General features: G+C 36.3%; 55 protein-coding genes and 1 riboswitch (1 of these 56 running past the window's edge). Of the genes, 50 read left to right on the top strand and 5 right to left on the bottom strand.

All coding sequences use genetic code 11. The annotated features are described in order from the left end of the window. From LDM93_RS05245 to LDM93_RS05190, 12 genes are all read left to right on the top strand, one after another. A protein-coding gene (locus tag LDM93_RS05245; protein WP_223891096.1) for a GNAT family N-acetyltransferase crosses the window boundary here: on the top strand, window positions 1-182 show its 3' end. It extends 505 nt beyond the left edge of the window; 182 of the gene's 687 nt are visible here — the last part of the coding sequence; its start codon lies beyond the left edge, outside the window; it ends in the stop codon at window positions 180-182. After that, the gene (locus LDM93_RS05240; RefSeq protein WP_223891095.1) at window positions 172-1,311 is read left to right on the top strand and encodes a hypothetical protein; all 1,140 of its coding nucleotides are present in this window, start codon (window positions 172-174) and stop codon (window positions 1,309-1,311) included. The genes LDM93_RS05245 and LDM93_RS05240 overlap by 11 nt, the downstream gene beginning before the upstream one ends. After that, entirely contained in the window at window positions 1,308-2,339 is a 1,032-nt protein-coding gene (locus LDM93_RS05235) for a hypothetical protein (RefSeq protein ID WP_223891094.1), read from the top strand. Before LDM93_RS05240 ends, LDM93_RS05235 begins: the two co-directional genes overlap by 4 nt. A 5-nt stretch (window positions 2,340-2,344) precedes the next feature. Then, on the top strand, window positions 2,345-3,577 hold the full coding sequence (locus LDM93_RS05230; RefSeq protein WP_223891093.1) for a hypothetical protein: 1,233 nt from the start codon (window positions 2,345-2,347) through the stop codon (window positions 3,575-3,577). After that, entirely contained in the window at window positions 3,570-4,730 is a 1,161-nt protein-coding gene (locus tag LDM93_RS05225) for a CapA family protein (RefSeq protein WP_223891092.1), read from the top strand. The genes LDM93_RS05230 and LDM93_RS05225 overlap by 8 nt, the downstream gene beginning before the upstream one ends. Before the next feature lie 232 nt (window positions 4,731-4,962). Beyond that, window positions 4,963-5,910, top strand: coding sequence for a hypothetical protein (locus tag LDM93_RS05220; protein WP_223891090.1), 948 nt, complete (start codon window positions 4,963-4,965; stop codon window positions 5,908-5,910). Further along, window positions 5,907-6,914: an acyltransferase gene (locus LDM93_RS05215; protein ID WP_223891088.1), complete on the top strand. Its 1,008-nt coding sequence runs from the start codon at window positions 5,907-5,909 to the stop codon at window positions 6,912-6,914. The genes LDM93_RS05220 and LDM93_RS05215 overlap by 4 nt, the downstream gene beginning before the upstream one ends. 45 nt (window positions 6,915-6,959) lie before the next feature. Then, window positions 6,960-8,051: a glycosyltransferase family 4 protein gene (locus LDM93_RS05210; RefSeq protein WP_223891087.1), complete on the top strand. Its 1,092-nt coding sequence runs from the start codon at window positions 6,960-6,962 to the stop codon at window positions 8,049-8,051. Between the two features lie 187 nt (window positions 8,052-8,238). Continuing rightward, window positions 8,239-9,405 carry a hypothetical protein gene (locus LDM93_RS05205; RefSeq protein ID WP_223891086.1) on the top strand — a complete coding sequence of 389 codons (1,167 nt, stop codon included), beginning with the start codon at window positions 8,239-8,241 and terminating at the stop codon, window positions 9,403-9,405. Beyond that, window positions 9,398-9,817: a DapH/DapD/GlmU-related protein gene (locus tag LDM93_RS11365; RefSeq protein WP_276571366.1), complete on the top strand. Its 420-nt coding sequence runs from the start codon at window positions 9,398-9,400 to the stop codon at window positions 9,815-9,817. The genes LDM93_RS05205 and LDM93_RS11365 overlap by 8 nt, the downstream gene beginning before the upstream one ends. A gap of 146 nt (window positions 9,818-9,963) precedes the next feature. After that, window positions 9,964-11,043 carry a glycosyltransferase family 4 protein gene (locus tag LDM93_RS05195; RefSeq protein ID WP_223891085.1) on the top strand — a complete coding sequence of 360 codons (1,080 nt, stop codon included), beginning with the start codon at window positions 9,964-9,966 and terminating at the stop codon, window positions 11,041-11,043. Window positions 11,044-11,223: 180 nt separating this feature from the next. Next, window positions 11,224-12,648: a WecB/TagA/CpsF family glycosyltransferase gene (locus LDM93_RS05190; protein WP_223891084.1), complete on the top strand. Its 1,425-nt coding sequence runs from the start codon at window positions 11,224-11,226 to the stop codon at window positions 12,646-12,648. Window positions 12,649-12,654: 6 nt separating this feature from the next. Here the strand turns inward: LDM93_RS05190 and LDM93_RS05185 are convergent, their stop codons facing one another. Beyond that, the gene (locus tag LDM93_RS05185; RefSeq protein ID WP_223891083.1) at window positions 12,655-13,863 is read right to left on the bottom strand and encodes a nucleotidyltransferase family protein; all 1,209 of its coding nucleotides are present in this window, start codon (window positions 13,861-13,863) and stop codon (window positions 12,655-12,657) included. Between the two features lie 369 nt (window positions 13,864-14,232). Between LDM93_RS05185 and LDM93_RS05180 the strand changes: the two genes are divergently transcribed. The 4 genes from LDM93_RS05180 to LDM93_RS05165 all read left to right on the top strand — a co-directional run bounded on the left by LDM93_RS05180 (window position 14,233) and on the right by LDM93_RS05165 (window position 19,011). Then, window positions 14,233-14,844 (top strand): porin family protein, encoded by a 612-nt coding sequence (locus LDM93_RS05180; RefSeq protein WP_223891082.1) that lies wholly within the window; start codon window positions 14,233-14,235, stop codon window positions 14,842-14,844. A 110-nt stretch (window positions 14,845-14,954) separates the two neighbouring features. Further along, entirely contained in the window at window positions 14,955-17,261 is a 2,307-nt protein-coding gene (locus tag LDM93_RS05175) for a polysaccharide biosynthesis tyrosine autokinase (protein WP_223891081.1), read from the top strand. Continuing rightward, window positions 17,258-17,998, top strand: a complete 741-nt coding sequence (locus LDM93_RS05170) for a tyrosine-protein phosphatase (protein WP_223891080.1) — start codon at window positions 17,258-17,260, stop codon at window positions 17,996-17,998. Before LDM93_RS05175 ends, LDM93_RS05170 begins: the two co-directional genes overlap by 4 nt. 2 nt (window positions 17,999-18,000) lie before the next feature. Beyond that, on the top strand, window positions 18,001-19,011 hold the full coding sequence (locus LDM93_RS05165) for a glycosyltransferase family 4 protein (protein WP_223891078.1): 1,011 nt from the start codon (window positions 18,001-18,003) through the stop codon (window positions 19,009-19,011). 22 nt (window positions 19,012-19,033) lie between these two features. Here the strand turns inward: LDM93_RS05165 and LDM93_RS05160 are convergent, their stop codons facing one another. Beyond that, entirely contained in the window at window positions 19,034-19,597 is a 564-nt protein-coding gene (locus LDM93_RS05160; protein ID WP_223891076.1) for a hypothetical protein, read from the bottom strand. 165 nt (window positions 19,598-19,762) lie between these two features. Next, a complete protein-coding gene (locus tag LDM93_RS05155; RefSeq protein WP_223891074.1) occupies window positions 19,763-21,595 on the bottom strand; it encodes a TonB-dependent siderophore receptor in 1,833 nt (610 codons plus the stop codon). Window positions 21,596-22,118: 523 nt separating this feature from the next. Between LDM93_RS05155 and LDM93_RS05150 the strand changes: the two genes are divergently transcribed. The 16 genes from LDM93_RS05150 to LDM93_RS05075 all read left to right on the top strand — a co-directional run bounded on the left by LDM93_RS05150 (window position 22,119) and on the right by LDM93_RS05075 (window position 38,631). Next, entirely contained in the window at window positions 22,119-22,547 is a 429-nt protein-coding gene (locus tag LDM93_RS05150) for a cysteine-rich small domain-containing protein (RefSeq protein ID WP_223891072.1), read from the top strand. Window positions 22,548-22,585: 38 nt separating this feature from the next. After that, entirely contained in the window at window positions 22,586-23,779 is a 1,194-nt protein-coding gene (locus tag LDM93_RS05145; protein WP_223891071.1) for a tetrahydrodipicolinate N-succinyltransferase N-terminal domain-containing protein, read from the top strand. A 206-nt stretch (window positions 23,780-23,985) separates the two neighbouring features. Next, window positions 23,986-24,237: an RNA-binding S4 domain-containing protein gene (locus tag LDM93_RS05140; protein WP_223891070.1), complete on the top strand. Its 252-nt coding sequence runs from the start codon at window positions 23,986-23,988 to the stop codon at window positions 24,235-24,237. 13 nt (window positions 24,238-24,250) lie between these two features. Continuing rightward, window positions 24,251-25,231 carry an anthranilate phosphoribosyltransferase gene (gene trpD / locus LDM93_RS05135; RefSeq protein WP_223891069.1) on the top strand — a complete coding sequence of 327 codons (981 nt, stop codon included), beginning with the start codon at window positions 24,251-24,253 and terminating at the stop codon, window positions 25,229-25,231. A 44-nt stretch (window positions 25,232-25,275) separates the two neighbouring features. Further along, window positions 25,276-25,701 (top strand): tRNA (adenosine(37)-N6)-threonylcarbamoyltransferase complex ATPase subunit type 1 TsaE, encoded by a 426-nt coding sequence (gene tsaE, locus LDM93_RS05130; RefSeq protein ID WP_223891068.1) that lies wholly within the window; start codon window positions 25,276-25,278, stop codon window positions 25,699-25,701. Next, window positions 25,698-26,423, top strand: a complete 726-nt coding sequence (gene lptB, locus LDM93_RS05125) for an LPS export ABC transporter ATP-binding protein (RefSeq protein WP_223891067.1) — start codon at window positions 25,698-25,700, stop codon at window positions 26,421-26,423. The genes tsaE and lptB overlap by 4 nt, the downstream gene beginning before the upstream one ends. Window positions 26,424-26,468: 45 nt before the next feature. Beyond that, the gene (locus LDM93_RS05120; protein ID WP_223891066.1) at window positions 26,469-27,221 is read left to right on the top strand and encodes a TIGR02757 family protein; all 753 of its coding nucleotides are present in this window, start codon (window positions 26,469-26,471) and stop codon (window positions 27,219-27,221) included. Between the two features lie 67 nt (window positions 27,222-27,288). After that, a complete protein-coding gene (locus LDM93_RS05115) occupies window positions 27,289-27,966 on the top strand; it encodes a F0F1 ATP synthase subunit A (RefSeq protein WP_223891065.1) in 678 nt (225 codons plus the stop codon). A gap of 21 nt (window positions 27,967-27,987) precedes the next feature. After that, window positions 27,988-28,269, top strand: coding sequence for a hypothetical protein (locus LDM93_RS05110; protein WP_223891063.1), 282 nt, complete (start codon window positions 27,988-27,990; stop codon window positions 28,267-28,269). Next, the gene (locus LDM93_RS05105) at window positions 28,266-28,802 is read left to right on the top strand and encodes a thiamine phosphate synthase (protein WP_223891062.1); all 537 of its coding nucleotides are present in this window, start codon (window positions 28,266-28,268) and stop codon (window positions 28,800-28,802) included. Before LDM93_RS05110 ends, LDM93_RS05105 begins: the two co-directional genes overlap by 4 nt. A gap of 2 nt (window positions 28,803-28,804) precedes the next feature. Further along, entirely contained in the window at window positions 28,805-29,557 is a 753-nt protein-coding gene (locus LDM93_RS05100; protein ID WP_223891060.1) for a hypothetical protein, read from the top strand. 81 nt (window positions 29,558-29,638) lie between these two features. Further along, the gene (gene gatB / locus LDM93_RS05095; protein WP_223891058.1) at window positions 29,639-31,069 is read left to right on the top strand and encodes an Asp-tRNA(Asn)/Glu-tRNA(Gln) amidotransferase subunit GatB; all 1,431 of its coding nucleotides are present in this window, start codon (window positions 29,639-29,641) and stop codon (window positions 31,067-31,069) included. A gap of 55 nt (window positions 31,070-31,124) precedes the next feature. Then, window positions 31,125-32,765 carry an NAD-binding protein gene (locus LDM93_RS05090; RefSeq protein ID WP_223891056.1) on the top strand — a complete coding sequence of 547 codons (1,641 nt, stop codon included), beginning with the start codon at window positions 31,125-31,127 and terminating at the stop codon, window positions 32,763-32,765. Beyond that, window positions 32,762-33,649 carry an NAD(P)H-dependent glycerol-3-phosphate dehydrogenase gene (locus LDM93_RS05085; RefSeq protein ID WP_223891054.1) on the top strand — a complete coding sequence of 296 codons (888 nt, stop codon included), beginning with the start codon at window positions 32,762-32,764 and terminating at the stop codon, window positions 33,647-33,649. Before LDM93_RS05090 ends, LDM93_RS05085 begins: the two co-directional genes overlap by 4 nt. 36 nt (window positions 33,650-33,685) lie before the next feature. Continuing rightward, window positions 33,686-35,446, top strand: coding sequence for a BamA/TamA family outer membrane protein (locus LDM93_RS05080; RefSeq protein WP_223891053.1), 1,761 nt, complete (start codon window positions 33,686-33,688; stop codon window positions 35,444-35,446). After that, complete coding sequence (locus LDM93_RS05075) at window positions 35,443-38,631, top strand: translocation/assembly module TamB domain-containing protein (protein ID WP_223891051.1); 3,189 nt, start codon at window positions 35,443-35,445, stop codon at window positions 38,629-38,631. The genes LDM93_RS05080 and LDM93_RS05075 overlap by 4 nt, the downstream gene beginning before the upstream one ends. Before the next feature lie 68 nt (window positions 38,632-38,699). Here the strand turns inward: LDM93_RS05075 and nspC are convergent, their stop codons facing one another. After that, window positions 38,700-39,836 (bottom strand): carboxynorspermidine decarboxylase, encoded by a 1,137-nt coding sequence (gene nspC / locus LDM93_RS05070; protein ID WP_223891049.1) that lies wholly within the window; start codon window positions 39,834-39,836, stop codon window positions 38,700-38,702. Between the two features lie 84 nt (window positions 39,837-39,920). Between nspC and LDM93_RS05065 the strand changes: the two genes are divergently transcribed. From LDM93_RS05065 to LDM93_RS05030, 8 genes are all read left to right on the top strand, one after another. Further along, window positions 39,921-40,400, top strand: a complete 480-nt coding sequence (locus LDM93_RS05065) for a hypothetical protein (protein WP_223891048.1) — start codon at window positions 39,921-39,923, stop codon at window positions 40,398-40,400. 87 nt (window positions 40,401-40,487) lie between these two features. Beyond that, window positions 40,488-40,622 (top strand): 50S ribosomal protein L34, encoded by a 135-nt coding sequence (gene rpmH, locus LDM93_RS05060; protein ID WP_223891047.1) that lies wholly within the window; start codon window positions 40,488-40,490, stop codon window positions 40,620-40,622. A gap of 18 nt (window positions 40,623-40,640) precedes the next feature. Beyond that, a complete protein-coding gene (rnpA, locus tag LDM93_RS05055) occupies window positions 40,641-40,976 on the top strand; it encodes a ribonuclease P protein component (protein ID WP_308440702.1) in 336 nt (111 codons plus the stop codon). 52 nt (window positions 40,977-41,028) lie between these two features. Then, window positions 41,029-42,627: a membrane protein insertase YidC gene (gene yidC, locus LDM93_RS05050; protein ID WP_223891046.1), complete on the top strand. Its 1,599-nt coding sequence runs from the start codon at window positions 41,029-41,031 to the stop codon at window positions 42,625-42,627. A 3-nt stretch (window positions 42,628-42,630) separates the two neighbouring features. Then, window positions 42,631-43,491, top strand: a complete 861-nt coding sequence (locus LDM93_RS05045) for a Jag N-terminal domain-containing protein (RefSeq protein WP_223891045.1) — start codon at window positions 42,631-42,633, stop codon at window positions 43,489-43,491. 83 nt (window positions 43,492-43,574) lie between these two features. Continuing rightward, complete coding sequence (gene mnmE / locus LDM93_RS05040; protein WP_223891044.1) at window positions 43,575-44,915, top strand: tRNA uridine-5-carboxymethylaminomethyl(34) synthesis GTPase MnmE; 1,341 nt, start codon at window positions 43,575-43,577, stop codon at window positions 44,913-44,915. Window position 44,916: 1 nt separating this feature from the next. Continuing rightward, a complete protein-coding gene (locus LDM93_RS05035) occupies window positions 44,917-45,237 on the top strand; it encodes an SEL1-like repeat protein (RefSeq protein WP_223891043.1) in 321 nt (106 codons plus the stop codon). Window positions 45,238-45,293: 56 nt separating this feature from the next. Continuing rightward, window positions 45,294-45,911 (top strand): carboxypeptidase regulatory-like domain-containing protein, encoded by a 618-nt coding sequence (locus LDM93_RS05030; RefSeq protein ID WP_223891042.1) that lies wholly within the window; start codon window positions 45,294-45,296, stop codon window positions 45,909-45,911. 13 nt (window positions 45,912-45,924) lie between these two features. On the opposite strand, the gene LDM93_RS05025 is transcribed toward LDM93_RS05030, so the two are convergent. Beyond that, the gene (locus tag LDM93_RS05025; RefSeq protein ID WP_223891041.1) at window positions 45,925-46,605 is read right to left on the bottom strand and encodes a dUTP diphosphatase; all 681 of its coding nucleotides are present in this window, start codon (window positions 46,603-46,605) and stop codon (window positions 45,925-45,927) included. A 241-nt stretch (window positions 46,606-46,846) separates the two neighbouring features. Here LDM93_RS05025 and purL point away from each other — a divergent pair, with 241 nt between their 5' ends. The 10 genes from purL to LDM93_RS04975 form a co-directional block, all read left to right on the top strand. Next, window positions 46,847-49,069, top strand: a complete 2,223-nt coding sequence (gene purL / locus LDM93_RS05020) for a phosphoribosylformylglycinamidine synthase subunit PurL (RefSeq protein ID WP_223891040.1) — start codon at window positions 46,847-46,849, stop codon at window positions 49,067-49,069. Window positions 49,070-49,343: 274 nt separating this feature from the next. Next, complete coding sequence (gene purH / locus LDM93_RS05015) at window positions 49,344-50,876, top strand: bifunctional phosphoribosylaminoimidazolecarboxamide formyltransferase/IMP cyclohydrolase (RefSeq protein WP_223891038.1); 1,533 nt, start codon at window positions 49,344-49,346, stop codon at window positions 50,874-50,876. A gap of 107 nt (window positions 50,877-50,983) precedes the next feature. After that, complete coding sequence (locus tag LDM93_RS05010; RefSeq protein ID WP_223891037.1) at window positions 50,984-51,319, top strand: DsrE family protein; 336 nt, start codon at window positions 50,984-50,986, stop codon at window positions 51,317-51,319. 185 nt (window positions 51,320-51,504) lie between these two features. Next, entirely contained in the window at window positions 51,505-52,290 is a 786-nt protein-coding gene (gene wecB, locus LDM93_RS05005; RefSeq protein WP_223891036.1) for a non-hydrolyzing UDP-N-acetylglucosamine 2-epimerase, read from the top strand. Next, window positions 52,280-53,503: a UDP-N-acetyl-D-mannosamine dehydrogenase gene (gene wecC, locus LDM93_RS05000; RefSeq protein WP_223891035.1), complete on the top strand. Its 1,224-nt coding sequence runs from the start codon at window positions 52,280-52,282 to the stop codon at window positions 53,501-53,503. The genes wecB and wecC overlap by 11 nt, the downstream gene beginning before the upstream one ends. After that, window positions 53,500-54,369, top strand: coding sequence for a glucose-1-phosphate thymidylyltransferase RfbA (gene rfbA / locus LDM93_RS04995; protein WP_223891034.1), 870 nt, complete (start codon window positions 53,500-53,502; stop codon window positions 54,367-54,369). Before wecC ends, rfbA begins: the two co-directional genes overlap by 4 nt. Window positions 54,370-54,378: 9 nt before the next feature. Next, the gene (locus LDM93_RS04990; RefSeq protein ID WP_223891033.1) at window positions 54,379-55,521 is read left to right on the top strand and encodes a hypothetical protein; all 1,143 of its coding nucleotides are present in this window, start codon (window positions 54,379-54,381) and stop codon (window positions 55,519-55,521) included. Window positions 55,522-55,538: 17 nt separating this feature from the next. Next, window positions 55,539-56,111, top strand: a complete 573-nt coding sequence (gene rfbC / locus LDM93_RS04985; RefSeq protein ID WP_223891032.1) for a dTDP-4-dehydrorhamnose 3,5-epimerase — start codon at window positions 55,539-55,541, stop codon at window positions 56,109-56,111. Window positions 56,112-56,125: 14 nt separating this feature from the next. Further along, a complete protein-coding gene (gene rfbB, locus LDM93_RS04980) occupies window positions 56,126-57,196 on the top strand; it encodes a dTDP-glucose 4,6-dehydratase (RefSeq protein ID WP_223891031.1) in 1,071 nt (356 codons plus the stop codon). 95 nt (window positions 57,197-57,291) lie between these two features. Further along, a riboswitch (cyclic di-GMP riboswitch) is annotated at window positions 57,292-57,366 on the top strand. 36 nt (window positions 57,367-57,402) lie between these two features. Continuing rightward, the coding region (locus tag LDM93_RS04975; RefSeq protein ID WP_223891030.1) for a hypothetical protein at window positions 57,403-57,671 on the top strand (269 nt) is incomplete at its 3' end.

The raw sequence follows: 57,671 nt of genomic DNA, 5'->3' as shown, positions 1-57,671 counted from the left end.
AGATTGTTTTTGTACAAAAAGAAAATATAATTGCTATAAAAAATTGGTATAAATTAGGATTTAAAGAGATAGTTTCAATAAGACAAACAACTTTATTTAAAAAGTTTACTACAAATCATTTTTCTTTTACAAATAGTGCTGATAATTATAAAGATTTAGAACGAGTTTTGAATGAATTATAAAAAATATAGTAGATATTTTAAACAAGTTTTAGCAATGCTTAATAATAGTTTTAGATCCTATCATACAAATAAAAAGATAATAATTTTTGAAAGTGATGATTGGGGATCTATAAGAAGTACCAAAACAGGATATGAATATTTTAATAATCAAGGATATAGTCTTAAAAATTCAAATTATATGCTTGATACATTGGAAACAAATGAAGATTTAGAAGAACTATTTAAAATATTGAATAATTACAAAGGTAGTGATGGACGACCGGCTTGTTTTACAGCAAATGTAATATTGACAAATCCAGATTTTGAGAAAATTAAGAAATCAAATTTTACAGAATATCATTATATTAGGATAGATGAAGATGTTCAAAATATTGATAAGAGTAATCAAATTATAAATTATTGGAAAAAAGGAAGTCAAACAGGAGTTTTTAGACCACAATTGCATGGAAGAGAACATATTCAATGGTGGAAATGGATGGAAAAACTTGAAGAGGGTTGTACAGAGACTATAGATGCTTTTAACTACCAAATGTGTGGTTTACCAAAAAGTGTTTCAAAAGAAAATATATCTTTTTATGAACCTGTATATGTACTAGATGATTATACAAGTAGTAATGATTGTAAAGAGTTAGAGCTTAGCATAAAAGAGGGTGCTGAGTTTTTCGAAGATATTATGGGATATAAATCTTTAACAACAATAGCTCCAGTACATACTTGGTTTGATAAGATAGAAAAATTTTGGCATAAAAATGGTATTAAAGTCATACAAGGCACTTACTTACAGTATGAACAAATTGATAATAAACTATCTTATAAAAAACATTTTACAGGTGAAAAAAACAAAGATGAACTAAGATACTTTATACGTAATTGTTATTTTGAACCATCAAAGGGTGATACCATACAAAAAGTTTTAAAACAAATTAATAGATCATTTTTCTTAAAACAGCCAGCTATTATATCAACTCATAGAGTAAACTATACTGGTGCTATAAGCTTGAAAAATAGAGAAAATGGATTAAAAGAGTTAGATTTACTTTTAAGGTCAATTATAAAAAAGTGGCCAGATGTTATTTTTATGAGTAGTGATGATCTCTATAATAAATCATTTAAGGAAAAAATGAAATGAAAAAAATATTTATATTAATTGATTATCAAGGGTTTTTTTATTCTTCTCGAGAAGGAGGTCAGGACTCCAATAATGGAATGGATATCGATAAACTTGTAAACTATTTTCAAGAACATGAATATGAAGTGCATGTTCTTAATTTTCATGAAGTTGATGTGAGTAATGAAGAATTTCAAAATGCGTACATATTATATCAATCAACTGAAGATCAATACTTATTATATAAAAATTATATTGAGGATGTATTATTGGCTTTAGAATACAGGGGAGCAATTTTAATTCCAAGGTTTGAATTGTTTAGAGCTCATAGTAATAAAGTGTTTCAAGAGCTTTTGAGAAAACTATTTTTGTACCCTACATTAACTAAAATACAGTCAGAATGTTATGGATGTTATGAAGATTTTAAAAAAGGAAATCGTAGAAAGCCTCCATATGTTGTCAAGTCATCAGAAGGAGCTAAAAGTTCAGGTGTTAAGTTGATGCTAGATACCAAAAATGAAGATAAGCTTATTAAGTCAATTTCAAAAAGCTTTGAAAGTATATTGTGGATAAAAGATAAAATTAAATCTGTAATTAGACCACACCATATAAAAGTTTCTCATCATCGAAATAAATTTATATGTCAAGACTTTATTCCTGATTTAAAAGGTGATTATAAAGTTGTTATTTATGGAAAAAGGTATTATGTATTAGATCGAAGAGTGAAAGATAACGATTTTAGGGCAAGCGGTAGTGGTATTTATTATACAGATATAGATGTAGATACAAATATTCTTGATTATGCAGAAGCATTAATGGAGAAGTTTGATTGTCCTTATGCTAGTTTTGATATTATAGATGATAATGGATACTTAGATATAGTTGAATTTCAATTTGTTACATTTGGAACAGGAACATTTTTTGAATCTTCTATCTACTTTACTAAAGAAAATGCATCGTGGGTAAAAAAAGAGCGAGATATGACATTAGAAGAAAATGTTGTTGATGCAGTTGTTCATTATATAAACAAGATACAAACTAAATACTAGTGAATGTGGGCAGACATAAAATGAAAAGTAATTTGGTTATGTTAGTTTTTGTAAATATAGCTATAACGATTGGGGCTTTTTTTACAACTTCTCTTATTGGTAGAATATTAGGGCCTTTTGAATTTGGTAACTTATCTTATGCAGTTGCTATTGGAAGTATTATAGCTGCAAATATAAGGTTTGGAATGGATATGACTCTTTTAAGAGATCTTGTTCATTTTAAAGAACGGTCTAAAGATATTTTAGTTGCGTCAATATTTATACGATTTTATATTTTTATTTTTTGTACATTGATTCTTTTTACTCTTAATGAATACCAAATAGTTCATATATCATTTGCTCAATACCTTATACTTACTTCGACTGTGTTACTTGCTTTTCAATTAAATAGTTATTATGACTTTATTGGATTGCTTAAAGAAAGTAGTATTCAAAACTTGCTATATAAATTTATATATTTTTCTATAATTTGGCTTTGCTCATTTTTATTTGAATTAAATATCAAATTAATAGGAAATATTATGTTGATAACATTGTTAATATATTTATTTATTCATTATTATAGAGTACATGTAATTACTATTTTGAAAGAAGTGAAATATCCCATTACAGACATCTTTTTTTTACTAAAAGAAAATTACATTGTGTGGTTGACAACAATGTTTGTTTTAATGTCGTACTCTGTGAACCAAATAGTTATTGATAATGTACTAAGTACTTTTGATTTAGGAATATTTGCATCTTGTTATTTATTTGTATCAGCAATATTAATGTTTTATAAGCAAGTTGCACGAGTCTCAAAACCATTGATGGCAGAATATACAAATAAAAAAACTATCCTGAATAAAAGATATATATATTTATATTTTTTATCAATGGTCGGTTTTGGTGTATTGTTCGCTATTCCTTTTTTATTTTTTGCAGAGAGTATGCTATTATACACTTTTGGAAAAGAATATATCATAGGTGTACCTGTATTAAATTATTTTAGCTTGTTTATTTTTCTAAAAGCCATAGAGATTTTTATAACACAGTACTTTCAATATTCTAGAGATTATAAAACTTTGCTATATACAAATGCCTCATTTGGAATTTCAACAATAGTACTCACTATATATTTATTGCCTATATATGGTACTGCTGGTGCTGCTATAGCTCTATCTGCCGGGTTAGGCATAAGTCTAAGTATATTAATTTTGCTTCATATTTTACATAAAAAGGGGGATAATTATGTCTAAAAGTAATGAAGCTTCATTATTAGTTTGTGGTGATATGGTTTTAGTGAATAGGGCTGAGGAAATTGCATGTAATTTAAATGATGATTTAATTGACAATAGAATTCAAGAATACTTTACTTCTTCTGATATGGTTCTTGCAAATTTAGAGGCACCTATAACTGAAAAAGGTATTCCGATTACAAAATGTGGTCCAAATATCGCTATAAATCCAGAATGTATAAATGGTATTAAACGGATTGGTGTTAATATTGTAAACCTTGCAAATAATCATATTATGGACTTTGGAGTTCATGGCCTGACTTCTACGTTTGAAACTTTAAAAAAACACAATATAGATTTTTATGGTGCTGGGTATGATCAAGAGCAGGCAAGAAGTTTGTTGATTAAAAATATTAATGGTACTAAAATTGGTTTTCTCGGGATGGCAGAACATGAGTTCAGTATCGCGTTTCAAAATACTCCTGGTGCAAATGGGTTGTCAATAATAGACTATATGGAGTCTTATAAAAAGGAAAAGGAAGGGATTGATTTTTTAGTTGTTACTATACATGGTGGAGCAGAAAGATATCCATACCCAACACCAAATATTCAAAAGATTTGTAGATTTTTAGCTACGAATGGTGCTGATGTTGTGATATGTCAGCATCAGCATAGGCCAGGGGCATATGAAACAATTGGCAACAGTTTGATTGTTTATGGTCAGGGGAATTTCATTTTCGACCCTAAAGACAAAAAAGAAGATTGGTGGCATGAGTCATTATTAATAAAAATTATTTTTAATAAACAGCATAAATCTATAAAGTTTGAATTTGTACCAGGAATTCAATTTAAGGAAAAGGCTATATTTTCAAAACCTGATGAATTAACGACAAAACAAATATTATCAGGATTTCAAGATAGGTCGAATGACATAAAAGATGTGGAGAATGTCCAAAGGTTATGGAATGAATATTGTGATACACACAAATATACATTTTTAAGTCGACTATTAGGACATAATAGATTAATTAGGGTTTTGAATAGGTTATTTCATTTTACAGATGTATTTTTTAGAGGCCATAAATTAGTTATGATTAGAAATTTAGTTGAAACAGAATCACATCACGAGGCAATAGTTACAATATTGCGAAAATTAACCCCTAAAAATAAATAATATGATACTAAGTAAGAATAAAAGTATAAAATTCTTTTTGATTATCAGTATGCTTATATTGTGTTTTACAGATATATTAGTGAGTATAAGTCAAAATTATTTGATTTATAGTTCAAGTTTTAAAATGTTTTTATTCAGTTTAATAGTTCTATATATAATTAGCAATATTAGTCTAGTAATAAATGAAAAATATATGCTGAAATATTATTTACCAATAGTGTTTTATACTATAATGATGATACCTTCTTCAGTAGACATACAGTTAGCAGTGTATTTTGAAGTTAAATGGTTTTTTGCCATATCTGCAGGTTATTTTTTCTATGTTTTACGCTTAAAAAATATACTAGATGATGATCTATTGCAAAAAATTGTAATCATTCTGATTTTTGGTGGGATGTTTACCTTATTAACAGAACAGGTTTTGAAAGATTCTTATGTTATACAAAGTAATCATGGGTATTCACTATTATTTTTAATACCATTGATACTTATAGCATTTCAATCAACCCCTAAGAAAAAAATAATTTATTTTTTAATTTTAGGTCTATTTATTATCATTGCTTTAAAACGAGGTGCAATAATAATTTTTGCTGTAATTTTTTTACTTATATTCTTACCACAAATAATAAAGTCAAAGAGTCTTAGCTTAAAATTGTTATTTATCATAATGTTAATACTTATCACTGGTATATTAATTGTAAATGCAAATATCATAAATGATCTGTTAATGAGAGCTGAAGACACCAGCGGCTCTGGACGTGATATGCTTTTTGCATTATTTTTAGAAAAGATTTTTAATAGAAGTAGTATCGAAATTATTTTTGGTAGTGGTCCAATTTCAGCAATTGCTTATTCAGGAACAGTGCTAGGTACTCGTCACGGAGCGACATATGGGCTATTGCCACATTCAGATGGTTTATTAGTATTATTCGAATATGGATTCATAGGGCTTTTCATGTATATGTATATTATGGTAAAATTATTTTCATTAGCCAAAAACAAATTTACCATCTACAAGCATGCAGTAATAAGTATATTGATCATATATTTATTTGTTGCTATTTACTCACATGTATTTTTTAATGATTCATCATGGAAACTATTAGCCGCATTAGGAATCGTTTCAGCTGACTTAAAACTATATAAACAAATTTTACTAAATGACAAGAAGTTGAAATGATAAAAGACAATAACAATAGATTGATTGAGTTAGATGCATTACGAGGGTTGGCTGCAGTATCTGTAATGTTATTTCATTATCTTACAAAATATACACACAATCAGGCTCCTCTATTTTCTTTTAGTTTAGGTGGATTGGGAGTTAGCTTGTTCTTTATGATAAGTGGGTTTGTAATTTTTATGAGTTTAAATAAAAAATCGACATTAAAAACTTTTATCATTTCAAGGTTTACAAGACTTTATCCAGGCTACTGGTCTGCTGTAATTATTACATCGTTGGTTTTATACTTTTCAGATAATTTTTTTGATTTTGATAGATTTCTTGCAAATTTAACAATGTTGCAATATTGGTTACGTTTTACAAATATAGATGGTGTTTACTGGACGTTAAGAGTCGAACTTACTTACTATATACTTATGGTCTTTATAGTTACTATCGGGATGATTACGAAAATTCATAAGACAGTTTTTTTCTGGATGTCATTGCAAGTTGGGGTATATCTTTTATTGAACATAGAGTTTGAAAATCATTCAATCAATTTTATACTACTAGTAATAAGGTCTTTATTGATATTAGATTACGCACACTTGTTTATAGCAGGAATGATGCTATTTCAAATATATAACGATAATCAGAAAGTAAAAAGTTATATAATTTTATTACTGTCTGTTCTTGTTGGATCTTTGGTTAGTGATTTAACTCATTTAATTGCCTTTATTCTTTTCATATTTTTATTTCTATTAATATTTAGTAGTAATATAAAGTTTTTGCGCTTATCTGTCTTTACCTATATCGGCACAATATCATATAGTCTATATTTGTTGCACCAAATTGTAGGTTATAAGATAATGGATATGCTTTACGTATTAGGATTCAATTTTTGGAGTGTTATTACTATTACAATTATAATAATTTTTTTACTAGCATCATTAAACTGGAAAATATTTGAAGTATATGTAAGTAAGTTCATACGTTCATTTCTAACGAATAAAGTTAATCAATGAGTATAAATAATATTGTTAGTTTAAATATAAAATGGAGTAACTATAATGAAAGATAGAATTTTATTGATTGGACCACAATTAGACTTCTTGGGAGGCGTTGCAAACTATTATAAAAATATACTTCCTGACTTACTTCATAATGACAATGTAGAGGTTAAGTATATACAAATTGGTTCTGAAGCAAGGCAATACCTGAAGTTATTAACACCAATTTTAGATCAGTTCAAAGTTCTATATATAATCATTAGATATAGACCTAAGTTGATACATGTTAATCCTAGTTTAGCACTCAAATCAATTCTGAGAGACTCTTTATTTGTTTTTTTAGGAAAATTATTTAGACTTAAGACAGTTGTCTTTTTTAGAGGATGGAATAAAGACAATCAGTCATTTTTTTCAGATTCAAAAATTAAATTTTTTACAAATGTTTTACTCTCAGCAGATCAATTTTTAGTGTTGAATAAGACAGTAGAACAATTTTTAATTTCAAAAAAAGTTTCTCCTAAAAAAATCTTAAGTGCATCGACTGTAATACCTACGCAATATGCAGACTTGAAAATATCTAATACCAGGGTTCCACCTAGTGACAAATTAAAAATTCTATTTTTAGGAAGAGTTGAAAAAGCTAAAGGGCTCAATGAACTTATTCAAGCTCTAAAGAAATTTCATACTAAGGTGACATTGACAATCGTAGGAGATGGTAGTATATGGAATGATTTAAATCAAATTATTGCTAACGACATAATATTAAAAGAAATGATTACACTAGAGAAAAGCAAGGTAGGCGATGACAAACTAAACTGTTATTTAACACATGATGTTTTTATTCTACCTTCTTACTCAGAAGGTATGCCAAATAGCATTTTAGAAGCAATGTCATTAGGTTTAGTTGTTATAGGAACATCTGTAGGGGCAATACCAGATTTATTATCAAAATATGGGGGTATTGTTATAGAACCTAAGTCTGTAGCACAAATAGAACAAGGAGTTGAATATTTAATAGATAATCATGCAAGATTATATAAATTAGCTCAGGAGAGTATACCTTTGGTAAAAAACACTTATTCTCCTTTAGTAACTGCTCAATTTTTAATTGACGTATATAATAACTTGATTTATGGAGATGAATATGTCTAAAATTTTATTACTTATAGACAGTCTCGTATATATTATAAAATTCAGAATACCTCTTATTACTATAGAAAAAGATTGTGTAATATTAGAAAACTCTGTAGTATTTGAATCAATTCCTGATAACTGTATGGTTGATGGTATTCAAGTAAAAATAAAATATAAATAATTAGAATTTTATAAAGGATAATAAATGTTTGTCGCTGAATTTAATAAACTAATGCAATATTGTGAAGCTGAAAACTTTAAGGGATGGGACCCATATGATGGTCTTAATAGTAAAGTCTTTAAGTTTTTTAGAATGGATAAAGTACGATTTCTTCGTTTAGCTTGGATACAGGTATTCAAGCGTAACCCTATAAATTTGCGAAGACTTGCTATGGTTGAAAAAGGGTATAACCCTAAAGGCTTAGGGCTTTTTTTAACTGCATATTGTAATTTGTACAAAGTTGAAGCAAAAAAAGAATACTTAGATGTTATTCATTTTCTCGCAAAAAAAATTATAGATACGAAGACACTTGGATATTCTGGATCATGTTGGGGCTATAACTTTGACTGGCAATCTCGTCTAGAGTTTATGCCAGACAAAACTCCAACTGTTGTAGCTACATCTTTTGTGTCTTATGCCTTAATGGATGCCTATGATATTACCAAAGAGCAAGCATACCTAGATGAAGCAGTTAGTAGTTGTAACTTTGTTATTAATGATTTGAATAGAACAGAAAACTCTGATGGCTTTATATTTTCATATTCACCTTTAGATAAAATGCAAGTTTACAATGCATCCCTACTTGGTAGCCGTCTTTTAGCTCGTGTTTACTCATACACTAAAGAGCAACGACTTCTTGATCTAGCAAAACAGTCAGTAAATGCTTGCTGTGCAGTACAGAGTGAGAATGGCTCATGGCGTTTTGGGGCAAATAAGATACAGACATGGGTTGACAGTTTTCATACAGGATATAAGTTAGAATCCATATCTGAGTACCAGAAATATTCTGGAGATAATAGTTATAAAAAAAATATTGAAAAAGGATTAGAGTATTATATCGCCAATTTTTTCTTAGAAGATGGTACACCTAAATATTATGATAATAAGGTAAATCCGATAGATATTCATTGTCCTGCAGAGTTTGTTACGGCTATGTATAGACTCAATGTATTTGATGAAAACAAAGCCTTAATTGAGAAAACGCTACAATGGACCATCGATAATATGCAAAATAAAAAAGAAGGATATTTTTATTATCAGATCAACGGTGGTGTTCCTTCTAAAATTCCATATATGCGATGGGGACAAGCTTGGATGATGTACGGTTTTAGTTTTTATTTTTTAGGAAAGAAAGAGAATATCAATGGTTGAAATTCGAAATTTAATACGATGGATACTGTTGCAGCCATATTATTTTTTGTTAACCAAACTTTATAAGATGAGTATATCTTCAAGTGCTAGGATTTCACTTGGAGCAAAGCTAGATAAAACGTATCCTAAAGGCATTCATATAGATGATGAGAGTTACGTTGCTTCAGGAGCTTTGGTTTTTTCTCATGATTATGCAAGAAGTTTACACACGGACACATATATAGGCAAACAATGTTTTATAGGTGCAAATGCCATTGTAATGCCTGGAGTAAAGATAGGAGACAATGTTATAGTAGGTGCTGGTGCAGTTGTAACTAAAGACGTACCTAATGGATGTATCGTTGTTGGGAATCCAGCTAAAGTTATTAAAGAAGACATAAGAACTACAACATATGGGAAATTAATTTTATGATTAAAAAAACAAAATTACTGAATGTTGAACCTAATGTATTTCTTCACCATGTACTTTTTTTAGACTATCTTACTAAAAAAGCCTATCCGACTTGGACGATAGTTGGTATTAATTAAATTTATGGTTTTATTATTACTAAGAAAAATATGAAAAATAAAATATTAATTGTTACACCGAAATTGTCAAGTATTGGAGGGGTTAGTTCCTATTGGAACACTTTACTTCCTATACTTTGTAATTATAATAATTTAAATATAAATACACTAGAAGTCGGTGGTCATGGGAAAAATATATTTGCTATACTTCATGATCAATGGAAATTTAAAAAAGAAATAGATAATAAAATAAATTTGATTTTTTTAAATCCTTCACTCGCTTCACGTAGTTTTTTTAGAGATGCGTTATTTGCTAAACAGTTGCAAAATAAGAAAATTTCTTTTGTTGTCTTTTTTCATGGATGGAATTTAGATTTTGAACGGCAAGTGAATAGAAAGTATGTTGATTTTTTTCTGAAGACATTTGGTAAAGCTGAAAAGATTTTTGTTCTTTCTGAAGACTTTAAAAACAAGATTTATCAGTGGGGGTATAAAGGTGAAGTCATAGTTGAAACAACTAATGTTGATTCCTCAATCATTACAAATTTTTCCATTAATGATAAGATTACTGCTTTTAAAACAAGTAAAAAAGTTAAAATCCTTTTTTTAGCACGTATTTTAAGAGAAAAAGGAATTTTTGAAACTGTTGAAGCATTTAAAAATCTTACAAAAAGATATAGTAACATTCAGCTTACCATTGTTGGAGACGGTAAAGACTTAAATAAGCTTAAAAATGAAGTAAAAGATAATAAAAATATTATAGTTACTGGATATATCAAAGGAAAAGAGAAAAACGATTTTTTTGCTAATAATGATATATATTGCTTACCTACATTTTATGGAGAAGGACTACCTACAACTATTTTAGAAGCGATGATGTTTGGGATGCCAATAATTACAACCAATTTTGGAGGATTAAAGGAGTTTTTTCAAGATGGAAAAATGGGTTATTTTGTTGAGCCTAAAAATGTAAATGATCTTGAGAAAAAGTTAGAACATTTATTATTGGATAAAGCTAGAATGATTGAAATAAGAAAATATAATTATGCGTTTGTAAATGAAAAATTTTCCAGTAAAGTTATCGCTAAGCGACTATATCAATATATTTTGAATGTAATAAAGAATGGTTAGATAATGGAGTGAATGACAACATTGTAAAGATTTTTGAGATTGGATGATAAATAGCGATTTTGGAAACAAGACTTAAAAATGTTGAGAATTATGTTTTTCTTGTCGACAAATCTTTTTAGAGTTTATCTGAAAGAAATAGAAAATAATAAGTATAAATATTATCTTAATTAGGGAGTAATAGTGAAGAGTAGAGTAATAAATGGTTTAAAGATTCATGCGTTTGAAGATAAGCAAGAGCTTTTGGAATATATAGAAGATAAAAAGACTATATTGATTGCTATTAATGCAGAGAAAATCATGAATAAAAATGAAAAATTAAGAAAAATCATAAATGAAAACACAGGTTATACGGATGGTGTTGGTGCAGTTATGTTTGTTCGGCAAAAAAGAATAAATTCTGCAAAAATTGCAGGAGCAGAGCTCTGGCTGGATATTGTCAATCATTTTCAGGATAAAAAATTTTATTTTCTAGGTGCAACACAGGAAGTTATTGAACAGACAATACACAAATTGAAACTTGATTTTCCTCATCTGAATATTGTTGGATATCGAAACGGTTATTTGGATGATGCAGGAAAAGAGATCCTGAAAGAAGAGCTTGTAGAGAAAAAACCGGATATTGTGTTTATTGCACAGGGAAGCCCTCGTCAAGAGATTTTGATGGATGAATTGATTAAAGCTCATCCGGCATTATATATGGGGTTAGGTGGTAGTTTTGATGTATATTGTGGATTGAAAAAAAGAGCACCGAAACTTTTTATAGATAGTAAATTAGAATGGTTGTATCGCCTACTCAAAGAGCCTACAAGGATCAAAAGACAGTTAGCTTTATTACAGTTTTTATTTTTAATGTTAAGGATCAAACATATTAAGATCAGTAAACAGGAATTGACTAATATGTTTGCTCGTACAGAATATGCATTTTTAGGTAGTAATATTAAACTAGAAAGCTCGATTCATGATTTTGATGAACATAAATTCCGTAGTATTGTAAATATAAAAAATAATAAATATGGAGATAGTACTGAATCTTTTCATAGGTATTTAGAAAATCTTGATCTATATGATGGAAAATGGTTAACTATGGCAGGTATTTTGTTCTTTTCGAAATATCCTCAGGATTTTTATCCTTCTTTTGGTGTAAAGCTTGTATCGTCCACAGGCAGCGATGAAAAAGTACAAGAAATCGGTGGAACGATTGATGATATGTATGAAAATACATTGATTTCTCTGTTCGATACAGTAAAAGAATATTATAACTATGATGAGAAAGAACTGGCACTACTTAAGCCTATTTTGGAAGGATTATTGTTAAATGCAATTCTTCACAGGGACTACACTATTGATGTAAGTATCAAAATTCTTCTTCTGGAAAATAAAATCGAAATTATTAATCCAGGAAAGCTCATGCCGCCATTAACCGTAGGAAACATACAAAACGGTATTAAAATTCAACGGAATCCTATTTTATATTCAATTGCATCGAAAGTGATAAATCACAAGGATATAGATACTAGTATAGAAAGATTGGTTGAACAGTATCCGAACATTGATTTTTATGATAATACGGATATTAAAGAATTTACAGCGACTGTTGGATTATAGGTTTTTCTATTGGGACCTATTTAGTATTTTTTGTATATATTTAATGCCTAGTCTAAATGGTCGTATTAAATAGTATAAAAAATATAGGGCCTTGGGTAGATTTATGATTTCAATATCAGCGGATTTTAATGGCAGTAGTGTTTTTATAATAAAACTGACTTTATCTACTGTCGTGTTTCTAATGGAGAGATGGAATCGAAAATGTCGATAATTTTTTTGCAATTCAGTATCTGAAAAATACTCTTGCTTATTAAGCATTATTAATACATCGGATGATAAGTGTGAAATTATTTTACTTTGATTAAGTTTCTCTCTTATTTCGTCAGGAATCGGTGTATGAAAAAGATTTGAAGATAGATATAATCCTAATTCAAGCATTGTTTTACCGTTTACAGTTTGCGCTAGTTTATAAACTTCTTTCCAATCAATACTACTTGAAGTCCTAATCAATTTATCAACATCAACTATCCATTCTATCCGTTCCCAAATATGTTTTGAACCATGCATACATAGATATAAGAGTAATGTTTCTGTTCTAAAAGTTTTCAATTCATAGTTTTGAATATGCACTTTTTCTGGGGAACTCCATAGATCTATTTTTTTCATAGTATTCGAAAAAGCACTGCGGAACACTGTCCAATGTATTTCAATAAGGATACTTCCCTTTTTATGATAGAATTGAACATCACTATTAACATTTAAAAATGCTTCATTGGAAAAATATTTTATTTTAACACGTGAATCATAATGGTCATTTGATAATATGTTAGATATTTTAACCATATCTTCTCTATCTACATATATGTCTAGATCACTGTATTGTCGCAATGTTATGTCTCCATACGCCATTTGAGAAAGAATAGGACCTTTGAATGCTAAGGCATCTATGTTGTTTTTTTCAAGGAGTTTCATAATGCGAATGAGTTTAGCAGACATGAGCATGTTTCTTTGTGCAATTTGTGTATAGGTAGATTTTAATTCTTTGAGAAAATGTTCTTGATCATCGATATGAAGTTTTTTTAATGTTTTATAGACCAGAGGAAGAACACCGTGTTGATTAGCCAATCTAATTAGAGGATTCATATCTAAGCTTGGAGTGTTAATGTAAGAGAGAATTTCTTTTGTATCATCATCACTCAGATTATTCTTACAGCAATTGACTAGAAAACGTAGTTCCTCAGAAAGATTGGCTTGTAAGTTATAGTCTTTAGACATATGTGGGGGCTTCCTATCGAGTTAAAGTAAATTATTTTATTATAGCAGGATTGCATATAATTGATAACTTAGAATACCGTTCTGTTTTCCTTTATTGAATTTTATTTGGAAGGTAGAACATTTTAGGGGTATTTAAAGGGGTACTTATTATAAAAAATATATATAGATACCTAATTATAGGAATATATGAATCCTCGTGCCGGATTCATTTCATTAAACTTGCAAAATATGACATAAATATGACATTTTTATACTATAGTTTTATATTTTAATTTAGTTTATTATGACCTTATAGATATAGAGTAAACTACTTAATGAAAGTAAAGCATAAAATAGTATAATTTGTGCATTAAAAAACAAGGGAAAAGAATGAAGAAGATAGTACTTTCGGTATGTGCAGTAGCGGCGATGAGCAGTTTGGGATTTGCTGGGGGAGACATGAAAGATGTTGAACCTGCAATAGAACCAGTAGTTGAAGTAGTAAAAGAAGAAAAGAACTTCTATGTGGGTCTTGGTATCGCTGCTGTAAGTACACGTGATGCGGAGATTTCTGTGGATTGGGGTGGTACCGACAGACAAGATAGACTGGGAAATCTCTCTTTTCTTGCAGGATATGACTTCAATGAGTATTTTGCTGTAGAGGGTAGATATACTAAATCTTTCTGGCATGATCACCAGACTGAAATGGAGGGATGGGCCCTATTTGCAAAACCACAATACCCTGTAAGTGAAGACTTTTCTGTCTATGCACTTCTTGGATATGGTGGGGTTACTTTAGATGGTGTAAAAGGTTATCTTGTAGATTATGATGAAACTGGTTTCCAATGGGGACTTGGTGCGAGTTATGAAATGATGGAAAACATCTCTCTCTTTGCTGACTACACTTTCCCTGCAAATGATATGGATGGTAGTTATGAGGGTGATGCTACTGTGCAGGCAGATGTAGATGCATTTACTGTAGGTATAACATATAACTTTTAATCTTCTCTCCTCGGGTCAGAAATACGACTCGAAGAGAATCTCACTTATATCGTTCAGATATAGAACACCAATCATTTTATATATGATACTTTAAGACTTCAAGGAAAACAATGAATACAGACAACATGCACATAGATGAAGATGAAATAGACATTAAAGAGATATTTAGGACCGTATATCGATATCGGGCTATGATACTTCTTTTTGTTGTTTTATTTGCGTTTGTCAGTAGTTATTATGCTTATTTTAAACCTAATGTGTATCAAGCCTCTGCCACTGTCGAGGTAGGTTTGGATCAACGTAGTTATGGCGGAACTCAGGATGTACTTGCAATGGCTATGAATTCTGGTACTATGAATGCTGATACAGAGATGGATATCATTCAGTCAAGATTCTTGACTGAAAAAGCACTGAAATATGTAGATTTTGCGCATCGGTACTATACGACTAGAAGATTTAGAGAGATCGAACTCTATAAAGCGAGTCCTTTTCAAGTGGGTATGCTCAAAGGCTATGGTATTTCATTTGATTTAATTCCAGTAGATGATAAACATTATCGTTTGGTAGTGGAAGAAGTAGAAGATGAAAATGAGAATATTTGGAGTTATGATGAAGTGCTTCCTTATAGTGAAGAGATCGTCACCGAGCATTTTCATCTTAATGTTGTAAAGACCAAAGAGCCAGATGATGAAGCGTACCGCTTTGTGATCATAGATCCTGAAACGATAGGAAGCTTTGTTCGATCTGGTGTCAGTGTAAGTCAGAAATCAAAGTACTCTTCTATGCTCGAGATCTCTTATGCAGATAATGTAGCTTTGCGTGCTCAAGAGTTCGCCAATGCATTAGCAGAAGCCTATATCCAGCAGAACATAGAGAAAAAGACAGAAGAAGCAACACGTGCACTTACTTTTGTCGATGAACAGTTGAAATTCATCACTGAAAACCTCAAAAGCTCTGCTATTAAACTCGAAGAGTTTAAAAAAACGTCCAATACGGTCAGTTTAAGTGCCAAAGCTGAAAATATCATAAGGCAGATGAGCGAGTATGAAACGAAATTGGCAGAGATAACTATAGAACAGGGGTTGTTGGATACGCTTTATAAACAGGTTCAGTCAGGTGAGAACCTGGAAAGTATAGCAATTGCAGGGCTCGATAAGGAAGGGTCGTCACTCTCAGGTATCATCAAAGAACTTCAGGCTGCCATCATCGAAAAGAAGATCCTGCGTGCAGAATATACGGAGATGGCATCTTCTGTGATCAAAGTGAACAAGACGATAGCACAGCTTAAAACAGTGCTGATCTCAACGATCAAAAACCTGAGAAAAAGCATAAAAGAGCGAAAAGCATTGCTTGAACACTCTATATCAGAGCAGCAGAAACTTTTAAATACACTGCCTGCGGATGAGAGAATGTATGGGCAGTTGCAGCGTAAATTTGTGGTCAATGAGAAGATCTACTCTTATCTTTTGGAGAAGCGCTCAGAAACAGCGATCATCAAAGCTTCTACAGTCAGTAAGAACCGGATCATAGATAAGGCACTTTACCCTGAGTCCCCTATTAAACCTAAGCGAAAACTGATCGTACTGGTAGGGTTGATCATGGGATTGATACTAGGGATCGCTGTTGCTTTTTTAAGAGAGTTCTTTGATGACCGTATCAAAGAGGAGGAGGATGTCACTAAGGTGACAGAAGTACCTATACTTGGGCTTATCCCGCATATTAAAGAGGATAATGAGAAGGTACGGGTATTTTTATCTCCGAAATCTGCTTTAGCTGAATCTTTTAGGAATATACGTACCAACCTCCAGTTTATGGCAAGAGATAAAAATGCCCATGTCATTGCGATCACTTCAACTATCGGAGGAGAAGGGAAAACGACAACCTGTATCAACCTGGGCGGGATCATGAGTATGGCAGACAAAAAAACGGTCATACTTAACCTTGATATGCGAAAACCGACACTACATCAAAAATTTGGACTTCAAAATACCAAAGGTATGAGTACCCTGCTCTCAGGTCATACGGCTTTAGGAGAGGTGATCCAGAATACAGAGTATGAGAATCTGGACATTATCACTTCTGGACCTGTACCGCCAAACCCGAGTGAACTGATACAGAGTCCTTTGATGGAAAAGGTACTTGAAAAACTAAGAGAAGTGTATGATGTGATCATCCTTGATACCCCTCCGATAGGTTTGGTCACAGATGCACGAACATTGATGCATTTTGCAGATACAAGTATGTATGTACTGAGAGCCGATTACTCGAAAAAAGGTTTTTTAAAGAGTGTAGAAAAACTCTCAAAAGAAGAGATCAACGGGTTGGGCATCTTGCTCAATGATGTGAAAACGGCGAGAAATGGATACGGTTACGGTTATGGGTATGGTTACGGTTATTATGAGGAAGACAGCAAATGATCTTTCCTTTTTTTAAAAAACAAAAAGAGAAGAAAAGAGGTCCCGTCCTAAAGGTGGATCTTCACTCACACTTCATCCCGGGGATCGATGATGGTTCCCAGAGTATGGAGGAGAGCCTTTCGCTTTTGAAGGGGATGGAATCTCTAGGTTATGAGAAAGTGATCACGACACCGCATATCATGATAGATGTCTACCGCAATACACCTCAGATCATCAAAGAGGGATTGGTCTCTTTGAGAAAAGCGGCAAAGGCTGAAGGGATAAAGCTGGAGATAGAAGCTGCTGCAGAGTACTATCTGGATGAAGGGTTTTATGACCATATTCGTAGTGATGAAGTGATGAGTATCGATGGGAAATACCTTCTTTTTGAAACTTCCTATGTTTCGAAACCTCTGCAGATAGAAGAGATGATCTTTGAAATTTCGGCTGCAGGATATATACCGCTTATGGCGCATCCTGAACGTTATCGTTATGTGAGTGATCCGCTCAAAGAGTATGGCAGATGGAAAGAGCTGGGTGTCTTGTTTCAGCTAGATCTGAATTCCTTGGGTGGGCATTACGGTAAAGATGCCAAGAAAAAAGCAGAGATACTCTCTGACAATGGCATGATCGATTTTTTAGGCTCTGATGTACATCATCTCAAACAGACGAAATTCTTGGATGATGTCTTTCAAAGAGAAAACTACACAAAGGTATGGGAAAATAATACTATTTTGAACCATACGCTTAGGTCTTAGTCATGCATATGTATTTGGTATTTGTATGCATTTTTATCCTCTCTGTGGTGTTGGTTGGCTTTGTGAAACATTATGCAGCAGAAATGGGTTTGATAGATGTCCCTAATGAACGCAGTACACATAGGAATCATACCCCAAGAGGTGCCGGGATAGGATTTTATCTTGCGATAGCATTTGTGCTTCCTATTTTTTATTTTGATGTGATACTCTCTTATGCATGGACCTGTACTGCTATTTTGCTTGTTTTTATCGTGGGATTGCTGGATGATCATCGTGATACAGCTCCAAACACTAAATTCATTGTTATTATGCTGAGTACGGTGCTGCTTTATTTTGACAATATTGTGATCGATCATCTTGGTGTATTTTTTGGGTTTGAGCTTTCATTAGGATGGTTTGCGATTCCTTTTACACTGTTTGCAGTGGTCGGGTTCACCAATGCACTCAATTTGATAGATGGCCTTGATGGACTTGCTGCTACAGTGAGTATAGTAATACTCGGTAGTTTTTTTGCTGTAGGGTATATGCATGATGATTTTTTCATGATGATGATTGCTGGAGCATTTATCTCAGCGCTTTTAGGGTTTCTTGTATTTAATTCGCACCCGGCTTCTATATTTATGGGAGACAGCGGTTCTTTGACATTAGGATTTGTGATCTCTATGTTGGCGATCAAGTCACTGGCATACTTACCTACGGTCAGCATATTGTTTATAGCGGCTATTCCTATCTTGGATACCGTGGTGGTCATGGTACGTCGCAAGATAAAAGGGAAATCCATCTTCTGTGCGGACAGATGTCACATCCATCATATATTACGACATTTCTTTGCAGAAGATACACGTAACACAGTACTCTTTTTAGGGGTATTTCAAGCGATCTACTCTTTGACGGGATTACAACTGGAGAGACATATGGATGAAGGGTATCTACTGATTCTTTTTGTACTGAATGTGGTACTTTTGTACATGTTTCTTGCAGCTATGATCAAAAGACAAAAGCGAAATTGTTAACCGCTTTGTCTACGAAGCTTCTTTAGACTCTTTTAAAACTTTTTATAATCAAAACAATCACCACCAACTCAACAGCTATCAGTAAAAAATGCAGGTCATAGACCTGTGTTTGGTTATCTTCTATGCCGTACTGCGTAAGGATCTTGTAAAAAAGATATGCGAGCCCCATGCCTAAAAGGTAGCCTATCTGTTTGACCGTATCGAGTTTGGTTAAGAGGATATCTGTTTTAAGTAAAAGTGTTTCAGCTCTTATAAGGTAGTTTCCGAAGACAAAAGTAACCTGATACCCGATGTAAAGCAGCAGGGCAGTCTGATAGTTGTAAGATGCATAGAGGAAGTAGAGCATGGTTAAGAGTAAAACAACCTCTACAAAGAGTGAGATCCTAAAAAACCAATCTGCATTGAGTATGGTATGATAAAACCGTGCGACGATCAGCATACCCATGGCCAACAATACACCGCCCAGAGAATAGATAGAGGGTTCAAGCGGTGCATAAAGTGTAAATATGGCACCCACACTCAATCCCAAAAAGAGGGAATTGAAGAACTTGTATCTGATGAACCAGGATGGGATAATTTTTAACATGAGTGATTATATCCTATTTGTTAGTGTTACGTGCTAAGTGCTATGTGTTACGAAAAATAAGTAGGGCATTGATTTTTATATAGTCTTTTGACTTGTAAGCCTTTGCTCTTTCGTAACACGTAATACGTAGTACTTAGCACAGATGAATCCCGATAGGGAATTCATCTAAAAGCTATACTTGATCTTTGCATAGAGTGATCTTCCTTCTGTAGCGTAACCGTAGCTTGACTGGTAGTCTTTATCAAAGATGTTTCTTGCATTTAGACTTAGGTCAACATCATTGATAATTTCTGTACTGAAGTTTGCGTTCCATACGGTGTAGTTACCAGTACTTTGTCCAAACTCTTCTCTGTCACCTATATACTGTGCATTGATACCAAAATGTGTATCGTTTATAGTGTAGTACTCTAAAGAAGCATTCAATGTATCTTTTGCACGTCTGATATGGTCTGTTCCATCTTCTGCATCATAATCAAAGAGATGGGTATAGTTTGCAGAGAATGTAATATTGTATGGATCAAATACATATGAACTTGTTATTTCAAGTCCAGAGAACTTTTCTATGCCATTGGTGTTCTTATACTCTGCTGGCCATGTACCATCTATATACACAATTCCATCTTCTACTTCAATATTAAAATAGCTAATAGAGATAAGATCTTTATAACTAGCAGAAATATCATATCCTTTTGTATAAGCAGGTTTCAAAATATCAACGGTAGGTGATTGATTTGCAAGTTGGTATGAACTTGGAGAATCATACGAAGTATAGTAGTTTGCAGAAGTTGTGAAGCCTTCATAAAAGTCATGATTATGTTTGAATCCAATTTTATAAGTAGTCTTGTCATCAAATTCATCATAGTTATCGTATCTTAGATTTGTTTCCAAAAGAGTGTTTTCATTGATGTCGTATATGTTAGAAACAAATATTGCTTTGTTAATATAACTTGCTTTATTTTCTGCATAAGTGTTGAGTTGGCTGAATCCATCTATATCTTTATACTCCAATCCTAAAATCATTTTCCCTTTTTCGTATTGGTATGCATTGATGAGGGAGTACTCTTTGAGATTTGCTTTATAGACATTTTGGTTGTCCATGTAGTAATAGGTGTAATAGACCCTATTGTATTCACCTTTACTTGCATTGAAAATAGCACTATAGTTGTCCAGGTTGAAGTGATAGTTCAAGGCATAGTTAGTTTGATCTGATGTACTGTTACTGTAATCATCATCTGCTTGAGAGACAGAGAAGCTGTCATCATACTCAGTATCTGTTTTAATGCGGTTATAGCTAAGGTTTAGTTTGTTATTTGCATCAAAAGCATATCCGAATTTTATATTATAGTTTTTATTTTCATAGCCATCTTCTTCTGCTGATCTTGGAGCCAATGCAGAAAAACCATCCGTTTTGAGATAGGAAGCAAGAACTTGTGCTGTGATCTTTTTATCACTGTACGAAAGATCGGCATCAGTACCTCTAGTGTTGTATGAACCGTAGTTTAATGCGAGTGAACCATGGATACCATCTTTGGCTTCTTTGGTAATGATGTTGATGACACCTGCAGAAGCATTGGAGCCCCAGATACTGCTTGCACCACCTTTGATGATCTCGATTTGGTCTATGTTACTTGTTGTAAGACTATCAAGAAGGGCTGTACCATTTGTAGTACTTGGGTCGTTGAGACGCATGCCGTCTAAGAGTACGAGGACTTTACCTGAGTCCGCACCTCTTACGAAAAATGAACTCTGCTGTCCAAGGCCACCAGAGTTAGTAACCGAGATTCCAGCTACAGTGTTGATGGCTTGTGCAACAGTTTGATATCCATTTTCTTCTATCTCTTCGGCTGTAATCACTGTGACATTTGAAGTGGTGTTTTGAATGGATTGTGTTGTTTTAGTGGCTGAGACTATCGTGATAGGTTCGAGTGTTTCGTCTGCGTGCGTGTGTGTTGTCAGTAGTAGTGTAGCCGTGATAAGGCTGAGTGACTTGAATGTCATAGGTTGTTCCTTGTTTATTTTGTATGTAATATTGTTTTAATTAGTAAAAAATGGATAAACAGGGAGGGGAAGTTTTATATTCGTGGTAGATAAAGGCTTTTTTATGGTACTGAAAATTGCTGTCGATCCAACACAACTTTGAAAGTGTGGAGTACATAGCGATGACGGCAAATGAAAAGTAGTTTTTACTGTGGCCTCTAAGATGTTTCATGAGCGGATTGTACAGAAAAATTCTTTATGTTATACTTATTCAACTTCTGAGTATCGTCATCTCATAATCGTACAAAGTACGCCACCTGTCATGGTGAACGACCTTGCACCCCACTTACGCTTTAGCGACAGGGGTATCGTCATTTAGTGCCAGAAAATCTAGCGATTCGAGAACTGTGACGATTTTTTGTTTCGTTTTTTCTAAAAAAACGCCCTGAACGAAGTGAGGAAGTGCCCTTGGGGTAGAAAGGGGAAACAACTCCACAGTTTGGTGTGTGTGGAAGTTGTGTAAAACTAAAAAAATGGATAATTGATGAATTACAGTGACTGGTTTGAAGCACATGGACAAAAACACAAGAAGATCATGAAGAAATTGGAAGCCTTGAGCGATGATGAAGTCATCGCATACTTCAGGTTTGAAAATATGGTAGAAAAAGAGCCCGATTTTTGTTTCCTTTATAAAGAGAATAAAAAGTGTCATGAGATGGAAGATCTGAATTGTTACCTTTGTGCCTGTCCCAACTTTCGTTTTGATGATAAGGGGCTTTCCAAAGAGGGGAATCAAGTGCTCTACAGTACTTGCAGTATAGCGTCTAAAGATGGTGCGCAGTTTGTTTCTGATGATGCGATACATCAAGATTGCAGTGGCTGTACAGTACCACACCATGTAGACTATATCAAGAAACATTTTTCAAGAGACTGGTTCTCCATCATGAGAAAGGTTAAACAAAATCAAGTATAATCGCTTTAAATTATTTTATTCGATGATAGGAGATTTCAATGGCTATTGAAACAGTGACAAGTACAGACGCATTTAAACAATTGGTAACAGATGTTACTTCACAAGCAGGATACAAAGAGCCTATCGCATTTGGTATCGCAAGAGTGGATAGAGGTCAGAAAAATGCTGAGAAAATACTTCAGGCGAACTTTGGACTCATCAACTGGAAAGAGAACTTCGGAAGTGCTGCAGTATTTATAAAAGCATTGCAGGAAGCAAAATGTGATGTAGATTTTTCAGGGACTGAATTTGTTGCAACGATCAACGATAACTTTGTAGAAAATGCTATGGCAGCATTTGCTCCGTATGTTGCAGAAGCTACAGGTGATGCACATAAAAATGTACAAGTGATCAAAACACTTGCACATATGGAAGATATTGGTAAAAACTTTAGAATCGTATTTTTGTTCGAAGATGCGAATCCTGGATCTGTAGAAGCAGTATATCTTAAACTTTATGCACTTTCTCAGAGTAAAGCAGAACTTAGAAAGATCAACCTCAATGGTGCATTTGGTATTTTGTCAAATGTGGCATGGGTAGGAAATACACCTTATGAACTTGATTACCTTAGAGAAAATGAGATCGAAATGAAACTGGGCGGTACGTATCCTGCTGTGGATGCTGTAGATAAATTCCCGAGATTCTTACAACATGTGATACCAGCAGATAATACACGTATCTTGGAAGCGTCTAAAGTACGTATGGGTGCACAGCTTGCAGCTGGTACAACAGTCATGCCAGGTGCATCATATATCAACTTTAATGCTGGAACACTTGGTCCTGTGATGGTTGAAGGTCGTATCTCTTCATCTGCTATCGTAGGTGCAGGTTCAGATGTAGGTGGTGGGGCTAGTATCCTTGGTGTCCTTTCAGGTACAGATGGAAATCCTATCAGCATCGGGGAGAACACACTACTTGGTGCAAACTCTGTAACGGGTCTTCCTTTGGGTGACGCATGTATCGTGGATGCGGGTATCACTATCTTGGCTGGTACGAAGATAAAGATCGCTCCAGAAGAGTTGGCTAAGATCTCTGCAGCCAACCCTGAAGCAACACTTGAAACGAAAACTATGTTTAAAGGTGCAGAGCTTCAAGGGCTTGACGGGATTCACTTTAGACAGGATTCGACTACGGGTGAGATCATTGCTCGAAGAAGTACGAGAGAAGTGAAGTTGAACGTTGAGTTGCACTAAATTATAAATATTAGGATTTTGTTTTGATACATTTCCTTTTATTTGAATTGTGAGTTTGTTTCTCTCTTTACTTTTCTAGAAAAGTGCCCATCGGAAATGCCCTTGGGGTAAAAACAAAAGTCGTCGTGGCTCTCGAATCGCTTTGCTTTCAAGGGCGTTCGCCACGACAAAGCACACTGATGTGTGATTTAATAAGGGGTTTTGGTATGCGTGTGGATAAATGGTTGTCGGCTGTGAATGTGGTGAAGCGTCGTACTATTGCTACGGATATGCTTAAATCTGGTGTTGTTTTGGTCAATGGCTTGAAGGCTAAAGCATCTAAAAATGTAGCTGTAGGAGATACAGTAACCATAGAGTATCTTAAAGGTCCGAAGTCTTATGAAGTGCTGCAAATACCAACAACCAAAACCATACCTAAAAGTCAAAAAGATGAATATGTCAAAGAGCTGTCAAATTAAATAGGAGAGAGTGATGGGTACTAAAGAAGAATTTGAAAGACTGTTTAACAATCAAATGGGTACAGAGGAGGCAAGGGCTTTTCTTGTAGCACTGTATGAAAAAGGTGAAAGCGGCAGTGATATCGCTGCAGCTGCTTCAGTCATGCGCGAACACTCCATTAAACTCTCTTTATCTGATGCACTGAAAGAAAAAGCCATCGACGTGGTCGGAACAGGTGGAGATAAAAGCGGAAGCTTTAACATCTCTACCACTGTGTCGCTTCTTCTGGCTTCTTTGGGTCGTGTTGTGGCTAAACATGGAAACAGAAGTGTGACTTCCAACTCTGGCTCAACAGATGTTCTTGAAGCACTGGGCATTAACCTGGATCTTAGCATAGAGAATAAAATAAAAATGCTTGAAGAGACAGGTTTTTGTTTTTTCCCTGCAACCGATCATCATCCTGCGATGAAACACATCATGCCCATACGTAAGTCTATAGAGCATAGGACTATCTTTAACATTCTTGGACCATTGACAAATCCTGCCGGAGCAGAGAAATACCTTTTAGGGGTATTTGACCCTTCCTTCGTTAAACGTATCGCTGATGCACTGGTTGAATTGGGTGCGAAACGTGCCTGTGTTGTCAGCAGTCATGATGGTATGGATGAGATCTCACTTGCGTGCAACTCTTCTTTTGCCTATGTGGAGTCAAACCGTATATTAGAAGGTGAGATCAATCCGGAGACATTTGGATTTAAACTCGCACCTAAAGAGGCCATCTTGGGTGGAGATGCAAATTTTAATGCACAGATCACACGCGATATATTTTCAGGTAAAGAAAAGGGTGCAAAAAGAGATATTGTGCTGCTAAATGCAGCCTTCGCACTTTTTGTAGACGGCAATGTACGTGACATAGAAGAAGCGATAGAGATGGCTAAAAGCGGACTTGATAGTGGCAAAGCCAATGAACATTTAAAGCTGATGGCTAAGATAAGTCAACAATTGGCAGGATAGATCCGGGAGTACACAGGGGTCCTCCTCTACGGAATGGAGAAAACATGACTAAAGAAATAGAAGCATCATTAGAGGAACTGGATAAAGTTGTCAGTTACTTGGATGCAACACTTCCTTCTGATACGATCGTATTTTTAAGAGGTGATCTGGCTGCAGGAAAGACGACACTTACACAAGCCATAGCAAAAGCAAAAGGGATCGAAGGTGAAGTGACTTCTCCGACCTTTTCTTTACAACAGTGTTATGGTGCAAAAGATGGCAGTAGTCTGTATCATTATGACCTCTATCGTTTAGATCACGAAGAATTTATGCAGATGGGGCTTTTTGAAGAGTTTGAAAAGCCGGGGTGGCACATGGTAGAGTGGGGCTCGGATGAACTTAAAGCCTTTTTAGAAGGTGTAGGTTATAATGTTGCAACCATAGAGATAGAGTCCCAAAAAAACAGTAGAATTTATAGGATAGACGTATGACGCATACACTTGAAGCCAAAGGCCTTGCCAAAACTATTAAAAAAACAAAGTTAGTGCATGATATCTCTCTAAATGTGAAGAGTAAAGAGATCGTAGGGCTTCTTGGTCCCAATGGTGCGGGAAAGACCACTTCATTCTACATGGTATGTGGATTAACTGATGCTACAGAAGGCCAGGTTTTTTTGGATGGTGAAGATGTCACAAGACTGCCTTTAAGTGCCCGTGCACAAATGGGTATAGGGTATTTGCCTCAAGAGTCCAGCATTTTTAAAGACTTGACTGTAGAAGAAAATTTGCTCATTGCAGTTGAAGCATTAGGCCTGGATAAAGAGAAGGTTCAGCCACGCATTGAAAAACTGCTTGAGATCTTCAACATCGAACCTATCCGTGCCCGTCTTGGGATCCGCCTCAGTGGGGGAGAGAGAAGAAGGGTTGAGATTGCAAGAGCATTGGTAGGTGAACCAAAATTCTTACTTCTGGATGAACCTTTTGCCGGTGTTGACCCTATAGCCGTTTTGGATATACAAAACATTATCAAACAACTGGTGGATCTTGATATGGGTATTCTCATTACAGACCATAATGTGCGTGAAACACTGGGTATTTGTGATCGAGCCTATGTGATGCGAAGCGGTGAAATGTTAGCGACAGGTACCAGTGATGAAGTCGCCAATGATGAGAATGTACGTAAGCATTATCTTGGTGAACACTTTACGTTTTAGGATGAAGTGCTACGTACTAACTGTTACGAATGATTGGAATGCTTATTGAGATTATCTGAGATCAAAACTCTTTTAGACAATGAAGTTGAAGCTAGAAACAACAGTGCTGAACTCTCTTTTGACAAGCCTGACCCCCTTCTTGTTGCATCACAATACCAAGATGAATCTATAGCACTGATTTGTGCATTGTTTGGCTATGGTAATGTAGGGCTTATCGTCCGATTTTTGCAAAGTTTGGATTTTTCTTTATTGGACTGCAGTGAAGAGGAGATAAGAAAAGCACTCTCTTCCCACTATTATCGTTTTCAAAAAAGTGAAGATGTCGCTGCCCTCTTCATCGCATTGAAACGTCTAAGATCTGAAGAGAGCATTGAAAATATTTTTTATACCGCCTACAAAAAAGAAGAAAATATTTTAGATGGTTTATGGCATTTTATAGAGACGTTACAATCGGTGTATCCTAGAAACACACGTGGTTATAACTTTTTAATAGGTTCCATACCCAAAAAAGTACTTTCAGCAGGGACCTACAAGCGCTATATGATGTACCTGCGCTGGATGGTACGCAAAGATGCTTTGGATATGGGTTTATGGTCTAAGATAGATAAAAAAGATCTGCTTATGCCTCTTGACACCCATACGTTTCAGGTTTCAAGACGTTTAGGCTTACTCAAGCGTAAAACGTACGATATGAGAGCCAGTATAGAATTGACAGATACTTTGCGTACCTTTGATCAAAAAGATCCCATCAAATATGATTTTGCACTTTATCGTCTGGGACAGGAGAAATTGGCGTAGATTTAGAGGTTTCCTAAGGTGAAAAAAGGTATAATCCCGCAATATAAACTTACAAGAGGATGTTTTAATGGAAGGTGTATTTACTTACCTAGGCGCTATTTTCGGTCACGGACAATCGATGTTTGTTGCACACTTGGTTTTAGTGGCAATTATTATAATCGCAATAGCAAAAATGGCAACAAAGAGTCTTAGAGCGGTACCAACAGGTACACAAAATGTTTTAGAGGCGTACCTTGGTGGTGTGATCGCTATGGGTAAAGATGTGATCGGTGAAGAACTTGCGAGAAAGTACCTTCCACTTGTTGCAGCGGTTGGACTCTTTATATTTGTGTCTAACGTGATCGGTATTATCCCAGGATTTGAAGCGCCGACTTCAAACATCAACATTACCTTACCTTTGGCACTTTTAGTATTTTTCTACTACAACTACGAAGGTATCAGAGAGAATGGTGTGATCAAATACTTTGCTCACTTTGCAGGACCTGTTAAAATATTGGCACCGTTAATGTTCCCGATCGAAATTGTTTCTCACATTTCAAGAATCATTTCACTTTCATTCAGACTTTTCGGTAACATTAAAGGGGATGACCTTTTCTTATGGGTACTTCTTATGCTAGTACCTTTCATTGCACCGCTTCCTGCATACCTTTTACTGACGTTCTCTGCATTACTTCAAACGTTTGTATTTATGATCCTTATCTATGTGTACCTTGCGGGTGCCGTAGCTGTGGAAGATGATCACTAAGATCATCATAGGATACCAAAAATGAGACTGCAAAACGGACCATTAAGTTTTGTAGTCAACTTTCTCTTGGGCGTAGCATGGGCGGCTGTCCTGCTAGGTGCCATCACATCATTTCTCGCTTTTTATCCGGAGAGTTTACTCTTTGCATTTCTATCTGCCTTTATGGGCGCACTGCCGGGTATGATATCCGTACTTTTACTGGAACATATCATCACAGGCAAAGAACGCTATATAGAACTGCAAAAACAGACAGTACTGCTTGAAAAACTTCTTGAGCAAAAAGAGAAAAACGACCTGCAATGATCAGTTATGCTATCACTGACCCTTCTACCTTAGATTTCAACCATTTAGAACGTGACCTCAAAAGATTTTCCCAAAAAGCTTCTATGATCGTCTATAGAGACAAATCCAATGTTTCTAAGCATGGAGCTGATTTCGTACAAGCAGCGAAAGTATTTGATTTTGAACAAGTCATCATTCATGGTGACCCTTCAATGGCAAAAGCTTCAGGAGCTGACGGAGTACATTTAAGCAGTCTGCAACTGGGTGAAATCGCTGATGCAAAAGCGATGAACCTCTTCGTTGTTGTCAGTACGCATACGATAGATGAGCTCAAAAAAGCTGAAATATTAGGTGCAGACATGGCAACTTTCAGCCCGATCTTTGAAACCCCAAATAAAGGCGCACCTGTCGGTTTGGAAGCGTTGAGATCTGTTACGTCTCAAGTGCATATGCCGGTGTTGGCATTAGGAGGAATTTTGACAGAGGAACAGATCATAGCGTGTGAAAGATCCGGAGCAAGCGGTTTTGCTTCAATCCGTTATTTTGGAGAGTAAGAATGTTACGTATCAGTTGTATACTTATCTCTTGCATGCTTATCTTTTTTTCACCGCTTCTACATGCGAAAGTGTTAGTAGGAGATTTCAGTGTTGAGTTTGGTATATTTGGTCAAGTAGGGAAGGTGCATGCCGTGCTGACATCGGGTGACAAATATTATGTGATAGATGCAAATGTATCTGCGGAAGGCATAGCAAAAGCAGTGACAGATAACCTTAAAGAGAGACATATCTCAAAAGGGCACGTTGTAAAAGGTTTTCTGGTGACAGATATGTATCAGATGATAAAATCTTTTGGTCCCTATACGACTACTACGATATACAGTGTAAACCATAGAACAAAGAGAGTTACACGACAGTATAAAAAGTGGAAGTACGATAAGCAGATCATCAATGACAAAGAGACACTTGATTATTATGCTAAAGATGACTTGTTGACCCTTTTTTTAAATCTTCCATTACACATTAAAGAAAAATATAGACCTAAAAAGTATCACTTTAAAGCTGTAGGTGAAGACCGTAAAAATGGGCGTGTTGACATTACCATACCTTCCAAGAAAGCTTTAAAAGAGATCATACATTTTGTAGGGGAAGGTCAAGAGGAAGATTGGTACAGTACGGTGGTGATGCATCGAAAACTTTATCATAGTAAACAAGGTGAACTTGATGTAAGGATAGGCAAAGAGGGGCTGGTAGAAAAAGCAGTCTTGAAAGATCTGATCTTCTTTGGAGATGTACGTATCATCAAGCAATAGCAGAGAATAAACTCTCTTAAATAACCAAAACGCTATAATCTATCTTATTAAATACGCGTTATATGTATAAGGATACTTACTATGTTTGAAACCGTCATCGGTCTTGAAGTTCATGTTCAACTTAACACTAAAACAAAACTCTTTTGCTCTTGTCCTACCTCTTTTGCAGAACATCAAAATACGAATACCTGTCCTACCTGTTTAGCGCTTCCGGGGGCTTTACCGGTGGTCAATAAAGAAGCTGCGATCAAAGCGATGAAACTTGGATATGCGATCAATGCAAATGTAAACCATGATTCTACATTCGATAGAAAATCTTATTTTTATCCGGACAGTCCATCGGCGTATCAGATCACACAATTAACCAAAGCGATCGTGCAGAAAGGCGAACTCTTTATAGACCTTGCAGATGGTACACAAAAACGTATCGGCATGACACAGGCCCACCTTGAAGCAGATGCTGGAAAAAATATGCATGAGGGTGACCACTCTAAAGTAGACTTGAACCGTGCAGGAACACCTCTGCTTGAGATCGTATCTGAACCAGATATGAGAAGCTCTGATGAAGCGGTAGCCTATTTGAAAAAACTTCACTCTACTGTACGTTATCTTGATATCTCTGATGCAAATATGCAAGAGGGATCGTTTAGATGTGATGTAAACGTTTCCATTCGTCCTAAAGGACAAGAAGCATTTGGTACAAGGGTTGAGATCAAGAACATTAACTCATTTAAATTCGTGGCTGCTGCCATTGGGTATGAAGTCCAAAGGCAGATCGAAGCGTATGAAGATGGTGTGTATGAGCAGGAGATACATCAGGAAACACGTCTTTGGAACGTGGAAGAGGGTGTTACAAAGTCTATGAGAGGAAAAGAGGAAGCTGCAGATTACCGTTATTTCCCGGACCCGGATCTTCGTCCGCTTATCGTGACGGATGAGATGATAGCCGAAGCAAAGATCATGCCGGAGCTTCCGGATGCGAAAGCAAAACGTTATATAGAAGAGCTTGGACTCAAATCCTATGATGCCCATGTGATCACTTCGGATAAGGAGATGGCTTACTACTTTGAAGAGATGCTGGAAAATGGGGCAGTGCCTAAGACGGCTGTAACCTGGTTGACCTCTGAACTTCTTGGGCGTTTAAATAAAACAGGTCTCACTATAGAAGATTCACCTGTAGATGCCAAAGCGCTGGGTACATTGGTTTCTAAAATTACGGATAATACTATCTCTGGAAAAGGTGCCAAAGAGATCCTTGATCATATGATGGAAAATGAGAGCCGTGACATCGATGCATTGATCGAAGAACTTGGACTTGCCCAGGTGAGTGATGATGGCGCTATTTTGGCTATCATCGATGAGATATTGGCGGACAATCAAGACAAGGTTGAACAGTATAAAGGTGGTAAAGAGAAACTCTTTGGTTTCTTTGTCGGGCAAACGATGAAAGCAAGTAAAGGGTCTGCGAATCCTGCTAAGGTCAATGAGTTGCTGAAGCAGAGACTAGGGTAAACACCGTACATACATGGGGTGAACCATGGATGAACATTTTGGGAGGTAGAAACATATGCATGATTTCATAGTGAAACTCTCGCACAAGATAGACGGTTCTGTACGCTATCAAAAGATAAAATCATTTTTCCGTTCACTGCTTGAAGATGTAACCTACCCCTATAAAAAGTACTTTGATGCATTTATGATCATGCTCATTGTGCTTTCTATTTCTATACTTATTTTGAGTAAAACAGATAAAATCCCTGAGTGGCTTGTGGAATTCGATCTCTATTTTGTGACCAGTATCTTTGCAGCGGAGTATCTGCTTAGATTGTGGATCAGCCATGATATCCATAAATATCTCGTCTCTTCAGCTTCTGACTCCAGTAGTTCTGAACGATACTGGGCAGTTTTCAAATCTAAATTACGCTATATGATGTCCCTGCCCGCACTTATCGATCTTATAGCTATTTTCCCGAAATTTAGAATTTTGCGGCTGTTAAAACTGTATCACTATATGCATGGGGCATCGAGCCTTTTTAATGCATTACTTAAAAAACGTTTTGAATTTGTTTTTTTAGGCTATATGCTTTTGGGTGTCACTTTTACCTTTGGTTCTATATTTTATCTGCTTGAATTTGGTATTAATACGTCATTAGATTCTTATTTAGATGCTATTTATTGGGCATTGGTGACCATCTCTACAGTAGGTTACGGTGATATTGCTCCTGTGACTGAATTAGGCAAAGTGGTATCTATGTTTGGTATCATTTTTGGTATCGCCATGATCTCATTTGTAACATCTGTGATGGTCTCTGCCTTTTCTGAGAGATTTGATGAACTGCGTAACCAGGACAGTATCAACCATGTACACAAAATACAAAATGTAGTTATCATAGATGGATATGGACATTTGGGAACAACGATCGCGAAAAAACTAAAAATACATAAAATGTATGAACCCGTTATCATAGAGAATGATGAAAAGAAAGCGACTAAAGCACAACAAGATGGTTATCAAGTGATACATGCAGATGGTTCATCTGCAAAGATGGTTAAAACACTGTATGAAAGAGGAAATATCGTAGCGATGCTTACGTTAAGCAGTTCAGATATCAATAATATCTACTTTATACTCAATGCAAAAAGTGTAGAGTCACAGTCTATCGTGTATGCACGTATGAATCAAGTTGAGTTACGTCCACAGTATGAAGCGACAAAAGTAGATGGTCTGGTCGAGCCTTATGATGTGATCGATACAAGAGCTTTCCATTATTTGAAAAAACACAGTGAAGAAGAGAAGAAAAATATTTCCTTTTTTGGGTATACCCATAAGAGTAGCCATATCTGTAAAATGCTCAAAGAAGAAGGGATAGAAGTGACGATCTATGAGATCGGAAATGAGAGTTATGAAGCAGCCAAAGATGATGGTTTTACCAATGTCATCCTTATTGATAAAAACAATAGTGAAACTCCGGATATCAATGATGGGATTGCAGTGTGTGCGATGAATGATGAAGCTTTAAATGTCTACTACAGCATTACCCTGCGTGCCAATGGATTTAAAGATGAAATCGTGGCACTCTCTGATACGAAAGAAGACAATAGAAAATTCCTTTTGGCAGGTGTGAGCAAAATATTTGATATGTATGATGAAAGTGCTTCACAGTTTGTAGAAATGATTGAAAATAAGGTAAAAAGGGTAGAGAGATGAAATTAGCTATTATTGGTGCAGGTAAGTGGGGACAGGCATTGTATCATGCGTATAGTCAAGATAATGATGTAGTGATCTCTTCTCGTCATACTAAAGAGATTGAAAACTTTGTGTCTATGAGTGAAGCTTTAAAGTGTGAGTATCTGGTGATCGCTATCCCTGCACAGTATGTTCGTGGATGGATGGAAGAGAATTTTGTGGATCATGGACAAAAGATACTTGTTGCTGCCAAAGGGATAGAGACAAGTACGGGTGCATTTTTGAATGAAGTCTATGGCGAGTTTGTCTCTGCAGATAGACTGGCTTTTATCTCCGGTCCCTCTTTTGCAGCAGAAGTACAACAGTCACTCCCTACTGCGCTGAAGATAAGCTCTACCAATAAAAAACTGGCACAAACCTATGCAGATGCTTTACCAAGCTTCATCAAAGGGTATGTAGATGATGATGTTATAGGTGCAGAGATCTCTGGTGCATATAAAAATGTCATTGCTATTGCCGGTGGTGTTTGTGATGGTCTGGGGCTGGGAAATAATGCACGGGCCGCACTGATTTCCAGAGGTTTAGTAGAAATGACACGTTTTGGAGAAGCTTTTGGTGCGAGACTGGAAACATTTCTCTCCCTGGGCGGGGCAGGCGACCTTTTCCTTACAGCAAGTTCCACACTCTCACGTAACTACCGTGTGGGACTTGGCCTTGCCAAAGGTAAGAGTATGGATGAGATCCTCGAAGAGCTAGGAGAAGTAGCTGAGGGTGTACCAACCGCTAAAGCCATCTATAAAATCTCAAAAGACAAAGAGATCTATCTTCCTATCGCAGCAGAGGTCTATGCAATGATTGAAGAGGGTAAAGATCCTTTGGAGAGTGTGAAAGACTTACTGGATTAAAGAGAAGTTCGATATAGTATTTTAGGAGAATAAAATATGCAGCATAAGTTTACATTTTGTCTTATCATGTGCATGTTGACTGTTCTTTTTGCTGACGAGATCAAATTACCCACCCATGAAATACATTTTACTGGACAAAAACATTTCGAGGAATCTGATCTACAAGATGCTTTAGGTGTGACAACACCAAGTTTTTTTCAATTTTGGAAAGACGACACCCCTCGCATCAAAGATAAACTCATACCTTCATTAAAACTTTCATTAAAAAGCTTTTATGACTCTGAAGGCTTTTATGATGCCAACTTTACCATTCAAGAGACCAATACGACCATTTTTGTGACCATTAGTGAGAATGAACCTGTTAGAGTGAGAGATATCAATATCTCCAGTGATTACCCTATCTCTTCACTGATCACTATGAAAAAGGGTGATATCTTCAGGGCTGAAACATTTATATCGATAAAAAGCAAAATGATCGCACAGTTACTCAAAGAGGGGTATTGCAGTTATGACTTGGACACTAAAGCCTATGTGGATCTGGATCTGCATAGCGTTGACCTGCGTTACAATTTACACAAGGGTGGAGTATGTACTTTTGGAAAATTAACCACATCAGGATTGGAAACCATAGACGAGAATGTTATCAATTCACGTGTAAAAGCCAAAGAGGGTGTAAGATATAGTACAGACCTTATACAAGATACATCCAATAAACTGTATGGACTCAATGCCTTTGACAGTGTGCTTATCAACGTAGATAAAAAGTTTTACAATGTGGTTCCTGTAGATATCACCTTTACAGAGATGGGAAAACCCTACCATTTGGAAGCTGGTGCAGGCTATGATACATATGTAGGAGTGCGTGTACTTGGAGAGATCACTAAAAATAATTTTATGGGTAATGCTCAGAGCTTAAAATTAAAAGCTTCTTGGTCTCAAAGAGAGCAATCGATCATGGTGGGTTATTTTAAACCGGCATTTATGGATATCTTGGGTTATAACACGGATCTGGGTGGAAGGTTAGGGTACTCCAATTTGGAGTTTGATGGATTCAAAGAGGAAAAAACATTGACCAGAGCATATCTGGAGCATGAAGAGGGAAGGGTAACGTTAAGAGCAGGTGTTGCTTTGGAAGATATTATTATCACTAAATTAGAGAACCTTGATCCAGGCGCTGAGTTGTCACAAGCGGTCACGGAGGGTAATTTCCCTCTTTTATATCCTTATGTGGATTTTGTTTACGATGCCAGAGATTCTAAACTCAATCCAAAATATGGGTATTACCTTTCTGCTTACGGTGAATTTGGCCTCTCCTATGATGAAGAAGCCAGTGTCTATTTGAAAACATTGTTTGAAGGCAGGATCATCCATACATTTTCTGACCTTACGCTTGCAGCTGTAGGAAAGGTAGGTATTGTTGATGTTTCAACACAGAATGGTTTGCCTGAATCGAAGTATTTTTTTGGAGGAGGTGCGTACTCTAACCGTGCATACGGTTTTAGAGAACTAGGTGTGATCATTTCTCCTACAGAAGATACCATTAATGGAGCTTCAACCATGGCCAATCTCTCTTTGGAAGCGGATTATCCTGTTTGGGGTGATGTCTATGGCGCACTCTTTACGGATAATACGATGCTTACAGATGAAAGTTATAATTTTAAAGGAGAAATCATTACTGCCGTGGGACTAGGGGCTAGGTATATGACACCTATAGGCCCCTTTAAACTGGATGTTGGTTTCAATGCCAATGATTTCTCACAGTATGGTATTTCATTTCAGATAGGACAATCGTTTTGAAAGGCTTATTATTTTACAGACCATTGCTTTGGATGAGAAAGGTTGTTGTGTATCTATTGATAACCGCTATAGTCTTGGGGCTTGTTCTGTATTTTATAGTCAATTCTGCATTGGTTGTCAGAAAAGTGGCTAATATCTATGCCCCGGATTATAATATTTCTTACAGTCGTATCCATGGGAATGTACTTACGGGAGTCATGATAGAAGATTTGGCTTATCATGATGATTCTCTTGCTAAACATATTACTTTGAAATGGAATCCTGCCGGACTCTTTAAGAAAACAATCATTGTCAATACACTTCAGATAGAAAAAGCCAATGTAGATACGATCAAAACACTTATCGCTTCTTTCTCTTCTGCAGAAAATAATGAGAGCAATGAAACCAGTACATCTGAGCCTTTGGGTATGGGTGTAAGTGTACATCATGCATCACTGAGTCTTGAACCCTTTGTTGAACAGGGTATCACTGTTTCAGATGTTAGGTTGAATATAAATGACTTAGCGTATACAAGTGATAGTCTGGATGTACGTGCATTGGATCTGCATGCAGACACAAATGTAACGGATATAGATGTGGATGCAAGCTTGAAAGATGGGCATGTTCATGTCAAAGAACTGACCATAAAAGAGGTGGATGCACTTGCACTGCAAGCACTTTTTCTCCCGGACAGTCATGAGAGTAATGAAAGTGATGTAGTCATTGGGATAGATGAGAATGCGAGTAAAGATAAACCAGTGAATCCACTTATCCCTCAATGGGTACATTTAGACAAATTAGAGATCAGTATACTTCCTTTTTTATATGATCCTGTAGTGTTAAAATCGTTAAATTTAAGCGGAAGGGATGCTGTTTTTGATGTAGAGAAACTTCTACTGCAAAAGGCTAACCTGGATATGCATATCAGCACCAATCTCAGTGATATACGTTATAAAACAAGGGTGAAGAACAATAAGCTCATTGGAAAAGTCGATTTTAAACCTAAAAAAGCACTCTTTAAACTCTATGAACTTCCAATAAGAAGAGAAGCTGTAGGGGATATTGTTTTAGATTTAAATATATCTAGATCACTGGTAAGCTCAGATCTGAAGATAAAGATGGAACAGATACTTAAGGCTGATGAAAATGATTTTAATTTTGATATCGACGATCTACATGTCAATGTGAAGTATGATATCGAAAAAAGCAGTCTAAAGGCTCAGAGCGTTCTACTGCTGACAACACCTTATGCAAAAGATGTTTTGCTGACCAATCTTTTTACGATGGATAAGCATATACGTTACAGTGGAGAGATACATGCCGATCAGTTCATAGGTATAGATGCAAAATTTGTAAAACCCCTGAACAATTTACAGATCAAATATAAAGGTGATACGCAAAGTATTAAAACGAATATCGAGTCTGATAATCTCAAGGGAACATTTACATCCTCTGATTTCAAAAAGGCTCAATTACATTTAGAGAATAAGCAGCCATTGCTGCTTAATGAATTTGTTGAACTACCTGCCGAACTGAACCAAACAAAAGCCAATATGGTCATAGATGCACCATTGCGTTTTGAAGAGAATACCACAATGTCAGCCTATGCGAAAATTGACTCTGATCTGGTGCATATAGATGCAAATGCTACGTATAAGGAAACATTACAGTTAAAGGCGATCATGCATATACCCAAAGAGTCACTTTTATACGTTTACAATGAAGAGATGAAATGGGATAGTCTAAATCCTATGAAGAGTGAGGTCATACTTCTGGACAATAGTATCGATGTTCTACTGACAGCCGGTACTATAAGCGTCAATGCACAGTATGACTTGAACAGTACTCAGATAGATGGAAAGGTAGTACTAGGAGGATTAAAGGCTGATGTATCTGGTAGTGTAGAAGATAAGATCACTGTAGATACGAAGATCAATTCCATGAAGACTTTGATCAATAGTGTTGAGAGTGTTTATACGCTTGGAGATATCCCTGTCGTGAAAGGCAGTGCAGAACTATCTGTTGCACTTTCGGAGATGAAAAATGTGGATATGACACTGAAGTCGCCACAGATCATCTATCAAGCAGACCGTAAAACAGAACATTATGTGAACGATATAGATCTGGCAGTCAATCTGCAAGATAAAAAAGTTGTATTGGACCGTTACAAATTTACCTATGCGGGGCAAAAACTTTTTTCTACCAAACCCTCAACAATATTAGTGAGTGATCAAAATGTCACTGTCGATCCTCTTTGGCTGAATGATGCATTAAAGGTGCTGGGTGCATATGATCTAAAAGAGAGAAATGGAACCATAGATGCAAAAGCGCAAAAGTTGCATATAGCACATGAGATCGTTGATCTAGATAGTGATGTCGATATTAAAACTGTACTCGATGGGAATAAAACATCGGTTAATGGAGTGATCACTCTTTTAGGCGGTAAGATACATTATGACCTAGGTCAAAAAACCTATGCTTCTGACAGTGATATCATTATCGTTCAAGATATGAAAGAGAAAGAAGCAAGTCCATTGATGGATAATCTCAGTGCCTTGGTACAGATAAAGACACAAAAACCGCTTATCTATAAAAAAGGCAATGTAGATATAAAAGCAGCAGTGGACCTGAGTGTATATAAGGCTGAAAAGTCAGAATTAATGCTTTTGGGTTCAGTAGAAATATTTAAGGGAGGGAGTTATACCTTCGAGGGTAAGAAGTTTATTTTGGATAAGAGTTATGTGCATTTTACAGGCAATCCAAATAAACCGCTTCTTGAAGTCAGTGTAGACTATAAGTCACTGCACCATCTTATCACCATTAAGGTCACAGGTTCGGCTGACACACCTAATATCACGTTCACTTCTAAACCTTCTTTGACTAAAGAACAGATATTGTCGATCATATTATTTGATTCAGAATCTGGCGCTGGAACGAACAGTGGTGAAGATATGATGAAAATGATGGGAGGCGCTATGGCAAAGTCAGCTCTTTCAAATCTGGGGGTACAGTTAGACTATCTTGTACTGGGTGAGGGTAGTGTAGAGGTAGGCAAAAAGTTGACAGATGAGATCACTATCATCTATGTGAATGATGAGGTCTCAAGTGTAAAACTTAAATATGAACATGGAAAACGCACTGAGAGTGTTATAGGTGTGAGTGAAGAGTCACAATCCTATGACATCCTCTATAAAAAGGATTTTTAATTATCTTGTTTACTTTATAACAACATGATATGTCATACAATCCTTATATAGAATACAAGGCTCCATGTCTATGAAAGTCTCTGTTTAAAGTCCTCATATCCGAAGTTACGTACCACTTCTACCGTGCCATCTACTCTTTGAATGGCAATAGAGGGAAGCTTCACTCCATTAAAGGTAGTGGCTTTAACCATGGTATAGTGCATCTGGTCTTCAAATATGACCTTGTCACCAATGCTCAGCGGTGCATTAAAACTGTAATCACCCATGATGTCACCTGCTAAACAAGTGTTGCCTGCCAGACGATACGTATATGCTTTTTCTCCAGCTTCCCCCGCACCGCGTACTTCTGCACGGTAGGGCATGATGATCGTATCAGGCATGTGTGCTTCGGCTGAAGAGTCTAGGATCGCTATATCCATACCATTGTGTACAATGTCAAGTACGGTAGTGACCAGTGTACCTGTCTCCCATCCTATGGCTTCTCCAGGTTCAAGATAGACGTCTACATCATACTTCTTTTTAAAGTCTTTAATGAGTTCTATAAGCTTCTGTGTATCATATCCTTCACGTGTGATATGATGCCCCCCGCCAAAGTTTATCCACTTCATCTTCGGTATGTATGCGCCGAATTTCTCTTCAAAATTCTGTAGTACATTTTCAAGGGCATCACTGCCTTGTTCGCAAAGTGCATGAAAATGCAAACCCTCACACTCATTTAAAATAGAATCATCCATATTTTGCACTGTGGTACCCAGCCTGGAGTAGAGTCCGCAAGGATTGTAGATCTCTTTGGGTGACTCTGAATATTCAGGATTTACACGCAGTCCCAATGAGAGTTTCGGATTGATCTTTTTAGCGTGCGAAGCAAATCGACGGAATTGGGCAGGGGAATTAAATACCAGATGATGTGATATATTTGCTATTTCATCGATCTCTTCTTCTTTAAATGCAGGAGAGTAGGTATGGACTTCTTTAGAAAATGTTTCATCTGCCAGCTTTGCTTCATGTAGACCACTGGCACAGCATCCATCAAGATAAGGCTTGATCAGTGGAAAACTTTTCCACAGTGCATACCCTTTGAGTGCGAGTAATACTTTAGCGCCACTCTGTTTTTTGATTTCTGAGATCAGTGTAAGATTTTTGAGCAGTTTTTCTTCTTCTAGCAGCCAACAAGGTGAAGGTAAAGTATTGTGTGTATTTTTCATGAGAAATTATAACAATAGAATCCAAAATATTTTGTTATAATGGAGCAAATATTTTAGTAACTATTAAGAAGGAGATGTATTATTATGGGTGCAAGGGAAAATGACAATCGTAGTGAAAGCTTAAAATTTAACGGTAAGGAGATCCAACTTGCTGTTAAAATGTTAGATAATTTAGAAACTACGATCGATATTATGTATTATCTTATGGAAAATGAGAATCAACAAGCTTTTGTGCTCATGCTTTTGACAGCGAATGATGTAGATCTCAATACTTTACTGGATAAAGAGAAGCGTGAAACAGATATTTTATTTGAAATTGATAAAGAAGAATCGCTCTATGTGATGCTTTGTCAAGATACCAAGGTGGATGGAGGATATCGGTTTGCAGAAAGACTGCTGAGAAATATCGAGCTAGATAAGGGTACAGACATCTATTGTACGGAAGTAGAAGTAAGAGCGACACATTACACACCTAAACAAGTGATACTCAAACTACTCGAAACGTTTGTAAAAAGTAAAGTATCAAATAAGTCTAATGAAATTGTTTTTAGAAGTTTAAATTAATTAGTAGGTTTTAAGGGATTTTACAGTAAAATCCCGTCCAAATATACCGCAGTAATGCAGGTAAAAATATATTAAGGATGATTCGGAATGAAAAGAACATACCAACCTCATAGTACACCAAGAAAAAGAACGCACGGATTCAGAACAAGAATGAAAACTAAAAATGGTAGAAAAGTAATTTCTGCAAGAAGAGCTAAGGGTAGAAAAAGACTATCTGTATAATACTTCTGGTATAAAACCATCAGTTCTATAAAACATTTTACTAGGATTAAGACCAGTAAAGAGTTTAACAGCGTGTATAAACACGCCACACAAACATGGCATACACCCTATTTTGTACTTTTCTATAAAAAGAGTAATGAGTATAAAGTAGGTTTTGTAGCCTCTAAGAAAATTGGAAATGCAGTTCATCGAAACAGAGCAAAACGTTTGTTAAGAGCACATTTCATCGAAAATATAGACCTCTTATCCCAAGGTAGTTACGTATTGGTTGCAAAACCTGCGCTTATCGAAGAAAACTATTCTGTGACACGTAAGGCTTATCTACATGCACTAAAGAAGTGTACTGCAACATAATTTAACACATTTAACACTATACTATCACTGATATATTATAAAAGGCATAATTTTGGAACAACAAGATTTAAATAAACGACTTCTTCTGGCACTGGCACTTTCATTCTTCGTATTTATAGGATATAGCTATTTTTTCCCACCTGAAAAATCTACACAAACCACTGAACAAACAACAAATACAGCACATCAAACTCCTACAGTAGATAAAGCAAATGTACCTACTCCAACTGCTTCAGGATCAACAGCAGCAAGTGCACCGGTACAAATGGCATCAACAGGGTTGATCTCTGTGAAATCTGATAACTTTATTATGACTGTGGATGAATACGCACGTATCTCTCAAGTTGAACTTTTAGAAGCGAAGTATCATGATGAAGATGGTAAGAATCTGAAAATTTTAGGCGTGAATGAAGTGAAGCCATTGGAAGTAAGATTTTCAGATGCAAAATTGAATGATGAAGCATTTAAAACACCTTATGTAAACAGTGGAAGTAAAACGATAGATGTGAGCGAAGGTCCTCAAACGGTGACTTTAACACAAACACTCTCTTCTGTGACAGTGACAAAAGAGATTACTTTCAAGCCTACAGGACAGTATGATGTAACCGTGACAACTTCTGTACCAACACCATACTTCATTACACCAGGACACAGACCTGTAGCTGACCAGTCTATGTATATGCTCGTAAGAGGAGCATTGGTAAAGGGAGCGGATAATATCATCAATACGATAGAAGACGGTGATGCTGAAGGGTATGAAAAGTTCCAAAATGCAAAAATAGCATCAGCTTTTGACCGATATGTCGCTTCAATGTTCTTTGACTTCGATAAAGGGATGAATGTTTCTATCTTAAAAGAGGCCAATGGTGATCCTCTTATCTTTGTTGAGGGAGCTGAGACATTAGCGGTACATGCGTACATCGGACCTAAAGAAGAGAAAATACTTAGTGCGATCCACCCAGAGCTTACAGACGCCATCGAATTTGGATGGTTCTCATTCCTCGCAAAACCATTCTTCAAAGTATTGCTTTGGATCAATGATTATGTGGGTAACTGGGGATGGGCGATCATCCTCTTTACATTACTTGTAAAATTTGTCTTATTCCCACTTTCATACAAAGGTATGATGTCAATGAACAAACTGAAAGACTTGGCACCTAAAATGAAAGATATCAAAGAGAAATATAAAGGTGATCCTGCAAAAATGAATGCACAGATGATGGAAATGTATAAGAAACACGGTGCAAACCCTATGGGTGGATGTTTACCGCTTATTTTACAAATTCCTGTTTTCTTTGCGCTTTACCGTGTGCTTTTAAATGCAGATGAGTTGCAAGGTGCCGGATGGATACTTTGGATAGACAACCTTGCCGTGATGGACCCTTATTTTGTACTTCCTGTCTTAATGGGTGCTTCTATGTGGTTCCAGCAAAAGATCACGCCAAGTAACTTTACTGATCCGTTACAGGAGAAGATCTTTAAGTGGTTCCCTGTGATCATGACGGTGTTCTTTGTCTATTTCCCATCTGGTCTTGTATTGTACTGGTTAGTGAACAACTTGTTTACGATCGCTCAACAATACTTTATCAACCATATGTATAAAAAACAAAAGGCGTTGGCAGTGGCAGCGCACAAGAAAACAAAGGACTAGGTGATGAAAAAGGTTGAAGCACCAACACTGGAAGAAGCCTATCAAAAAGCTTCTCAAATGTTGGGCTGCTCTGTTTCTGAACTTCAGACTGAAGTGATACAGCATCCTTCTAAAGGACTCTTCGGCCTTTTGAAAAAAAATGCGATCATCGTAGCAACATGTAAAAAAACTGTTTCAAAGCATGTAAAACATGAAGTAAAAAAAGAAGCACTTGATGTGCCAACTGCAGAAGAGAGTGTTGCTTCTGAAATCATAGCCACAGTCAAAGAAGAACAAACTTCCCTAAATGCGCATGCTGAACCTGAGATTGAAAAAGATGCTATTGTAGATAGCTTCTTTGAAGTCGATCATCATGAGGATGAAGTAGAAGTCTTTGAAGATGAAACAGTTGTCTATGACGAGTTGGCACTGATGATAGAAGATCAACTTAAAGAGCTGCTTTCTCACTCTTGTTTTGATATAGATGTGGTTGAAGTAGATGTCAGAGATAATACTGCATTGATCTTCATCGATGGTGATGATGCGGCACTTCTCATAGGTAAAGAAGGGTATCGTTATAATGCGCTCTCTTATATGCTTTTTAATTGGTTACATACGAAATATGAACTGTTCATTAAGCTTGAGATCGCAGAATTTTTAACGACGCAACAAGAGATGATACGGAATTATATTAAACCGGTGATTGAAAATGTTGAGAAACATGGAAAAGGTAAAACACGTTTCCTTGATGGTATTTTGGTACAAATAGCACTGGAACAGCTGCGTGAAAGATTCCCCGATAAATATGTGGCAGTCAAGACAAGTAGAGACGGTAAAAAATTTGTTGTCATAAACGAATTTAACAACAATAAGACCCATGGATAATATTATAGAGCGTATATGGAACAAAGTACTATATACTACTTCTCAGCGAAGAGCTCACACGGCTAGCCGCGTTTGGATGAATTATGCATAATTCAATTGCTGCCATTGCTACTGCACATGGTGTCTCTTCTATCTCTATCATCAGAGTGAGTGGAGATGCTGCATTGGAGATCGCACATAAGATATCTCATTTAGAAAACATTACCCCAAGACACGCACATCTCACATCTCTTTATAATTTTAACAATGAACTCATAGACCATGCGATCATGATATACTTTGCTGCACCACACAGCTTTACAGGTGAGGAGATCGTAGAGTTTCAGTGCCACGGCGGGATGATCGTCGCGCAGGAGATACTTGATACCATCACATCTTATGGCGTAAGACTTGCTGAACCGGGTGAGTTCTCTAAGCGTGCATTTCTTAATGGCAAGATCGATCTTACAGAAGCAGAGGCCATTTCAAAACTGATAGAAGCCAAAAGTGTAGATGCAGCAAAGATATTGGCTAAACAGATGAAAGGCGAACTCAAAACCTTTGTGGATGAGAGCAGGGATGCACTTTTAAGATCTTTGGCATACTCTGAAGTCATGATCGATTATGCAGAAGAAGATATCCCTGATGATATTATGAGCAGTATACGTACACAGTTGGATGCGCTCACAGATCAGATAGAACAAATTGTTGAAGCGAGTCACAGGCGAAGAGGCTTGATAGAAGGTTTTAAGGTAGCGATCGTAGGGAAACCAAATGTAGGTAAAAGTTCTCTACTGAATGCCTTGCTTTCGTATGACAGGGCCATCGTCAGTGATATTGCAGGGACAACCAGAGATACGATCGAGGAGCAGGTACGCATAGGTTCCCATATTATACGATTGGTAGATACCGCAGGGATACGTGAATCAGAGGATACGATAGAAAAGATAGGAATAGAACGTTCACTTTCATCAGTGAAGGATGCTGATGTCATTGTTGCACTTTTTGACAGTTCACGTCCGTTTGATGAGGAAGATGCAAAAATACTTTCTATTCTTGAAGCAGTAGAAGATAAACATATTGTTGTGGCCCTAAACAAATCAGATCTTGATAGGGTATTTGATATCACGAAACTTCAGGCATATGACGTATTGGAAGTCAGTGCCAAAAAAGCTTTTGTGAAACTTACAGAAAGACTTGAACGCCTTTTTGATAGCATCGGAGAAGGAGAAGAGCTTATGCTGATCTCTTCTAGACAGATCGAAGCCGTCAATAAAGCAAAATCCTCTATAGAAGAAGCAAAAGAACCTTTAATGCATGGTGAGTTAGAGTTTTTTTCCTATCATTTGCAAGAAGCGGTCAAGTCTATCTCATCTATATCTAAACCTTATGACTCTGAAGAGATACTAGACAAAATGTTCGGTGAATTCTGTTTAGGAAAATAAGATGCAGAGTGTTGAATATTTGAATGATCTGGAAAACGTAGAGCTTTATATACTTTTGGCTTTGTCTGTTTTTACGATTTGGTTTATCTTTAGTACGATCAAGTATTATAAAGGTGAAAAAAGAAAAGTAAAGCAGCTGTATCGATTTGCCAAAAAGGGTGAAGTTGAGGCACAATACTCTTTAGCGCATAGATATCGCAAGGGGCATGCTGTCAAAAAAAGTTGTCAGAAAGCAGCATTCTGGTATCAAAAGGCTGCCTTTTCCGGTGATGATGATGCAAGAAGTTTTTTAGAAAAGATACATGAAAAGAAGCGTTGTTAATAGACGATAGTAAAGTTAATTGTGTATAATGTCAAAATTACAAATGAAGGTGTAAAATGTTTAAAATAGGCACTATGATCATAATGTCACTCATGGCAATGTCTTTATTTACCGGATGTGTACAGAGAGATATACATTTAAATAAAAATTTTTGGGCGCATTCAAGTAGTGTAGATGATGTCAATATATCTGATGATAATCTTACCATATCTGAAATGATGATCATGGAGGATGGTGAAGAGAATAAAATGGCACGTATTGAATTCCCTGAATCAGAGTATTATCGTTTGGCTAGAACAGGTAAAGGAACAGTTAAGGGTACCATTTATGTGAAGGATTACTATGATAGACGTATATTGGGTGCAAGTACACGTCTCTACTTAAATCCGATCACAAGTTATTCTGAGCAGTGGTATGAAGAGAGTTATTTAGGCGGGTACAAGATGCAGGCAGCAGATCCTAGACTCTTTAATTATTTAAAATTCACCGCTTCAGACAAAAATGGAGAATTTGCATTTTATGGTGTGCCTTCGGGAAGTTATTATCTTATAGGCACGGTGAAATGTGGAGAAGAGTGTGGTTATGGAAGTATGAAAAATATACGTATAGCCACAAAAGTGAGTGTACATGGAAATCAAATCGTGGAGCAAGATTTGACCAGGAGTGTAGAGTAAACCCTATCGTTGCTTATCCTTTTGGATAAGCTTCTTCCAAAGCTTTGTAGAGACCGTCTGGCGTCACATCTTCATTTTCTTCAAGTACGCGTTGCATGACAACATTATCTTCCTCACTATTCCATATTTTGATGTAGGTACCCTCTTTATAACCGTGGTCCTGTCTGAACTGGTTTAAGATATTTTTCCCCACATAAAGTTTATACAACGCATCTAGGTTGAGTCCGGATTGTACCGCCACATCGATAAATGCTTCCATAAGTTTTTCTGTTGAATCTTCGCAAAAAATTGTTCTCATCAAGTTCTCGACTACTTCTATTTGTGCATAATGATCTTTTGTTGTAGGTATGATATCGGCTAAAAAGTTTTGAAAATTAGGTAACTTTGAAATACTTCTTGACAATGTATCAATACATCCGAGATTTTTCATCTTATAGTCTTCCAGTCCCTGTGACATGATAAAATGCCAAATATCTACAGCTTCTATCCTAATATTTGCATAATCAGGCTCAGCATCTATATTTTTCCAGTGTTTCCAAGGGTAAGACTCTATAAGTTCGGCACACTCCAAGTAGGTAGCACGTTTCCAGTCAATGAGTTTCCCGTTTTTAGTAATACCCTTTTCCCAACCTTCACCATTGGTTGCATCATTGAGTTGTTGTTGAAGCAGCAGCATTTGTAAAATCTTATCCATTTATAGCCTTTTTTATTAAATTGAAACATAAAATGAACAAAGTTCATTTTATTACACTAACGCTAAGTTTTACGATTCAGTATGTAGTGCTTCAAATACACTATATGTTAATCCTTGTCTTTAGCAGAAAGCTTAAGTGACTGGTCACTTTTCGTAGTGGAATATTCTACCTTTTTATCACTTATTTAGTACTTTTTGAGTAAAATATGGCTCTTATTTTACCTCCTAAAAGGACAGATATATGTCACAACCTATTGAAGATTTAGATGAAGTTTTAAAAAATCACAAACTCAGTAAAGAAGAGTACCAGGATATTTTACGTATCTTAGACGGTCGTCACCCAAATATCGTAGAAATAGGTATTTTTTCTGCAATGTGGTCAGAGCACTGTTCTTACAAGTCAAGTACAAAATACCTTAGAGGTTTCCCTACAGAGGCACCATGGGTCATCCAGGGACCAGGTGAAAATGCAGGTGTCATCGATATAGGTGAAGGTATGGCGGCTGTCTTTAAAATGGAAAGTCATAACCACCCGTCATATATAGAACCTTTTCAGGGTGCAGCGACAGGTGTAGGAGGTATACTCAGGGATATTTTTACCATGGGAGCAAGACCGGTAGCAAACCTTAATGCTTTGCGCTTTGGTACAGTGAATGGTGACAGTGACATTGCAAAATACCAAAGACACCTTGTACGTGGAGTAGTAGACGGTATCGGATCTTACGGTAACTGTATGGGTGTTCCTACGATCGGGGGTGAAGTGAGTTTCGATGAGAGTTATAATGGCAACATTCTTGTGAATGCCTTTTCTCTTGGACTGGTAAAATCAGATGAGATCTTTTTAGGTGTTGCATCAGGTATAGGTAACTCTGTGATGTATGTAGGTTCTAAAACAGGTCGTGACGGTCTTGGTGGTGCAGTCATGAGTTCTGACTCTTTTACCGAAGAGTCTAAGTCACTCCGTCCAACAGTGCAGGTTGGGGATCCATTTACTGAGAAACTTCTTCTTGAAGCATGTTTAGAACTCTTCAAGACAGACCATGTGGTAGGTATCCAGGATATGGGTGCAGCAGGGCTTACTTCTTCAGCATTCGAAATGGCGGGTAAAACAGGTGCAGGTCTTATCATGCACTTAGACAAAGTACCTGCGAGAGAAGAGGGAATGATGCCTTATGACTTCATGCTCTCTGAGTCTCAAGAGCGTATGCTCATTTGTGCGAAAAAGGGAAGTGAACAAGCCATCATCGATATCTTTGAAAAATGGGAATTGGATGTTGCTGTGATCGGTGAAGTGACAGATACAGCGCGTATGGAATTGATGTGGCATGGTGAAAAGTGTGCAGATATGCCTATCGCTCCCGTGAGTGAAGAAGCACCGGTACTCGATAGACCTATAGCAAGACCTGCGTACTTAGATGAAGTGAATGCGAAATCTGTAGAGAGTTATCCAGCAGTGGATGATCAGAAAGCCTATGAAACACTGCTTTCAAATATCGAAATTTCAGATAAAGCCTGGGTATATAATCAGTATGATTCTATGGTCCAGACCAACACAACGAAAGGGCCAGGAAGTCTGGATGCCTCTTCTATCCGTATCAAAGAAAATGGAAAAGCTTTGGCGATGAGTTCTGACTGTAATCCGCGTTACTGTTATATCGATCCAAAAAAAGGTGCAGCACTTGCAGTAGTGGAGTCTGGACGTAATGTCGCAATGTCTGGGGCTAGACCACTTTCTATCACGGACTGTCTGAACTACGGTAACCCGGAAAATCCTGAAGTGATGTGGCAGTTTGCACAGGGATGTGAAGGTATCAAAGAAGCATGTTTAGAGCTGAATACGCCGGTGGTTAGTGGTAATGTATCGCTTTATAATGAAACCAATGGTGTTTCTGTATTCCCTACACCTGCAATCGCGATGGTAGGGCTCAACGATGATCAGAACAAAGTACTCCCTTCAGCATTCCAGAAAGATGGAAGTCAAATCCTTCTTATAGGTGAAACCAGAGGTGAATTCGGTGGATCACTCTATATTAAAGCATTGCATGGTGAAACAGCTGGGTCTTTACCGACATTTGACTATAAAACAGAACTCGCACTTTGGGAACTTGTCATCGAAGCGAACAAACAGGGACTTTTAAAGTCTGCAAAAGATGTGAATGTGGGTGGATTAGCCATCGCACTTTCTAAAATGGCAGCAGTCTCTAACAAAGGGGTAAGCGCTGAGATCGCTTTGGATGAGAGTAGAAATATCTTTGATGAGTCACAAAGCAGGGCACTTTTAGAAGTCTCGGACGAGAATGTAGAAGCTGTCGTTCGTATGGCTATGGATCTAGGTATTAAAGTGACAAATATCGGTACAGTTGGTGGAGAGAGCGTGAAGATAAATGATGTGGAACTTTCTTTGGAGAAAGTAAAAGATATTTACTTTAATACGTTTGCTCGTACCATTGAGCAGGACCTGTAATAGTATAATTTCCTCTTGTTCCCACTCTCCTGAGTGGGAATGTATACTTGAGTTTATTATTTGAATTGATGTATGCATTTCCACTTTTATTTTGGGGATGAGAGTTTTATTTCTACTTTTTTTATAAAAAGTAGGCAAAAAAGCGTTACGGCTCTCGAAACGCTTCGCTTTTCTGGCACTAAATGCCGATACCCTCCGTCGCTAAAGCGTAAGTGGGGTACAAGCGGGGCGTTCGCCGTAACATTTATTATTAATTATTGAGAAAGAGAGAAGAATGAGAGCACTAATATCAGTAAGTGACAAAAGCGGTGTAGAGAACTTTGCCAAAGAGTTGGTAGCATTAGGTTATGAGATCATTTCAACGGGTGGTACATATAAAAAACTTCAAGATGCAGGTATCGCAGTGATTGAAGCCAATGAAGTGACAAAATTTCCTGAGTGTTTCGAGGGAAGAGTGAAGACGCTTAACCCGTATATCCACGGTGGTATTTTACATAGAAGGGATAAACAGTCTCACTTAGACCAGGCAAAAGAGCTCGGTGTAGAAGGGATTGATCTTGTATGTGTGAATCTTTATCCGTTTAAAGCAACGATTGAAAAGACGGATGATTTTGAAGAGATCATTGAGAACATTGACATCGGTGGGCCAGCGATGGTGAGAAGTGCCGCAAAGAACTTTGACAGTGTGATCATTGTGACTGATGTTGCAGATTATGACACGGTACTTGATAACCTGAAAAATGATACAAACACAGTTGAGTTCAGAAGAGATATGATGATCAAAGCTTTTGAACATACTGCTGCGTATGATTCAATGATAGCAAACTACATGAACGGTCGTTTTAACGATGGTTTTGGTGAGTATCAGTTCATTACTGGTAAAAAATCATTCCAAACACGTTATGGTGAGAACCCACACCAAAAAGGTGCACTCTATGAGTTTGACAACCACTTCACGAACAATTTCAAACAGGTCAAAGGTGAAGCAAGTTTCAACAACATCAATGATGTGAACGGTGCACTGAAGATCGCATCGAGTTTTGGTGATGAAAATGCTGTATGTATAGTAAAACATGGAAATCCTTGTGGTTTTGCGATTAAAGGTACACTTTTAGAATCCTATACAGAAGCACTTAAGTGTGACCCGGTATCTGCATTCGGTGGTGTGGTTGCAGTCAATGGTGTAGTGACTAAAGAACTTGCAGAGAAGATGAATGAGATTTTCCTTGAAGTGGTCATGGCCGCAGATTTTGATGCAGATGCTTTAGAAGTGTTTGAGAAGAAAAAACGTCTTAAACTGTTTGCCCAGGGTGGAACAAAACTTGTGATGTCAAATGACAGCCATGATTTCAAACATGTAGATGGCGGATTTGTCTATCAGAATGCAGACTGTATCTGTGATGGTGAAGTACACAATGCAGAGAAAAAATCAGAACTGACAGCTACAGCACAAGAGATGAAAGACTTGGAGATTGCATGGAAAGTGGCTGGTCTTACAAAGTCTAATTGTGTAGTCTATGTAAAAGATTCGGCGATGGTTGCTGTAGGTATGGGTATGACAAGCCGTGTAGATGCTGCACAGTGTGCCCTTAAAAAAGCCAAAGAGATGGATCTGGATGTGAGCGGTGCAGCGATGGCATCTGAAGCCTTCTTCCCGTTCCGTGACAGTATTGATGCAGCGGCAGCAGCGGGTGTAAAAGCGATCATTGAACCTGGCGGAAGTATCAGAGATGATGAAGTCATTGAAGCGGCTAATGAACATGGTATCTCTCTTTACTTTACTACGGTAAGACACTTTTTACATTAATTTCTATGGCAGTATGTTCTTTTCGTACTGCCTTTTTTATTTATTTTTTCCCTTTTTTAATCTTCTCAAAAACACTATAATACATCATTACATCACTAGGAATAACCATGGATAAATTACTCATCGTATGGAGTACTTCCGAGATAGAAGTGGCCAAAAAGATGGTACTGCTCTACTCAAGTGTCATTCTGCCAAGAGGCTACTGGGATCAAGCCCATTTAATGGTATGGGGACCTTCTGCAAAACTTTTGGCAGAAAATGAAGCATTGCAAGAGATGGTATCTCAGATCAAAGCAACAGGTGTCGAACTCTCATGCTGTGTGGTATGCAGTGATGAATATGGCGTGACCGAGAAGCTGGCTTCATTAGGGATAGATATGATCCATACCGGAGAACTACTGACTGATGCATTGAAAGAAGAGTGGAAAGTAATCACTTTTTAAGAAAAAATTTACTTTTAATATTAAATTCTGATATACTTAAATAGTTTTAAAAATAATAGGAGTCATATAATGACAAATATGTGATAAATGTTTTTTTCTTAAAACATATCATCTCTACTGGAGAATACATTATCTTTTCATTATATGGTTAACCTTTCAAATTATTTTTAACATGAGGGAATATCATGAAAAAAGTATTACTCGTATTTAGTACAAGACCTGAAGCCATTAAAATGGCACCCCTTGTACTGGCATTTAAAAAACAATCACAAGATATAGACACAAAAGTTTGTGTGACTGCACAACATAGAGAAATGCTCGATCAAGTATTAGATATTTTTGACATTGTTCCCGATTTTGATCTTAATATTATGAAAGCGGGACAATATCTATATGATATAACAAGTCATATTCTACTTGGAATGAAAGAAGTGCTTATGGAGTATCAACCTGATGTACTTTTTGTACATGGCGATACTACAACAACTATTGCTTCAGCCATGAGCGCATTTTATCAAAAGATACCAGTTGCTCATGTGGAAGCAGGTCTTCGTACCGGTAATATCTACAGTACTTGGCCAGAAGAAGCAAACCGTAAACTCACATCACAGATTACCAAATTTCATTTTGCACCTACAGAAACTAGTAAAGATAATCTCTTAAAAGGGAATATAGATAAAGATGATATTTATGTAACAGGAAATACGGTCATTGATGCATTGTTTTGGGTATTAGACAAGATTGAGAATCATATATTGGTAATGCGTAATACAACTGAAAGACCGGAAGCGCTTGAAGCTGGTACAGTAAAACTGGTGGGAACAAACCCCATAACGATAGTAAACGAAGGAAATAAATTACTGAAAGATAGATCAATTTATGAGAGTATGAGCCAAATCGATAATCCATATGGAGATGGAAAAGCATGCCAAAAAATTTTAAATCTGATAAAGGAAAAATATGCAAACTAAAACAGTATGTGTCATGGGATTAGGATATATAGGTCTTCCGACAGCAGCACTCTTGGCCAACCGTAAATATCAAGTACATGGTGTTGATGTAGTACAAAGTACCGTGGATACCATTAATCAAGGTAAGATCCATATTGTAGAGCCGGATCTAGATACCTTTGTCCGTTCGGCTGTAAATTCAGGTAACCTGATCGCAGATATAAAACCACAAGAATCAGATGTATTCATCATTGCAGTTCCTACACCATTTCATGACGGTTATGTACCAAATATAGATTATGTTCTTACTGCAACTGAGTCTATTGCTCCCTATGTTAAAGATGGAAATATTATTATCTTAGAGTCTACTTCTCCTGTAGGCACTACAGATAAAGTGGCAGAAGTATTGCAAGAACAGGGAGTAGACATAAGTAAGGTGCATATAGCCCATTGTCCCGAGCGTGTTTTACCTGGACAAATTATGCGTGAATTGGTAGAGAATGACCGTATAGTAGGAGGTCTTAATGAAGAAGCAACTGATGAGACAGCAGCCTTTTATAAAACCTTTGTGAGCGGGCAAATACTGAAGACAGATGCAAAAACAGCTGAAATGGCTAAACTGACTGAGAACAGTTATCGAGATGTGAACATAGCATTTGCCAATGAACTCTCTATTTTATCAGATAAATTTGGTATTAATGTTTGGGAACTGATTTCCCTTGCAAACCGTCATCCACGTGTAAACATTTTACAACCAGGTGCAGGAGTAGGGGGACATTGTATTGCGGTTGATCCCTGGTTCATTGTGCATGCAGGTGGAGAAGATGCAAAGATTATCAGGACAGCCAGAGAGGTTAATACTTACAAAACAGAATGGGCTATAGAAAAGATAAAAAATGTAGCACTGATAATTGAGAAAGATAATGGTAAAAAAGCCAAGGTTGCATGTATGGGACTGGCGTTTAAACCAAATATTGATGACCTTAGAGAGTCTCCTGCACTTTATATCACAAGACGTTTAATTGCTGAAGGACTTGAAGTTCTCCCTGTAGAACCGAATCTAAAAACTTCAGATGAATTTGAGCTTGTTCAAGATGAAGAGGCTATTAATGATGCAGATATCATCGTATTTTTAGTAGCACATGATGAATTCAAGGGTATACGTATCTTTGGAAAAGAAGTATTTGATTTTTGTGGTGTTACGAAATATAATCAAAAAAAGGACATAAAATGAAAGGGATTATATTAGCAGGGGGAAGCGGTACAAGGCTTTATCCGATTACAAAAGTGATATCAAAACAACTGCTTCCCGTATATGATAAACCAATGATCTACTATCCACTATCTGTTTTGATGCTTGCAGGAATACATGAAGTATTGATTATTTCAACTTCCCAGGATCTTGGTCGATTTATGGAGCTTTTAGGTGATGGATCACATCTAGGTATGAAGTTTGAGTATATTGTTCAGGAGTCTCCTCTGGGGTTGGCTGATGCCTTTATACTTGGTGAGACTTTTATTGGTGATGACAGTGTTTGCTTGATTCTTGGTGACAATATTTTTTATGGTCCCGGGTTGACACCAAGGTTGGAAGAAGCGGCAAAACAAACGGATGGTGCTACAATATTTGGTTATTATGTTAAAGACCCGGAACGTTTTGGTATAGTCGAATTTGATGAGAATGATAAAGTGATATCGATTGAAGAAAAGCCGATTAATCCGAAGAGTAATTATGCAGTGACCGGCCTTTATTTTTATGATAACGATGTTGTGGAGATAGCAAAAAATGTCCAGCCATCAGAACGGGGAGAGATTGAGATCACATCCATAAATCAGGAGTATCTGAAACGAAATAATTTACGGGTAGAACTGTTAGGAAGGGGTTATGCTTGGCTTGATACAGGCACGCATGAAAGTCTTGCTCAAGCAAGCTTGTATATTCAGAATATAGAACAACGACAGGGCTATAAAGTTGCTTGTATTGAAGAAGTTGCCTATTATAAAGGGTGGATCAGCAGTGAAGAACTCATTGCATTGGCCCAGCCACTTAAAAAAACAGAATATGGTCAATATATGCTAGAAATGGCAAAAGGAAAATAAGGAAACAATATGAGTAGAATCAGCGTTATTGGGTCAGGATTTATTGCAAAAGGGTTTATAAACCTACTTTATGATCATCCGAACTATATACTTGAAAAAATACTAACGCGTACAGGTATCGAAAAAAGAAGTGATTTTCCTCATAATGATCATATGACCAATGATCTTGATGAACTCATAGCAAATTCTGATTTAATTGTTGAATGTACTGGAGATGCTATATATGCGTGTGAAACCATAAGTAGAATTTTAGAGGCATCAATCCCGGTTGTTACCATGAATTCCGAATTTCATGTAACAGTTGGTTCCTATTTCATTGATAAAGGATTGCTGACAGAAGCTGAAGGTGATCAGCCTGGTGTTTTGGCCATGCTGCATGAAGAAGCAATTGCCATGGGTTTTAAGCCACTTGTCTATGGAAATATTAAAGGTTTTTTAAATCATGATCCAACACTAGAAGAGATGCAGTATTGGGGAAAGCGATCTGGTATAAGTCTGGATATGGTAACTTCATTTACCGATGGAACAAAAGTGAATATTGAACAAGCATTGGTCGCTAACGGGTTGCATGCCAGTATAGTGCAAGATGGACTTATGGGACTCTCTGATGATAATATGAATCATGGTGGAAATATCTTGGCCGAAAAGGCTAAAGAACTAGGATATCCTATTAGTGACTATTTATTATCACCAAAATTACCTGCTGGTGTATTTCTAGCAGTTGAGCATAATGAAAATCAGAAAGATGCTTTGCATTATTACAAAATGGGGGATGGTCCCTATTATATTTTAGAGCGTACTTTTCATTTATGTCATTTAGAGATGATGAAAACTGTTGACCGTGTATTGAGAGGAGGTGGAGTACTACTTGATAATAGTACAGATCCGACTATTAGCGTTACGACTATCGCAAAAAGAAATCTTAAACCAGGGGAAACGATTAAAAAAGGAATTGGAAGTTTTGATGTTCGTGGTATAGCTGTCAAGATCAAAGAGCATAAAGGACATGTACCGATAGGATTAATGAAAGATGCTGTTATTAAACGGCCAGTCTCTGAAGGATCGGAGCTAACTTTTGAGGATGTAGAACTACCGGAATCTTTGGCAGTGCAAGTATGGAAAAGTATAGAGAAGAAAGTTTTTGAAGGTTAAAATAGAAGGTATAGGCTATGAAAATAATCAAAACAGAAGTAGAAGGTGTGGTCATATTAGAGCCAAAAGTATTTGGTGATGATCGTGGTTATTTTACCGAGACATTTCGACAGGATCAATTTGAAGAGGCTATAGGCTACAAAGTAAACTTTATTCAGGATAATGAATCAAAATCTTCGTTTGGTGTACTTCGGGGACTACATTATCAGCTTCCTCCCTTTTCACAAAGTAAACTTGTACGCGTAATAATAGGCAGTGTCATTGATGTTGCTGTAGATATTCGTAAGGGTTCACCGACATTTGGCAAACATATTGCTGTTGAACTTTCAGGTGAAAACAAACGTCAATTGTTTGTACCAAGAGGATTTGCCCATGGGTTTGTTGTTACTTCTGAAACTGCAATTTTTACTTATAAAGTGGATAATTACTATGCTCCAGAGTATGACAAGGGTATTGTTTATAATGACCCGGCTATTGATATTTCATGGGGTATTGATCTAGAAAAGTTATTGCTTTCGGAAAAAGATAAGATGCACCCTTCGTTAACAGACGCTGATTTATTTGATTATAAAGACAATTTATATGAATAAAAATATTTATTATGATGAAAAGAGAAGAGATGATGGGGCGTAATACTCAAAACAGAAAATCAATTTTACTTACCGGATGTGCTGGTTTTATAGGTTCAAATTTCATACTTTACTTTTTAGAAAAATACTCAGAATATCATATTGTCAATCTTGATCTTTTAACTTATGCAGGAAATCTTGGAAACTTAAATGAGATAGAAGATCATGATCGTTATACTTTTGTGAATGGGGATATTTGTGACCGTGAACTTGTAGAAAGTATCTTTGAAACACACGATATAAGAGGTGTCATTCATTTTGCTGCAGAGAGTCATGTTGATAACTCTATTAAAAATCCAGGTGTATTTATTGAAACTAATATAAATGGTACATTTACATTGGTTGACGTTGCTTACAAAAAATGGATGAACAAACCTTTTGAATATAAAAATGGTTATGAATTATGTCGTTTTCATCATATTTCTACAGATGAAGTCTATGGAACACTTGGTGACAAAGGATTATTCACTGAAAAGACACCTTATGCACCAAACTCTCCTTACGCGGCAAGCAAAGCAGGGAGTGATATGATCATACGTAGTTACTATCATACCTATGGATTGAACACTATTATAACAAATTGTTCTAATAACTATGGGCCAAGGCAGCATGATGAAAAACTAATCCCTACGATTATTAGAAAAGCATTAAGAAATGAAAAAATCCCTATTTACGGTGATGGCAAAAATATTCGAGACTGGTTATATGTAGATGATCATTGTACTGGGATTGATCTTGCATATCATAAAGGTAGAATAGGTGAAGTTTATAATATAGGTGGACGTAATGAACGGGATAATAATTATATTGCTAATAAGATCTGTGAAATACTGGATAAACTAAGTCCAAAAGATTCAGGAGATAGTTATATTGATCAAATTACCTTTGTAGAAGACCGTGCAGGTCATGACAGACGTTATGCTATTGATGCCACAAAAATAGAAGATGAATTAGGATGGAAGGCTGAAGAGAATTTTGAAAGTGGGATAGAGAAAACCATTAAATGGTATCTAGATAAATATAATTCTATCATGGATATGAGTTAAATTTTTTAGATTATATTTATAGAATATAAAGTTTTATAAAAATTTATATTTATTCTTAATTAAGCTTTATAATAATATACTTCGGGACTAAGCACTCTGCAAAAAGCTAAACTGTCTGAAAAGGCAGGACAGAAAGCCATGGGTCTCATATAGATTGCCAAGCTACTCAGAAATAATTTTTTTAATAAAATGTTTGGAGTAGTACAATGAAATATTTTTTCTTCATTTTTCTTTTTATTTCCTCTATATTACATGCCTCTTATAGCGACGACTTCAGCACAGATACGACATCCGAGTACATTACCGAGGATACATGGACGAAAGGTGGTGTAGGTAGTCTTAGCTATGATGGAGCAGGAGAGCAGATCCGTGTGCTAACCGGTAATGATATTGCTCTTCAGTTTTCTAGAGCTCTTCCTGTATCCACAGAGGGAGGTTTCAGTATTGACTTTTTCCCTACCATTCACCATCCAAG

Origin of the sequence: Sulfurovum sp. TSL6, from assembly GCF_019972115.1 — a bacterium.
Lineage (GTDB): Bacteria > Campylobacterota > Campylobacteria > Campylobacterales > Sulfurovaceae > Sulfurovum.
The sequence above is the reverse complement of the archived record's forward strand: the minus strand, read 5'-3'. Positions and strand labels throughout refer to the sequence as shown.

Bases quoted from the DNA above. Each gene is read 5' to 3' on its own strand.
- tsaE (WP_223891068.1), top strand. From the start codon at position 25,276: ATGACTAAAGAAATAGAAGCATCATTAGAGGAACTGGATAAAGTTGTC.
- LDM93_RS05030 (WP_223891042.1), top strand. From the start codon at position 45,294: ATGTTTAAAATAGGCACTATGATCATAATGTCACTCATGGCAATGTCT.
- LDM93_RS05080 (WP_223891053.1), top strand. From the start codon at position 33,686: ATGCAGCATAAGTTTACATTTTGTCTTATCATGTGCATGTTGACTGTT.
- LDM93_RS05220 (WP_223891090.1), top strand. From the start codon at position 4,963: ATGATGATACCTTCTTCAGTAGACATACAGTTAGCAGTGTATTTTGAA.
- rfbC (WP_223891032.1), top strand. From the start codon at position 55,539: ATGAAAATAATCAAAACAGAAGTAGAAGGTGTGGTCATATTAGAGCCA.
- rfbA (WP_223891034.1), top strand. From the start codon at position 53,500: ATGAAAGGGATTATATTAGCAGGGGGAAGCGGTACAAGGCTTTATCCG.
- LDM93_RS05090 (WP_223891056.1), top strand. From the start codon at position 31,125: ATGCATGATTTCATAGTGAAACTCTCGCACAAGATAGACGGTTCTGTA.
- LDM93_RS05165 (WP_223891078.1), top strand. From the start codon at position 18,001: ATGCATATGTATTTGGTATTTGTATGCATTTTTATCCTCTCTGTGGTG.
- LDM93_RS05025 (WP_223891041.1), bottom strand. From the start codon at position 46,605: ATGGATAAGATTTTACAAATGCTGCTGCTTCAACAACAACTCAATGAT.
- LDM93_RS05210 (WP_223891087.1), top strand. From the start codon at position 6,960: ATGAAAGATAGAATTTTATTGATTGGACCACAATTAGACTTCTTGGGA.
- LDM93_RS05195 (WP_223891085.1), top strand. From the start codon at position 9,964: ATGAAAAATAAAATATTAATTGTTACACCGAAATTGTCAAGTATTGGA.
- LDM93_RS05155 (WP_223891074.1), bottom strand. From the start codon at position 21,595: ATGACATTCAAGTCACTCAGCCTTATCACGGCTACACTACTACTGACA.
- LDM93_RS05150 (WP_223891072.1), top strand. From the start codon at position 22,119: ATGAATTACAGTGACTGGTTTGAAGCACATGGACAAAAACACAAGAAG.
- LDM93_RS05205 (WP_223891086.1), top strand. From the start codon at position 8,239: ATGTTTGTCGCTGAATTTAATAAACTAATGCAATATTGTGAAGCTGAA.
- LDM93_RS05240 (WP_223891095.1), top strand. From the start codon at position 172: ATGAATTATAAAAAATATAGTAGATATTTTAAACAAGTTTTAGCAATG.
- wecC (WP_223891035.1), top strand. From the start codon at position 52,280: ATGCAAACTAAAACAGTATGTGTCATGGGATTAGGATATATAGGTCTT.
- LDM93_RS05175 (WP_223891081.1), top strand. From the start codon at position 14,955: ATGAATACAGACAACATGCACATAGATGAAGATGAAATAGACATTAAA.
- purL (WP_223891040.1), top strand. From the start codon at position 46,847: ATGTCACAACCTATTGAAGATTTAGATGAAGTTTTAAAAAATCACAAA.
- purH (WP_223891038.1), top strand. From the start codon at position 49,344: ATGAGAGCACTAATATCAGTAAGTGACAAAAGCGGTGTAGAGAACTTT.
- nspC (WP_223891049.1), bottom strand. From the start codon at position 39,836: ATGAAAAATACACACAATACTTTACCTTCACCTTGTTGGCTGCTAGAA.
- LDM93_RS05010 (WP_223891037.1), top strand. From the start codon at position 50,984: ATGGATAAATTACTCATCGTATGGAGTACTTCCGAGATAGAAGTGGCC.
- LDM93_RS05170 (WP_223891080.1), top strand. From the start codon at position 17,258: ATGATCTTTCCTTTTTTTAAAAAACAAAAAGAGAAGAAAAGAGGTCCC.
- gatB (WP_223891058.1), top strand. From the start codon at position 29,639: ATGTTTGAAACCGTCATCGGTCTTGAAGTTCATGTTCAACTTAACACT.
- trpD (WP_223891069.1), top strand. From the start codon at position 24,251: ATGGGTACTAAAGAAGAATTTGAAAGACTGTTTAACAATCAAATGGGT.
- LDM93_RS05105 (WP_223891062.1), top strand. From the start codon at position 28,266: ATGATCAGTTATGCTATCACTGACCCTTCTACCTTAGATTTCAACCAT.
- mnmE (WP_223891044.1), top strand. From the start codon at position 43,575: ATGCATAATTCAATTGCTGCCATTGCTACTGCACATGGTGTCTCTTCT.
- LDM93_RS05215 (WP_223891088.1), top strand. From the start codon at position 5,907: ATGATAAAAGACAATAACAATAGATTGATTGAGTTAGATGCATTACGA.
- LDM93_RS05225 (WP_223891092.1), top strand. From the start codon at position 3,570: ATGTCTAAAAGTAATGAAGCTTCATTATTAGTTTGTGGTGATATGGTT.
- LDM93_RS05145 (WP_223891071.1), top strand. From the start codon at position 22,586: ATGGCTATTGAAACAGTGACAAGTACAGACGCATTTAAACAATTGGTA.
- LDM93_RS05110 (WP_223891063.1), top strand. From the start codon at position 27,988: ATGAGACTGCAAAACGGACCATTAAGTTTTGTAGTCAACTTTCTCTTG.
- wecB (WP_223891036.1), top strand. From the start codon at position 51,505: ATGAAAAAAGTATTACTCGTATTTAGTACAAGACCTGAAGCCATTAAA.
- LDM93_RS04990 (WP_223891033.1), top strand. From the start codon at position 54,379: ATGAGTAGAATCAGCGTTATTGGGTCAGGATTTATTGCAAAAGGGTTT.
- LDM93_RS05185 (WP_223891083.1), bottom strand. From the start codon at position 13,863: ATGTCTAAAGACTATAACTTACAAGCCAATCTTTCTGAGGAACTACGT.
- LDM93_RS05035 (WP_223891043.1), top strand. From the start codon at position 44,917: ATGCAGAGTGTTGAATATTTGAATGATCTGGAAAACGTAGAGCTTTAT.
- LDM93_RS05065 (WP_223891048.1), top strand. From the start codon at position 39,921: ATGGGTGCAAGGGAAAATGACAATCGTAGTGAAAGCTTAAAATTTAAC.
- lptB (WP_223891067.1), top strand. From the start codon at position 25,698: ATGACGCATACACTTGAAGCCAAAGGCCTTGCCAAAACTATTAAAAAA.
- LDM93_RS05180 (WP_223891082.1), top strand. From the start codon at position 14,233: ATGAAGAAGATAGTACTTTCGGTATGTGCAGTAGCGGCGATGAGCAGT.
- LDM93_RS11365 (WP_276571366.1), top strand. From the start codon at position 9,398: ATGGTTGAAATTCGAAATTTAATACGATGGATACTGTTGCAGCCATAT.
- LDM93_RS05235 (WP_223891094.1), top strand. From the start codon at position 1,308: ATGAAAAAAATATTTATATTAATTGATTATCAAGGGTTTTTTTATTCT.
- LDM93_RS05115 (WP_223891065.1), top strand. From the start codon at position 27,289: ATGGAAGGTGTATTTACTTACCTAGGCGCTATTTTCGGTCACGGACAA.
- LDM93_RS05045 (WP_223891045.1), top strand. From the start codon at position 42,631: ATGAAAAAGGTTGAAGCACCAACACTGGAAGAAGCCTATCAAAAAGCT.
- rpmH (WP_223891047.1), top strand. From the start codon at position 40,488: ATGAAAAGAACATACCAACCTCATAGTACACCAAGAAAAAGAACGCAC.
- LDM93_RS05085 (WP_223891054.1), top strand. From the start codon at position 32,762: ATGAAATTAGCTATTATTGGTGCAGGTAAGTGGGGACAGGCATTGTAT.
- LDM93_RS05160 (WP_223891076.1), bottom strand. From the start codon at position 19,597: ATGTTAAAAATTATCCCATCCTGGTTCATCAGATACAAGTTCTTCAAT.
- LDM93_RS05100 (WP_223891060.1), top strand. From the start codon at position 28,805: ATGTTACGTATCAGTTGTATACTTATCTCTTGCATGCTTATCTTTTTT.
- rfbB (WP_223891031.1), top strand. From the start codon at position 56,126: ATGAAAAGAGAAGAGATGATGGGGCGTAATACTCAAAACAGAAAATCA.
- LDM93_RS05140 (WP_223891070.1), top strand. From the start codon at position 23,986: ATGCGTGTGGATAAATGGTTGTCGGCTGTGAATGTGGTGAAGCGTCGT.